Raw genomic sequence first — 56424 nt, 5'->3', positions numbered from 1 at the left:
GTGGCGTTGATCTGGGGCTGGTCGCGCAGGGCGACGACGATGGCGCGGGCGATGAAGGGCAAGACGTTCAGCTTGGGCTGATCCTTGGACTTCGTCGCGTTCAGGTGGGCGCGCAACTCCTCCACCGCCGTCATGTCGATTTCCTCGACATAGGTGATGTGGGGAATGCGGCGCACGCTCTCGGCCATCTTCTCCGCAATCTTGCGGCGCAGGCCGATGATCTTGACCTCGGTCGCCCCTTGCGCCTTCGCATAGGTCGAGCCGCCGCCGGACGGCGCCGACGCAGGTTGCGAACCGCCGCGCGCGATGAAGCCGTCCAGATCCTCGTGCGTGATCCGACCCGCCGGGCCGGACCCGGGCACGAAGGTCAGATCGACGCCCAGGTCCCGCGCGCGATTGCGCACGGCCGGCGAGGCCGACGGACGTTCGCCGGGCGCGCGGCCCGTCAGGGCGGGCACAGGCTTGGACGGCGCAGTCGCTGAAGCCGCCCTTTGAGCCGTCGAAACCGCAGCGGAAGCCGCCGTCGCATTCTCCGCCGGTTTGGGGGCAGGTTTGGGCGCCGCGACGGGCGTCGAGACATTGCCCCGACCCTCGACATCGAACGCGACCAGCGGTCCGCCGACCGGCACGGACTTGCCCGTCTCGCCGTACAGGGCGACGACCGTTCCGGCGACCGGCGAGGTGATTTCGACCGTGGCCTTGTCGGTCATGATGTCGGCGATGATCTGGTCTTCCTCGACCGCATCCCCGACCTTGACGTGCCAGCCGACCAACTCGGCCTCGGCTGTGCCTTCACCGACGTCAGGCAGTTTGAAGACATAGTTGCCGGATGTCGGCGTCGAGACAGCGGGGGCTGCCGGCGTCTCGACCTTCGGCGCCTCGGCGACCACGGGCGCGGGGTCCGGCTTGGCGACGGCAGGGGCGGCAGGCGTCGGAGCGTCATCGGCATTGCCCGCCCCCTCGACCTCGAACTCCACCAGAGGACCGCGCACCGGCACCATGGCGCCGGGTTCGCCGTGCAGAGCGACGACCTTGCCGCTGACCGGGGCGGTGATCTCGACCGTGGCCTTGTCGGTCATGACGTCGGCGACGATCTGGTCCTCGGCGACGACATCGCCGACCTTGACGTGCCATCCGACCAATTCGGCCTCGGCGGTGCCTTCGCCCACGTCGGGCAGTTTGAAGACGAAAAGACCCATTTTATCGACCTCCCGTCATGACGCTCTTCAAGGCGTCTGCGACCCTTTGCGGCCCGGGGAAATATTCCCATTCGAAAGCGTGCGGATAGGGCGTGTCCCAACCGGTGACGCGCGCGATCGGCGCTTCCAGCGAATAGAAGCAGCGCTCCTGCACCAGGGCCGATAGTTCGCCGCCGAAGCCCGAGGTCTTGGGCGCCTCATGCACGATGACGCAGCGGCCGGTCTTCTTCACCGAGGCCTCGATGGCTTCGATGTCCAGCGGCACGAGCGAGCGCAGGTCGATGACCTCGGCGTCCACGCCCGCGTGTTCCGCGCCGGCCAGGGCGACCCAAACCATGGTGCCATAGGCCAGGATGGTGACGTCGTTTCCTTCGCGCATTACTCGCGCCTTGCCGATCGGCTCGACATATTTGCCGGTCGGGACCTGGGCCAGATCCTGAGCCTTCCACGGCGAGACCGGCTTCTCGTGCCAGCCGTCGAATGGGCCGTTGTAGAGGCGTTTCGGCTCGAAGAAGACGACCGGATCGTCATCCTCGATGGCGGCGGTCAGCAGGCCCTTGGCGTCATAGGGGTTGGACGGAATGACGACCTTCAGACCCGCGATATGGGTGAACAGGCTTTCAGGGGACTGGCTGTGGGTCTGACCGCCGAAGATGCCGCCGCCATAGGGGCTGCGCACAGTGATCGGCGAGGTGAACTGGCCGCCCGAGCGGTAGCGCATCTTGGCCGCTTCTGAGACGATCTGATCGTAAGCCGGATAGATATAGTCGGCGAACTGAATCTCGACGACCGGACGCAGGCCATAGGCGCCCATTCCGATGGCGGCGGCGACGATGCCGCATTCCGAGATCGGGGCGTCGAAACTGCGGGTCAGGCCGTGCTTCTGCTGCAGCTTGTCGGTGACGCGGAAGACGCCGCCGAAATAGCCGGCGTCCTCGCCGAACGACAGGACGTTGGCGTCTTCGGCCATCTTGACGTCGATGGCCGAGTTCAGCGCCTGGATCATGTTCATGGGGACTATGCCGGCACCCGTCGCTTCCGAGGCGGGGGCGGCGTTCTGGTCGACCATGTCGGGCTCGACGCCGTCGTTGCGATCGGCGTCGGTGAAGGTGGTTTGCTCGCTCATGGTCAGACCCCCACCTCGCGGCGCTGTTCGATCAGGCGCCAGTCTTCGGTCGCATAGACCTCTTCGAACATCGTCTTCACGCTGGGGCGCGACTGGCCCAGCGTGCCGATGGCTTCGGATTCCTTGCCGGCAGCGCGGACCTGCTCGACGGCGTCCTTCAGCGTGGCGGCGTGACGCTCGTCGTCCCATTCGCCGATGACGGTCAGATGCTGGCGCAGACGTTCGATCGGATCGCCCAGCGGCCATTTCTCGTGCTCGTCGCCGGGGCGATAGCGGCTGGGGTCGTCGGAGGTCGAGTGCGGGGCGCCGCGATAGGTAAACAGCTCGATCACCGTCGCCCCCTGGTTCGACCGCGCCCGTTCCTCGGCCCACTGGGTCGCCGCCCAGACCGCCAGGAAGTCGTTGCCGTCCACCCGCAGGGCCGGCAGGCCATAGCCGATGGCCTTGGAGGCGAAGGTGGTCTCAAGCCCGCCGGCGATGCCCTGGAAGGAGCTGATAGCCCACTGGTTGTTCACGACGTTCAGGATGACCGGGGCGCGATAGACGCTGGCGAAGGTCAGGGCGTTGTGGAAGTCGCCTTCGGCAGTGGCCCCGTCGCCGATCCAGCTGATGGCGATCTTGTCGTCGCCCTTGTAGGCGCTGGCCATGGCCCAGCCGACGGCCTGCGGCACCTGCGTGCCCAGATTGCCGCTGATGGTGAAGAAGCCGTAGTCCTTGGCCGAATACATGATCGGCAACTGGCGGCCTTTGATCGGATCTTCGGCGTTCGAATAGATCTGGTTCATCATCGCGACCAGCGGATAGCCGCGCGCGATCAAAAGCCCCTGCTGGCGATAGGTGGGGAAACCCATATCCTCGCGGCTCAGGATCATGCCCTGGGCGACCGCGATGGCCTCCTCGCCGGTGCACTTCATATAGAAGCTGGTTTTGCCCTGGCGGTGGGCGCGGTGCATCCGGTCATCGAAGGCGCGCGTCAGGATCATGGCCTTCAGACCCCGGCGCATCGTCTCGGGATCCAGGCGCGGGTTCCACGGACCGACCGCGGCGCCCTCATCGTCCAGCACCCGAATCAGGCGGAAGGCGAGATCGCGCATCTGATAGGGGGTCGATCCGACCTCGGGCCGTTCGACGACACCGGCAGGATCCATCTGCAGATGGCTGAAGTCCGGCGTATCGCCGGGACGGCCCGACGGCTCCGGCACGCGCAAGGACAGGGGCTGGCTGTTCTTTTTGTTCATTTTGTCGTTCATGCGGGCGTCCATATCCGTTCTGGGGTCCGTCCGTGTTTCCTCTGGACGTGTGATAACACGCCGCTTAAGCAGGTGCTCGCTCAATTTGACCTTGCGCAATCCCGATATCGGGTATTTTATTTCGCGATAATCATAATCGGAGAAACGCATTGGCCGACGAACTCGACCCCATCGACGCCCGCATCCTGGATATCCTGCAACAAGACGCCGGGCTGTCGGTCGCAGAGGTCGCCGATCGCGTCGGGCTGTCGGCCTCGCCCTGCTGGCGGCGGATCAAGCGGCTGGAAGACTCCGGCCTGATCACCAAGCGCGTCACTCTGCTGAACGCTCAGCTGCTGGGCCTGGACTTCGAGGTCTACGCCATCGTCAAACTGATGCTGCCCTCGGCGGACAATCTCAATGTCTTCGAGGCCGCCGTGGCCAAGTGGCCCGAGGTCGTCCAGTGCGCCACCATCACGGGGCGCGAGGACTATGTGCTGCGCATCATCACCTCGGACATGCACGCCTTCGACCTGTTCCTGCGCGAGAAGCTGCTGGCCTTGGGCATCGTCTCGGACTGCGAAAGCCACATCGTCACGCGCGGCGTGAAGAATGTGACCGCCCTGCCTCTTGGCATCATCACGCCTCACGTCGGATAACGTCGCTCAGGCGGCGCGGGCCGCTTTGGGAGCCGACACATGATCGAACTGGTGATCGAGGCACGCCGCAAGGACTTGGGCGGGTTCGAGGTCGGGCGCGTCCTGCCCTTCCATTCGCGGCGGATGGTCGGGCCCTTCATCTTCCTGGACCAGATGGGACCGGCCGAGTTCGCGCCGGGCGCCACGGCCATCGACGTGCGACCGCATCCGCACATCGGCCTGTCGACCCTGACCTATCTGTTCGAGGGCGAGATCATGCACCACGACAATCTCGGCTACGATCAGGCGATCCGGCCGGGTGAGGTCAACTGGATGACCGCCGGCAAGGGCATCGTCCATTCAGAGCGCACCGATCCGCTGAAGAAGAGCAAGGGCGGGCCGATGCACGGCATGCAGGCCTGGGTCGCCCTGCCCGATGAGGCCGAGGAGATGGACCCGGCCTTCCATCACCTGGGCGAGGACGCCCAGCCGGCTTACGAGAATGGCGGCCTGTTCGCGCGTCTGGTCGCGGGCGAGGCGTACGGCGCCAAGGCGGCCGTGCCGGTGTCGTCTCCGCTGTTCTATATCCATTGGGAGCTTCAGCCCGGCGTGCGCACCGCCCCGCCGTCAGGCAAGAGGGCCGGGGGCATGAGCGAGCGTGCCCTTTACGTGGCCAAGGGCTCCATCGAGGTCGGCGACCGCACCTTCCATGAGGGTCAGATGATCGTGCTGGAGCCGACGGCCGAGCCGACGGTCAAGGCCCTGACCCAGTCGACCGTCATGGTCCTGGGCGGCGAGCCGGTGGGTGAACGGCTGATCTGGTGGAACTTCGTCGCCTCCAGCCAGGCCCGCATCGATCAGGCCAAGGCCGATTGGAAGGCGGGTCGGATGACGCTGCCAAACGCCGACGATCTGGAATTCATCCCCCTGCCCGACGAACCCCCAAAGGCCCAAGCCGAGCCGGCGCCAGTGACGCCCAAGCCGACCGATCCGGTCTAGCGGGCAGGCAGAAGGTGACGCGACGAGGTCGGATCGCTACATGCGGCCTATGAACTTCGATTTCGACGCCCAGGTCACCGCCGCCCTGTTCGACAACACCGGCGCCGTCTTCGCCCTTGGAGACGGCTCGGTCCGGTTCGAGGACCGAACGCGGGTGGAGGCGCACGACGGCGCCGTGCTGTGCGCCTGCGTTCATCCGTCCGGCGACGGGATCGTCACGGGCGGCGATGACGGCAAGGTCGTCTGGACCCGTCGCGACGAAGACCCGGTCGTTCTGGCCACGGCCAAGAACCAGTGGATCGACGCCATCGACGCCTCGCCGGCCTCGGGCCTGATCGCCTTTTCCTTCGGCCGCACCCTGTCGGTGATCGACCCCAAGGAGGTCGGCTTCCGGCGCGACTTCCAGCACGAGCGCACCGTTTCCGGCGTCGCCTTCGAGCCCAAGGGCCGGCGCATCGCCACCTCGACCTATGGCGGGGCGGCGCTGTGGTATGCGCGGATCGAGAAACAGCAGCCCATGAAACTGGCCTGGGCCGGGTCGCACACCGGCGTCGCCTTTTCGCCCGACGGCGCCTTCGTCGTCACGACCATGCAGGACAATCAGATGCACGGCTGGCGCATCAAGGACGCCAAGAATCTGCGCATGGGCGGCTATCCAGGAAAGGTCCGGTCGATGGCCTTCCTGGCCAACGGGCAGCTTATGGCGACCTCGGGCGCGCAGGGCGCGGTCCTGTGGCCCTTCATCGGATCGAACGGGCCGATGGGGCGCGAGGCGACCGAGATCGGCTATGACGACACGACCCTGGTCAATCTGGTCTCGGCCCGCGCCGATCAGGGCCTGCTAGCCGCCGGCCTGACCGACGGTCGGGTCTGGGTGGCGCATCCGGCCGCCCAGGGTCTGAACTTCGTCAAGGCTGAGAAGGGTCCGGCCATCGTCGCCCTGTCGCTCAGCCCCGCCGTCGACAAGGTGGCGTGGGCCGACGAAGACGGCGCCGCCGGAGTTTTGATCCTCTGATGGCGAAGGGCCGCAAAAGCTGGCGTCGCGTGGTGCTGACCGCGCTTCTGATCCTGGCCCTGATCCCGGTCGCGGGCGTGCTGATCGTCGCCATCGTCCCGCCGCCGCCCACCATACTGATGCTGCGCCAACTCGCGAGGGGCGACGGCATGGACTATCAGTGGCGCGGTCTGAACCAGATTTCTCCCAACCTGGTGAACGCCGCCATCGCCGCCGAGGACGCCCGGTTCTGCAGCCACCACGGCTTCGACATGGAGGCGATCCAGAAGGCCCTGGACCACAACGCCGAAGGCGGGCGCCTGCGTGGCGGCTCGACCATCAGCCAGCAGACGGCCAAGAATGTCTTCCTCTGGCCTGGCCGCGACTGGATCCGGAAGGGTCTGGAGGCGGGCTACACCGTCCTGATCGAGGCCGTGTGGTCCAAGCGCCGGATTATGGAAGTCTATCTGAACGTGGTGGAATGGGCGCCCGGCGTCTATGGCGCCCAGGCCGCGTCGCGACACTGGTTCGGCAAGGACGCCCGCGACCTGAGCCCGCGTGAGGCGGCGCGTCTGGCCGCCATCCTGCCGGCCCCGCGCCGTTACGAAGCCGCCGCGCCCGGCCCCTATGTGCGTCGGCGCGCCGCGCGCGTTCAGGCAGCCATGGGCACGGTGCGCAATGAAGGTCTGAACACCTGCGTCGTCGGTCGCTGAACCGTCACGCTTGACGGGCGACCGGGCCTGACCTCTCCTGCCCGCGCTGTTCAGGAGATCCATCATGAAGCGTCAGATGATGACCGCCGTCGCGGTCTGCGCCCTCGCCTTCGCCGCCGGCTGCGCCAGCACCCGCGAACCCGCCGCCGGCGCGCCAGGCGTCGAACAGACGGCGTCGACGACGCCCGCGCCCGCCGTCAGCGGCATGCGCGCCGACTATCCCATCACCGCCGAGGGCGCGACCGCCTTCATCGCCGACGCCGAAACCAAATGGGCCGAGGTCAGCGAATATGTCGCCCGCATCCAGTGGGCGCGCGCCACCAACATCACCTTCGACACCATGTGGCTGGAGTCCAAGGCCAACGCCGAGGCGACCGAGCTTCAGGTCCAGCTGGCCAATCAAGCGGCCAAGTTCAACGACGTCCAGGTTGATCCGGTCGTGCGGCGCAAGCTGAACCTGCTGCGGCTCAGCCTGGTCCTGCCGGCGCCCAATCGTCCCGGCGCGGCCGAGGAATTGGCCCAGATCACGACGCGGCTGGATTCGACCTATTCGACCGGCAAGTTCGATTTCAAGGGCAAGCCGATCACCCTGGACGAAGCCTCGCTGATCCTGGCCGACAGCCGCGATCCCGCCGAGACCAAGGCGCTTTATGAAGGCTGGCGCACCATCTCGCCGGTCATGCGCGACGACTACGCCCGCATGGTCGAGATCGCCAATGAGGGCTCGCGTGAGTTGGGCTTCGCCGACACCGGCGCCCTGTGGCGGTCAGGCTACGACATGCCCGCCGACGATTTCGCCGCCGAGACCGACCGGCTGTGGGCCCAGGTGAAGCCCTTCTACGAGAACCTGCACTGCTATGTGCGCGCCAGGCTGAACGCCAAATACGGCGACGCGGTCCAGCCCGACCACGGCCCGATCCGCGCCGATCTGTTGGGCAATATGTGGTCCCAACAGTGGGGCAACATCTATGATGTGGTTGCCCCGCCCAGCGGCGGCGCCTCAAGCTACGACCTCACCGGGCTGCTGAAGGCCGCCGACTACGACGCGACCAAGATGGTCAAGACGGGCGAGGGCTTCTACGTCTCGCTGGGCCTCGACCCGCTGCCTCAGACCTTCTGGGAACGCAGCCAGATCACCCGCCCGCGCGACCGCGAAGTCGTCTGTCACGCCTCGGCCTGGGACCTGGACAACGCCGACGACATCCGCATCAAGATGTGCACCAACGTCAACGGCGACGACTTCTACACCGTCCACCACGAGCTGGGTCACAACTACTATCAGCGCGCCTACAAGAACCAGCCCATGCTGTTCCGCAATGGCGCCAACGACGGCTTCCATGAGGCCATCGGCGACTTCGTCGGCCTGTCGGCCCTGACCCCCACCTATCTGAACCAGATCGGTCTGTTGAAGACCACGCCGGGCGCGGAGGAAGATATTCCCTTCCTGCTCAAGATGGCCTTGGACAAGATCGCGTTCCTGCCGTTCGGCCTGATGGTCGACCGCTGGCGCTGGGACGTCTTCTCAGGCGAGACGGCGCCGGCCGCCTACAATACCGCCTGGACCGCCGACATGCTGCAGTACCAAGGCCTGGTTCCGCCGGGTCCGCGTCCGGCCAACGCCTTCGATCCGGGCGCCAAATACCATGTGCCCGGCAACACGCCTTACACGCGCTACTTCCTGGCGGCCATCTATCAGTTCCAGTTCCAGCGCGCCGCCTGCAAACAGGCGGGTTGGACCGGGCCGCTGCATCGCTGCTCCGTCTATGGCAACAAGGAGGTTGGCGCCCGCTTCAACGCCATGCTGCAGATGGGCCAGTCGCGGCCTTGGCAGGAGGCGATGAAGGCCTTCACCGGTGACGACGGCAATGACGCCTCGGCCATCGCCGACTATTTCGCCCCGCTGAACGTCTGGCTCCAGGAACAGAACCGCGGTCACCAATGCGGATGGAGCGCCGCCTGATCACGCGGCGGCGTTAACCGTCCCCTTCACAATTCCCTTAACCGCCCGATGGCAAACTGGACGCTAATCGGGCGGTCCGCGTCCATTGGGATGGGCATGGTGAAGGTTTCCAATCGGATCGGCAGGGCGGTGAAGGCTCTGCGCATGTTCACGTCGCGCCTCTCGTCGGACCGCGGCGGCAATGTCGTAATGATCTTCGCCCTGGTGATGCCGGCGCTGATCATGCTGACCCTGGGCGGCATCGACATCAACCGCGTGACGACGGCGAAGGCCCGCGTTCAGGACGCGCTGGACGCCGCCGCCCTGGCCGCGGCGCGGTCGTCCTATACTGATCCGAAAGACCTGAAGAACGTCGCCCTGGTGGCGCTGAGAGCCAATCTGCGCAACGCCTCGGTGGAGCCGTTCGCCGACGACGCCGTCAAGATCGAGCTGACGAAAGAGCAGATCGTCATCGCCGACATCCAGGTTCAGGTGAAGACCCTGATCGCCAATGTGGTCCTGCCGCCCTATGGCAAGATTCTGGACGACACCCTGCCCGTGAGCGTCCACTCCGAGGTGAATCGATCGTCCAAGGACATCGAGGTCTCGCTGGTGCTCGACATCACCGGCTCGATGGCCAGCAACAACCGGATCGGCGATTTGAAGAACGCCGCAAACCAGTTGATCAAACTGGTCGTTCAGCCAGCCGCGAAACAGACGCCTTACTATTCCCGCATGGCCATTGTGCCCTATTCGATCGGCGTGAACCTGGGTTCTCGCGCCGACGCCGCACGCGGCGCCTCGATCGGATCGACCAGCATCACCGGAGCCGCATGGGCGGCGGCGGCGGCCAAGTCGATCTCTGGCATTACGCGCGCTTCGCCCGGCGTCGTGACCGCCAACGGACACGGGCTATCGACCGACGACTACGTCTGGATCAGCGGCGTCAGCGGCATGACCCAGATCAACAACCGCGCCTACAAGGTCGTGCGGATCGACGCCAATCGGGTGTCTCTGCAATATCAATCCGGCGCGAACTGGTATGCGCTGAACACCACCAGCGGCAACGGATACAGCAGCTACACCTCGGGCGGTCAGATCCGCAAATGCATGCGCTCCGACTGCTTCGTCACCATCTCCTCCACGAATCACGGCTTGTCGAAAGGCGACACGCTTCAGATCGCTGACGTTAAGGGTATGACGGCGCTTAACACGACGAATGATGAAGGCCTTTACGAAGTCCTAGAGAAGATCTCGAACGACGCCTTTGTCATCCCTGTCGGCGGCGCCGCGTTCGCTGATTATTCTGGTGGCGGCTCCGTGCAGTGTGGGCGCGATGGATGCGCCACGCGCGTCTTCCGCGACGCTCAGTACAATCGCTTGACCGCCTTTAGTAACACCAGCTGCGTCAGCGAGCGTACGGGGTCACAGGCCTACACCGATGCGGCTCCGAGCACGGCCAGGGTGGGTCGCAACTATGCCGCTCCGCAACGCTCAACGCCCGTGAGATCGGCGGGTAACCCTTGCCCGACAGCGACGATCCAGCCGCTGACTTCCAACATCGATACATTGACGGGGCTCGTGAACGGTTTGACCGTTACAGGATCAACGTCCGGGCAGATTGGCTTGGCTTGGGGTTGGTACACCGTATCTAACCAGTTCAACGGGCTTTGGTCGTCCAATCCCGCCGCTGCCTATGCGCCGACCAAGGTGTTGAAGGCCGTCATTCTGATGACGGACGGTGAGTTCAACACCCCCTATTGCGGCGGCGTCATCGCCCGCGATGCGGCCTCAGGGTCCGGCAACCTCTTTGACAAGATTGCCTGTGACGCGACGAACGGCGACCCGTTCGATCAGGCCGCAAAACTGTGCACCGGCATGAAGGCCAAGGGCGTGATCGTCTATACCGTGGGCTTCTCGATCACACCGGGCAGCGACGCGGCCAACATCCTCAGCACCTGCGCTACCGACAAGGACAAGGCCTTCCTGCCGCAGTCGGGCGCGGACCTGTCCAACGACTTCCAGGCCATCGGACGCGACATCACCCGACTACGGATTTCCCGCTGACGGCCTAGAGCAGGCGGATTTCGCGCAGGCGTTCGGTCAGATAATCCTCGGCCAGGATGGTCTTGCCCGCATAGCGATCGGGATTGTCCGGCGTGATGGCGCTGGGCAGGGTCTCGATCGGGAAGTCCGGGTTGAAGTGCAGGAAAAAGGGCGTCGAATAGCGGGCGAAGCCGCGACGCTCGGGCGCCGGATTGACCACGCGGTGGGTGGTCGATGGCAGAACGTGGTTGGTCAGTCGTTGCAGCATGTCGCCGATATTGACGACCAAGGCGCCGGGCGGCGGCGCGATGTCGAGCCAGCTGCCGTCCTTGTCCTTTAGCTGAAGACCGGCCTCTTCGGCGCCGAGCAGCAGGGTGATGACATTAATGTCTTCGTGCGCCCCGGCGCGCACGCCAGGCGCATCGGCCGGAACCGGCGGATAGTGCAGCATGCGCAGGACGCTGTTGCCCATCTCCACCTTGTCCGCGAAGAAGTCGTCGCCCAGCTTCAGATAACGGGCGATGGCGCGCAGGATCTTGGCGCCCAACGCATCCAGATCCTCGAACATGCCATACAGATGCTCGCGGAAGCCCTCGACCTCGGTCGGCCAGAGGTTGTCGCGCATATAGCGGCGATAAGGATGGCCTTCGGGCAGTTCCCGGCCGACGTGCCAGAATTCCTTCAGATCGACCGTTTTGGCGTCCTTGGCCGCCTCGACCCCGAACGGGGTCAAGCCGCGCGCGCCGCCGGTACCGGGCTGGTGATACTGACGCTTCACCTCTTCCGGCAGGGCGAAGAAGGCCTTGGCGTCGTCGATGGCTGCGGTGATGCGCGCCTCATCCAGACCATGGTCGGCGACGACAGCGAAGCCATAGCGGGAGAAGGACGCGCCCAATGCGTCGCTGAACTCTTGAAAATCGGCGTCGTACTGCGTCATCGAAACCGGCTGAATGGCGCGGTCGGTCGTATGGTCCGTCTGGGTCACGCTCACGGCGTCGTCCTCGATTTGGGGGTGTGCGGCGGTTCCCATACGCCTAATCGGCGGCCTTGTCAGGGTCATGGTGCGTGCGGACGTGGAAGGCATTCATGCCTCGTACAGATTGGAACCTTCACAGTAAGCGCACGTTTCCGCGCCAGATCGCTCAAAAGAAAGGGACTATTCCATGCGCGCCAAGTTCATCGTCGCCAGTGTTTCCATCGCCGCCCTGCTGGGGGCAGCCGCCTGCACCACCACCGACCCCTATCGTTCGGGTCCGGTTCGCAACAACACCGGGACCGGCGCCATCGCGGGTGCGTTGGGCGGCGCGGTTCTCGGCTATCTGACCAACACCTCGAACGGCGAACAGGGCCGCAAGAACGCCCTGATCGGCGCCGGCATCGGCGCGCTGGGCGGCGCGGCGGTCGGTCAATATATGGATCGTCAGCAACGCGCGATGGAAGCCGAACTGTCCGGTTCCGGCGTGGGCGTGGCGCGTCAGGGCGACCTGCTTGTGCTGCGCATGCCGTCGGACGTGACCTTCGCTACGAACCAGTCGTCCATCGATCCGCGCTTCCTGCCGGTGCTGGACGATGTCGCCCGCGTTCTGCAGCAGTACGACCAGTCGACGGTGGACGTGATCGGCCATACCGACTCTTCAGGCGGCGACGCGATCAACCAGCCCCTGTCGGAGCGCCGCGCCAGCAGCGTCGCCTCTGAACTGGTTCGCCGCGGCGTTCTGGCCCAACGCCTCTACGTCGCCGGTAATAGCTCGCGTAACCCGGTGGCCTCGAACGCCACCGCCGAAGGCAAGGCGCAGAACCGCCGGGTCGAGATCCTGATCCGTCCGTTCACCGGCTGATCGGCGTCAAAAATCAGAATGCTTGAGGGCGGCGTCGCGAGGCGTCGCCCTTTTCTCTGCGTAGACGCGTCACGCAGTAGTGAGACGGCGCAAAGAAAAACGCCGCTTCCTGTCGGAAGCGGCGTTCTGTCTTTCGACAACTTCGAAGGTTGAAGCCGATCCGGACGAACCAGATCGGCTCCTGAAAGTCTTAGAAGTTGATATCGATGGTCGCGCGACGGTTGAGCGGTTCGCGCACACCGTCGGCGGTCGGCTTGGCCAGGTTGGTCTCGCCCTTGCCGTCGAGGGCGATGACGCCGCCGTTGACTCCCGAGGCGACCAGCGCGTCCGCGACGGTGCGCGAACGACGGTTGGACAGACCCAGGTTATAGGCGGCCGAACCCGAGGTGTCGGTGTAGCCGACGATCAGGACGCGCGTCGGACGACCCGACTTGGCGTAGTTGGCGGCCTGCGTCACCACCGAGCGGGCTTCTGCGGTCAGGTCCGAGCGATCCCAGTCGAAGTAGACGACGAACTGGCGAGGCATCGGGGTCTGAGCGACCGGCGGAGGCGGCGGCGGGGGCGGAGGAGGCGGCGGGGGCGGGGGCGGGGGAGGCGGCGGCGGCGGGGGAGCATCTTCCGCACCGAAGCTGTAGCGCAGACCCAGGGTCACGGTGTGCGACTGATCGTAGTCGCCGTCCCATTCGCCGAACTGCGTGGCGCCCACGCCCGTACCGGCCGTCGTCGAGGCGAAGTTGGCGTCGCCCGTCAGGTAGCGGTAGGTCAGGTCGATGTTGGCGCGGTCGCCGATGGCCCAGGCCAGACCGGCGATCGCCTGAGCGGCGAACTTGGTCGAGGTGTCGTCGGCGGCGAAGGTGGCCAGACGGTTGGCGCGCAGGGCGCCGATCGTGTTGGTGTCGACGCGGTTCACACCGGCGCCGAGGCCGACGAACGGACGAACGCCCCAGTATTCGAAGCCGAAGTCATAGATGACGTTGGCCATCAGGGTGGCGGATTCGATGTCGCCTTCGGGCGAGAAGCAGCCGCCCGTCGCCGGGGTCAGGTTGCAAAGGCCTTGCGTGCCCGAGACAGCGCGCACGGTGCCGATGTCGCCCGAGCGGTAGCCGCCTTCCAGTTCAACGCGCCAGTTCGGGTTGAAGCGGTAGCCAAGGCGAGCGAACGCCGCCCAACCGTCGTTCACTTCCCAGTTCCAGTTGGCGCCGGTCGTGGACGATTCAGCGTTGATATCGTCGATCATGTGGTAGCCGGCGTCGATGGCGCCGTACCAGCCATTGGGTTCCGCCGACGCAGCACCAGCCGACAGGGCCAGGGCGGCCGCTGCGCTGGAGGCCAGCACGAAAGTCTTCATACGCATAGGGGGGTATCCCTCCGCCTCTGTTATAGTAGGGGGCGGGTCTACCGCCTACGCGGGTCTTACCAGCCTTGCCGTATAAGGTCGAGGCGGAAACGTGACGGTATCGATCAGCAAAGGCGAGACCGTGGCCTTGATGATACAGATGAATTTGGCGTCAAGGCACAGAATAGTTAACGTCCAGCCTTCGGCGCGTCACAATCCAAGACGGCTCGACACTATAACCTATGCGAGCGTCACGGCTCGATTTTTGGATCGACCATCTGCATCCCGAGCCACTCGGCAATCAGCGCCGGCTTGTCGGCCCCGTCGATCTCGACCGTCAGTTCGTGCTTCAGCAACCAGCGTCCGCCGCCCTTGTCTTCTGCTGATAAGAGCTTGAAGCGACCGCGAATGCGTGACCCTGCCGCCACCGGCGCAAGGAACCGCAGCTTGTCGAAGCCGTAGTTCACGCCCATCACGACGCCCTCCAGCGGGGCCACGGCGTCATAGCTCATGGCCGAAGCCAGGCTCAGGGTCAGGAAGCCATGCGCGATTGTTCCGCCGAACGGCGTGGCCCTGGCGGCTTCCGGATCGACATGGATGAACTGATGATCTTCGGTGCAATCGGCGAAGGCGTCGATCCGGGCCTGAGTGACATCGAACCATTTCGACACCCCGACCTCCTGGCCGATCAGTCCCGGTAGCTCACTCGTCTTGGTCATCGTGCGTTTCCTCTGTGCCTGTGAGGCGAGGTTGGCCGACCCGCGCGATCAAGTGAAGCCCTTCAGCCGCCGAAGCGCCCCTCGATGATCTCGGCGTGCAGCGTCGGATCGACGTTGCCGCCAGACAGCACAATGGCCGTCGTCCGTCCTGTCGTCCCGATCTTTCCGGCAAGCAGGGCCGCGAGCGAGACGGCGCCGCCGGGTTCGAGGACGATCTTGAGATGGCGGAACGCGAACCGCATCGCTTCCGCGACCTCGCCGTCCGAGACGGTGATCGCCCCCGCCAGCCGTCGATTGATCGGCCAGGTCAGCACGCCCGGCATCGGCGACATCAGAGCGTCGCAGATCGACGGCGCGCCTTGCGGATGACCGACCCGCTCCCCGGCCGCCAGCGATCGCGCGGTGTCGTCGAAGGCTTCGGGCTCAACCACGAACACCTGCGTCGCGGGACTGCGTTCGGCCATGACCAGATTGATCCCGGCCATCAACCCGCCTCCGGACGCCCCGCACAGCAGCTGGTCGAACGGCGCATCCGCCTGATCCAGCATTTCCAACGCCGTCGTCCCCTGGCCCTCGATGATAAAAGGATCATCGAACGGAGGAACCAGGATCGAGCCGCGCTCGGCGGCGATGGCCGCGCCGATCGCCTCGCGGCTTTCGCTCCAGCGGTCGTAGAAGCGCACCTCGCCGCCGAAGCCGATCACCCCCTCGACCTTCACCCTGGGCGAATCCGACGGCATGACGATGATCGCCGGCGTCCCGACCATAGCGGCGGCGGCGGCGACGCCCTGCGCATGGTTTCCGGATGAGAAGGCGACGACGCCGCGCGCCTTCTCATCATCGGTCAGTCGGCTGATGCGGTTGTAGGCGCCGCGAAATTTGAAGGCTCCGGCGCGCTGCAGGCTTTCCGCCTTCATGAGAACCCGCCCGTCGACCACCGCGTTCAGAGCAGGGCTTTCGAGCAGGGGCGTGCGGACGGCAATCCCCTCGATCTGACGGGCGGCGTCGAGGACGCCTTCATAGCTGGGCAGGTGCGTCGTCATATGCTCCCCTTACCCAAGACGCAGCCGGGAGAGAACCATGAGCCTGATCCTCGCCATCGACCAGGGCACGACCTCGACCCGCGCCATCGCCTTCGAGGTCGCGCCTCAAGCAGCGCGAAGCGCGGCAGGCGAAGAAAAAGGAGACCTGAGGCCCGTCGCGGTCAGCCAGATCGAGCTGGCTCAGCATTTCCCAAAATCCGGCTGGGTCGAACATGATGCCGCCGAAATCTGGACCGCGACGCTCCAGACCTGTCGAGAGGTGGTGCGCAAGGCCGGCGGCGTCGCACGCTTCAACGCTATCGGCATCACCAATCAGCGCGAGACGGCCGTGATCTGGGACGCCGCGACAGGCGAACCTTTGCACCGCGCTATCGTCTGGCAGGATCGCCGCACCGCCGACGTCACCGCCCGCCTGACCGCCCTAGGCCACGAGCCTAGGGTCCAGTCCACGACCGGCCTTATTCTCGATCCCTATTTCTCGGCGACCAAGTTCGCCTGGCTCTTGGATGCTCTGCCCGGATCGCGCGAGCGGGCGGCGAAGGGCGAGGTCAAGCTGGGTACGATCGACGCCTGGCTGATCTGGAAACTGACCGGCGGCCGTGTCCACGCCACCGATGCGACCAATGCTTCACGCACGTCTTTGATGGATCTGAAGACGGTCGAATGGCGTGACGATTTGTGCGCCTTGTTCGACATCCCCCGCGAAGCCCTGCCTGACATCGTCCCTTGCGCGGGTGTAATCGGCGAGAGCGATCCAGCGCTGTTCGGCCAGCCTCTGCCCATCGCCGGATCGGCGGGGGACCAGCAGGCGGCCCTTGTCGGGCATGGGGCGCTCAAGGCCGGGGACGCCAAGATCACCTACGGCACTGGCGCCTTTCTGGTCGCCAATGTGGGCGCGGAGCCGGTGGCCTCGACCCGGCGGCTGCTGGGCACGCTGGGATACCGGGCCGACGGCCAGACCGCCTATGCGCTGGAGGGGTCGATCTTCTCGGCCGGGTCGGCGATTCAATGGCTAAGGGACGGGGTCGGGCTGATCTCGGAGTCGCGTCAGTCGGAGGCGATGGCGCAGACCCTCAGGGACAACGGCGGGGTCTATATGGTTCCGGGCTTCACGGGTCTGGGCGCACCCTGGTGGGAGCCGGAAGCGAGAGGGACCATCGTCGGGCTGACACGGGACTCCGGTCCGGCCCATTTCGTGCGCGCCGCCTTGGAGGCCCTGGCCTATCAGACGCGCGACCTGCTCGACGCCCTGGGCGCCGACGGCGCCCCGCCTCTTAAGACGCTTAAGGTGGACGGCGGCGTCACCGCCAACAGTTTCGCCATGCAGTTCGTCGCCGACATCTGCGACGTGGAGGTGGAGCGTCCGGCCTTCCAGGAAATGACGGCCCTGGGCGCCGCGCGCCTGGCGGCCCTGGGCGTCGGACTGCTGCCCGATCTGGAGGCGCGACCCGCTGAAGCGCCCGCCTGCTGGAAACCGCGCATGAAGGCGGACGAGCGCGAGCGTCTGCTTTCCGGCTGGCGTCGGGCCGTGAAGGCCGCCATCATCGCCGCGCCGGACCGGGCGTGAGATCCGGACGGCTCAAGGAAACGATGAGGACCGCCGCATGACCGACGCCGCCCCGCTGGACGCCCAGAGCGCCTTTTCCGGCACGCGCGAGGTCGATCCGCGTTATCGCCTGGACGAGGCGGCGCTGGACGCCTGGATGCGCGCCCATGTCCCGGGATACGCCGGTCCTCTGACGGTGCGCCAGTTCAAGGGCGGCCAGTCGAACCCGACCTATGAACTGGTGACGCCCTCGGCCGCCTATGTGCTGCGGCGCAAGCCGCCCGGCGTGCTGCTGCCCAGCGCCCACGCCGTCGACCGCGAATTCCAGGTCATCTCGGCCCTGGCCGCGCAAGGCTTCCCCGTCGCCAAACCACACGCCCTGTGCCTGGACGAAACCGTCATCGGCTCGATCTTCTATGTGATGGACAAGATCGAGGGTCGGATCTTCTGGGACTTGAAACTGCCCGGCCTGACGCCCGTGGAGCGGCGCGCCGTCTATGAAGCCCAGACGGACACGCTGGCCCGGCTGCACGCCTTCGATCCGGCCGCCATCGGCTTGGGCGACTACGGCAAGGCCGGCAACTATTTTGCGCGTCAGGTCGGCCGCTGGACCAAACAGTATCATGCGTCGGAGACCGAGCCGGTTCCGGCGATGGATCGGCTGATCGCCTTCCTGCCCGAAAGCCTCCCGGCCGAGGGACCCAGCCGCATCGTCCACGGCGACTTTCGTCTCGACAACATGATCCTAGCGCCGGATCGAGCAGAGGTTCGCGCCGTGCTGGATTGGGAGCTATCGACCCTCGGCGATCCGATGGCGGACTTCTCCTATCTACTGATCGCCTGGGCTATTCCAGCTTCGCTGCGCAACGGCCTCGCCGGCGCCGATCTGGAGGCCTTGGGCATCCCGTCTGTCGAAGAGACCGTCGAACGCTACGCCGCCGCGACGGGAATGCGGCCCGCCAACCTCGACTGGCTCTACGCCTACAACCTGTTCCGTCTGGCGGCCATCTGCCAGGGCATCGCCGGCCGCGTCCGCGACGGCACCGCCGCCAGCGCCCACGCCAAGACCATGGCCGCCCAAGTCGGTCCCCTAAGCGACGCGGCGTGGGGCTTTGCGAAAAAGGCGGGCGCCTAGTCCCTGACGGCGGCGCCCAGGATGCGTTTGTCCGTCTTGCCTTGCACCAGCACCGCCACGGCCTCGCCAGGGCGGGCGGACGGCAGGGCGTAGAGCATAGGTCGGCCGCGCCATTCGCCAAGGCGCGTCACGCCGCGCACGACGTTCATGTGACGCACGGCCTGACCCCGGTTCTCGCCCTGACGGACCTCGATCACCTGAGGGCCGGGCGTGTAGGTCACCGCCACCACCTCGGCGCCGCCGACCGGCGCGCGGCCGGAACCGACGCCGACGCCGGCTCCGTTCTCGCGGAATTCGATCTCGGGCGGCCAGGCCTGACGCACCGCCTCCTGACCGATGGCGGTTTCAAGCTCGACGCTGCGGGCGCCCGACACCTGACGTCGGCCGTCGATCACGACCTGTGGCGTCGAGACGCCGCGCTGGCGCAGGGCGGCGCGATAGGCGCGCTGGCGCTGAACGAACTCGGGCCGGGCGAAGGTGTCGGTCCAACCCAGATAATCCCAGTAGTCGACGCCATAGGTCAGGGCGATCACGCCCGGCTGGGCCGCCGCCTTCTCCACCGCCGCATTGGCCTCGATGCAGCCGCCGCAGCCTTGGGCGGTAAACAGTTCGACGACCACCGGCGGGCCGTTGGCCGTCGCATGGCGCGGCGCAAGCGGCGGCCGCCCCGCCGCCGGCTGGGCCGCCGAGGCGACGGACATGAGGGCGCCCCCCATGATCGTGCCCGCGATGATCCAGCCCTTGGTGTTCATGCCGTCGTCTTTAACCCTCGGCCTTTCCCGTCGCGCCTCATAATCGCGTGAGCCAATCGGGGCTCAAGCAGCGCAAAGCGCGATAGACCCCAGGAACAAGCCTCAATCCATCAGCTGTTGCGACAGATAGACATAGTGGCGGGCCCAGCGACGGGCGTTGGCGACCGGGTCGGCGTCGTTGGAATGGCCGCCGGCCGTGTCCTCATAATAGAGGTGGTCATAGCCCATATCGCCCAGGCGCGCGGCGAACTTGCGCGCATGGCCGGGGTGGACCCGGTCGTCGCGCGTATTGGTTGTCAGATAGACGCGCGGATAGGGTTGGCCCGGACGGAGCTGCTGATAGGCGGAATATTTGGCGATCCATGCGGCTTCTTCCGGGATGCGCGGGTCGCCGTATTCGCCGATCCACGACGCCCCGGCCGGCAGTTCGTGATAGCGCAGCATGTCCACCAGCGGGCTCTCGATCACCGCCGCATTGAACAGTTCGGGGTGCTGGGTGATCGACACCGAGGTCAGAACCCCGCCGTTCGACCGACCATAGATGCCCAGGCGACGCGGGCTGGTGATCCCGCGCTGTTCCAGATCGCGCGCCACGGCGGCGAAGTCGTCGAACGCCTTCTGACGATCGCCGTCCAGCGCCGCCTGGTGCCAATCGGGACCGAACTCGCCGCCACCGCGGATATTGGCCTGAACGAAGACCCCGCCCCGCTCCAGCCACAGCTTGCCCATCTCGGGCTTGTAGGCCGGGTTCAGGCTGACCTGGAAACCGCCGTAGCCCAGCATGACGGTCGGGTTCGAGCCGTCCAGCTTCATGTCGCGCGGGCGGGTGACGAAATAGGGAATTTTCGTCCCGTCGGTCGAGGTCGCCTCAAACTGTTCGGTCACGTCGCGCGACGCGTCGAACTTGGCGGGCGCTGACTTCAGCGTGGTCAGGGTCGCGGCGTGCGCATCGGCCAGGCTGAGGGTCGGAGGGACGAGGAAGCCCTGGGTCGAGACGAAGACCTCGCCGCGTGATTTGGACGAGTCGCCCAGCCCGACGGCGAGGTTGTCGGGGACGGTGATGTCCTGACGGTCCCAACCACGCTCGCCGTTCGACCGGAAGACGCCGGCCCGGCCCCGCACATTGTCGGTGTAGGAAACGACGACGCGATCCGACAGAACGCGAACGTCGCCCACGGCCTGACGCGCGTTGGGTGAGAAGATGAGCGGCGCGGCGTTGCTAACGATCGTCTCGCCGTCGACCCGCGCGTGAAGTACCGCAAGCGGCATCGACAGCAGGTCGCCACCCTTGAACGCCCCTCCGCCGGGCAGACTCCAGTTCTCTTCCGGCGAGAAAATCAGGGCGTCGTTCAGGACGCCGTAGAGCGAGACGCGGGCGGGAAGCTTAAGCTGGGTCGTCTTGCCGTCGTGCGCCAACTGCCACGTCTCCGACCGGAAGGTGTCCAGCGGGCGGGTTATGATGACGGCGGTCACCTTGCCGTCCTTGTCGCGATAGACGGCCGGGCTGACGCCATAGCCGCCGTCGCCCTGGTCGCCGCGATAGACCTCGGTCGCCTGGTTCAGGGTCTGGCCACGCTTCAGCGTCTTGACGATGAAGGGATAGCCGGACTCCGTCATGGTTCCGGCGCCGAAGTCGGTGGCGACCAGAAGCGTGTCGCGGTCCAGCCATTCGATGCGGTGCTTGCCTTCGGGCAGGTTGAAACCACCATCCACGAAACGTTTGGTGGTCAGGTCGAACTCCCGCACGACCACCGCGTCCTTGCCGCCGTTGGACAGATTGATCAGGCAGCGCGTGTCGTCCGGCGCCAGGCAATCGGCGCCCTTGAACACCCAGTCCTTGCCCTCCGCCTTGGACAAGGCGTCGATGTCCAGCAGCGTCTCCCACTGCGGCGTCGCGGTCCGGTAGCTGGCCAGCGTCGTGCGGCGCCAGACGCCCTTGGGATTGGTCGCGTCCTGCCAGAAGTTGCCGATCCCGTCGCCCAGGAAGGATGGGCTGGGGATGCGGTCGGTCGCGGTCAGGATCGCCTGAGCCTCGGCGCGGAAGGTCTCGTAGCGCGGATCGCCGGTCAGGGCCGCCAAGGATTTGCGGTTCTCCTCGGCGACGAAGGCCATCGCCTCGGCCCCGTCCACCTGCTCCAGCGCCAGATGATCGTCCGCGGCCGCGACGCCCGCTGGGGTCAGATCGCGGGGGAAGTGGGGCGGCGCTTCACGCGGGATCATGACCGGAGGGTCCGAATACTCTGCATACCGCTGCGTCGGAGCATTGGCGCATGCGCCCAGCATAAGCGCCGGAATGGCGGCGGACAGGATCAGGTGACGCATGGCTTGAACTCCGCAAATCTGATCCTCCCCCGCGTCGCGGGGGAGGGGGACCGCCGTCAGGCGGTGGAGGGGGCGGAACCAGACACGGTGCGCGGGGTCGCCCCCTCCACCACTTCGTGGTCCCCCTCCCCCGTTCGTAAGCGCTCACGGGGGAGGATTGAGTTCTATTCCTGCGCCGGCGTGTCCATCAGGCGGCGCGACAGATAGGTGTATTCCAGCGCCAGACGACGCGCGGTTTCGCGCAGGTTGGCCCCGGCCGCGTGGCCGCCGTCGACGTTTTCGTAGAACAGCACCGGATAGCCCAGCTCTTCCAGACGCGCCGCCGCCTTGCGGGCATGGCCCGGATGGACGCGGTCGTCCTTGGTCGAGGTATGGATGAAGACTTCCGGATAGGGCTGGCCCGCGCGCAGGTTCTGATACGGCGAATACTGCTCGATCCAGGCGCGCTGCTCGGGGATGTCGGGGTTGCCGTATTCGCCGATCCACGAGGCGCCGGCGAGCAGCTTGTGGAAGCGCAGCATGTCGAACAGGGGCACCTGGATGACGGCGGCGTTGATCAGGTCCGGTCGCTGGGTCAGCATGGCCCCCATGAACAACCCGCCCTGCGAGCCGCCCATGATGCCCAGCTTGGGCTGGCTGGTGATGTCGCGGGCGATCAGGTCCAGGGCCACGGCCTGAAAATCCTCATGCGCGCGCTGACGGTTCTGTTGCAGGGCCGCCTCGTGCCAGCGGGGTCCGAACTCGCCGCCGCCGCGCGTATTGGCGATGACGTAGACGCCGCCCCGCTCCAGCCACAGCTTGCCGACCGTCGCCGAATAGCCGGGCAGCAGCGAGCTTTCGAACCCGCCGTAGCCGTACAGAAGCGTGGGGTTGGAGCCGTCCAGCGGCATGTCCGCCTTATGCACCACGAAATAGGGGATCATCGTCCCGTCGGCCGAACGGGCCTCGTGTTGATCGACCGTCATGCCGGCGGCGTCGAACTTGGCCGGCATGGACTTGACCTGATCGACCGCGCCGGTCGCCGCATCGGCCAGCCACAGGCTGGACGGGTTCAGATAGCCGGTGACGCTGACGAAGACCTTGTCGTCCTTCTCCGAGGCAGAGCCGACGCCGACCGAGACGTTCTGAGGCAGGTCCAGCGTCGTGTGCGCCCATTCGCCCTGGCCAGGGGTGTAGACCCGCACCGAGCCGCGCACATTGTCGTACAGGGCCACGACCAGACGGTTGCGCGTGACGTTGACGCCCTCGATAGCCTGACGCTCGGTCGGACGCAGCACCAGCTGGGCCGGGGTCGCCTGGTCGGCCAGCCAGGCCTCCAGCGGCCAGGCGATCAGGTCGCCGGTCTTGAAATCCTGACCCGACGGCGCGGTCCAGTCCTGTTTCAGCGACACCAGAAGCTGGCCCTGGACCAGGCCGGTGATGTCGGACTTGGCCGGCAGTTGAAGCTGGGTCAGGGCGCCGTCGTCGCCCAGCCGCCAGGTCTCGGACGAATAGAAGTCCACCGAACGGTTGATCAGGGTCGCCTTCACCACCCCGTCGGCGTCGCGCAGCGTATAGCCTGACACCGAGACGTCGGTCGGCTGGCCGGTGAACAGGGTCTCGGCCTGGTCCGGGGTCTGTCCGCGTTTCATCCGCTTGACGACCATCGGATAGCCCGAGTTGGTCAGGGTGCCGGGACCGAAGTCGCGCGAGATCAGCAGGGTGTCCTTGTCGATCCAGGATGCGCCGCCCTTGGATTCCGGCAGGGTGATGCCGCCGTCGACGAACTTGCGCTCGACCGTGTCGAACTCGCGCAGGGTCACCGCGTCCTTGCCGCCGTTCGACAGGCTGATCAGGCAGTAGCGTTCTTCGGGCTGAAGACAGGTCGAGCCCTTGTAGACCCAGTTCTGGCCTTCGGCCGCCGCCAGGGCGTCGATGTCGAGGATGGTCTGCCACTCGGGCGTGGCGGTGCGATAACTGTCCAGCGTGGTGCGACGCCACAGCCCGCGCACATGCTGGGCGTCCTGCCAGAAGTTGTCGATATGGCCGTCGTGGGTGAAGCCGGGCGACGGGATGCGGTCCTGGGCCTGGACGATCTCCAGCGCCTGCTGATGCAGGGTCTCGTAGCGGGGATCGCCCTGCAGGACGGAGAAGGTGCGTTCGTTGTGGGCCTTGACCCACTCCATCGCCCGCTCGCTCTCAACCTCTTCGAGCCACAGATAGGGGTCGGTCGCGTCGCTGGTCGCGAAGCCGCCAGAGGCTGGAGCGGGAGAGGAGGCGGGGGTCTGGGCCATGGATACCGAGGTCAGGCTGGTGGAGGCGAGGAGCGTCGCAAGCGCGACGGCGGAAGCACGGATCATGGACAGGTCCCCGAAAACGAAGCCGGCACCTTAACGACGCCTTCCCGTGCGGCAAGCCGTGCGACCTTACCGTTTTGTCACACCGGCGGGACGCGCCGCCTCAACCCTCGTCGGGAATGCAGAGCAGTTTGCCGCACGCCTTGCAGTGGACGGCGTCGGGGTCGTGGTTCTGCAGGCCGCAGCGGTCGCAGGGGAAATGCACCTTGTGCGGTCGGATCAGGGCCTGGGCCAGGCGCAGGAACAGGGTGATGCCCACCAGCATGACGGCGATGGACAATAACCGCCCCCACGGCCCGGGCAGGGTGACGTCGCCAAATCCGGTCGTCGTCAGAGTGGCCACCGTGAAATACAGCGCATCCACATAGCCGGCGATGCCGTCATGCCCCCTGAAGGTCGCATAGACGAAGCCGGTCGCCACGAAGACGAAGGTGATCAGATTGGCCAGGGCCCGCGCGATCCCCTCCACCCGCGTATCGTCGAACCGCGCCCCCACGGTGCGCCAGAAGAAGTCCGAGTTCAGCAGGGTCCACAGCCGCAGCATCCGCAGGAAACCGAGGTTGAACAGCCAGGCCGGAAACAGCAGGGTCGCCAGCACGAACAGGTCGACCCAGACGATCGGCCGCTTCAGCCAGTCCTTGATGTTGGCATAGGCATAGGCCCGCGCGGCCAGGTCCAGGGCCAGGATGGCGGCGATGAAATAGTCCAGCGCATAGAAGGCCCAGCCCATGTTCTTCAGGATGGGCGCCGCCAGGAAAAAGCCGATGATCGCCAGGTCGATCACGATGACGGTCAAGCGGAACTTCACCGCCGCCGGCTGACTGCCGTGATACAGGTAGCGCAGCCGGGCGCGCAGTCGCAGGCCGTTGTCCTTGGGGTCGGTTTCGGTCTGGGACACGCTGGTTTCCGCGACGCTGGGTTGGGCCTATATGGCCTGCATGACCCGTCCTTTCGTCAAGATGAACGGCGCCGGCAATGACTTCGTCGTCGTCAATGCGCTGGAACAGCCGTTCGCTCCCGGCGAGGACCAGATTCGTGCGCTGGGCGACCGCCAGACGGGCGAGGGCTTCGATCAGCTGATCGCCATCGAATCGTCGGATACGGCCGACGCCTTCATGCGGGTGTGGAACGCCGATGGATCGATGGTCGAGACCTGCGGCAACGCCCTGCGCTGCGTCGGCTGGTTGCTGATGCAGGCGAACGGATCGGACCGCGTCCTCATCGACACGGCGGGCGGGCCGACGACGGCGACCCGCGCCGGCGACCACCGTGTGACTGTGGACATGGGCAAGCCTCGCCTGGACTGGACCCAGGTGCCGCTGGCCGAAGAAATGGATACCCGCGGAATCGAGCTTCAGGTCGGGCCGATCGACGCGCCGATCCTGCATACGCCCGGCGCCGTCTCCATGGGCAATCCTCACGTGGTCTTCTTCACCGACCGCCAGGACGACGGCTTCGTCACCGGATCCGGCTCGCTGGTCGAGCATCACCCCTTGTTCCCGCAAGGGGTCAATGTCGGGTTCGCCAATGTGCTGGACCGCGATCACATCCGCCTGAGGGTCTGGGAGCGGGGGGCCGGCCTGACCAAGGCCTGCGGCACCGGCGCCTGCGCCGCCCTGGTCGCCACGGCGCGGCGGGGCCTGACCGACCGCAAGGCGACGGTCGTCGTCGATGGCGGCGAACTGGTCATCGACTGGGACGCCCAGACCGATCACGTCCTGATGACCGGGCCGGTCGAGATCGAACGGACGGGCGTGCTGTCAATCTGACGGCGTTGACGCTGACGCGCAGGTCAAGCTCGGGACCGATTGCTCAGGCTTCCTCCGCGTCAAGGGTTGGCGCGGCCCGTCCCAGCCTCTAGGACACGAACGGTTACAGCCACGCCGACGCCCTGGACGACCGATGCCCGATCAGACCGAAAAGCAAACCTTCTCCGACGACGAAGCGCTGGACTTCCACCGCATCCCGACGCCGGGCAAGATTTCCATGGCGCCGACCAAGCCGATGGCGACCCAGCGCGACCTGTCGCTGGCCTATTCCCCGGGCGTGGCCGTGCCGGTGCTGGCGATCGCCGCCGATGCTGACAAGGCCTACGACTACACCTCCAAGGGCAATCTGGTCGCCGTGATCTCGAACGGCACAGCGATCCTGGGGCTGGGCAACCTGGGTCACATGGCCTCCAAGCCGGTGATGGAGGGCAAGTCGGTCCTGTTCAAACGGTTCGCCGACGTCGACAGCTTCGACGTCGAGGTGAAGACCACGGACCCGGACGAGTTCATCACCGTCGTCAAGAACATCGGCGACACCTGGGGCGGCATCAATCTGGAGGACATCAAGTCCCCCGAATGCTTCGTCATCGAAAGCGAGCTTCAGGACCTGCTGGACATCCCCGTATTCCATGACGACCAGCACGGCACCGCCATCATCTCGACCGCCGGCCTGATCAACGCGGTCCATATCGCCGGCAAGAAGCTGGACGAGATCAAGGTCGTTCTGGCCGGCGCCGGGGCGGCGGGCCTGTCCTCCATCGCCCTGATGAAGGCCGCGGGCGTCAAGGCCGAGAACACCGTGATCTGCGACCGCGACGGCGTCGTCTACAAGGGTCGCGACCACGGCATGGACCAGTGGAAGGCCGCCCATGCGACCGACACGCCCCTGCGCACCCTGGCCGAAGCCATGGTCGGCGCCGACGTGGTGCTGGGCCTGTCCGCCAAGGGCGCGATCACCAAGGAGATGGTCGCCTCGATGGCGCCCAATCCGATTATCTTCGCCATGGCCAACCCCGACCCCGAGATCACGCCCGAGGACGTCAAGTCGGTGCGCTCGGACGCCATCATCGCCACGGGCCGCTCGGACTATGTGAACCAGGTCAACAACGTCCTGGCCTTCCCCTATCTGTTCCGAGGCGCGCTGGACGTGCGGGCGCGCCGCGTGAACCACGAGATGAAGATCGCCTGCGCCCAGGCCCTGGCCGCCCTGGCGCGCGAGGACGTGCCGGACGAGGTCGCCGCCGCCTATCGCGGACGCAAGCTGAAGTTCGGCCCGGACTACATCATCCCGACGCCCTTCGACCCGCGCCTGATCTGGTACATCCCGCCCTTCATCGCCCAGGCGGCGATGGACACCGGCGTGGCCCGTGTCCAGATCGAGGACATGGACGCCTATCGTCACGCGCTGCGTTCGCGCGTCGATCCGTCCGCCGCCCTGATGCAGAAGATCAGCTCGGCCGTGCGCGGCGGGCCGAACAAGCGCGTCGTCTTCGCCGAGGGCGAGGAGCCCGCCGTCATCCGCGCCGCCTGGGGCTTCAAACAGGCCGACCTGGGCACGCCGATCCTGGTCGGCCGCGAGGATCTGATCCGTCAGAACGCCGCCGAGGCCGGTCTGAACTTCGACGAGCTGGGCATCGAGATCACCAACGCCCGCGTCTCCGACCACAATGTCGAGGACACCGACTGGCTGTATGAAAAGCTGCAGCGCCGGGGCTATCTGCGCCGCGACGTCCAGCGGATGATCAATCAGGACCGCAACTATTTCGCCGCCACCCTGGTCGCCAAGGGCCGGGCCGACGCCATGGTCGCGGGCGTGACCCGCAACTTCAACATGGCGCTGAAGGAGGTCCAGCGCGTGCTGGACGTGGATGACACCCTGATCGGTCTGTCGATCCTGCTGGCCAAGGGTCGCACCCTGTTCGTGGCAGACACCACCATCCACGAACTGCCGAACGCCGAAGAGCTGGCCGATATCGCCATCAAGGCGGCCGATACGGTCAGGAAGCTGGGTCGCAATCCGCGCGTGGCCTTCCTGTCCTATTCCACCTTCGGCAACCCGCCCGGCGACCGCGCCGAGAAGGTGCGTGAGGCGATCCGCATTCTGGACAAGAAGGGCGTCGATTTCGAATACGAAGGCGAAATGCCGCCGGAAGTCGCGCTGGATCCCAAGGGTCACGCCGCCTACGCCTTCAACCGCCTGACCAAACCGGCCAACGTTCTGGTCATGCCTGCCATCCATTCCGCCGCCATCTCGACCAAGCTGGTTCAGGCCCTGGGCGGCGCGACCGTGATCGGCCCGTTGCTGGTCGGTCTGGAGAAGCCGGTGCAGATCGTGTCGCTGGGCGCCTCGGTCAGCGAGATCATCACCGCCGCCACCTTCGCCGCCTATGACGCCGGTCCCGCCTTCCAGGGCTCGGGCCTGACGTCGGCGCCGCGCCCCCCCGCGGCCGTGGTCGAGCGTTGAGCGAAGCCTCGCCCTTTCCCCCCGCCGCCCCGCCGCCCCGGCGGGTGGAGCCGGGCCTCTATCTGGTCGCCACCCCGATCGGGAACCTGCGCGACATGACGCTGAGGGCGCTGGACGTGCTGGCCGCCGCCGATCTGGTGCTGGCCGAGGACACCCGCGTCACCGCCAAACTGCTGAGCGCCTATGGTCTGAAGGCGAAGCTGGAACGTTGCGACGACCATGCGTCCGGTCGCGCCGCCGAACAGGCGATCGAACGGCTGCGTGAGGGGCAAGTCGTGGCCCTGGTGTCGGATGCGGGCACGCCGTTGGTCAGCGACCCCGGCTTCGTCGTCGCCCGTGCGGTCATCGCCGAGGGCCTGCCCGTCCATCCGATCCCCGGCGCCTCGAGTTTGTTGGCTGCCCTGTGCATCGCCGGACTACCGGCCGACCGGGTGCTGTTCGCCGGCTTCCTGCCGCCCAAGACGGCCGGGCGCACCGCCGCACTAGAAGGCTTGAAGAGCCAGCGCCAGACGCTGGTCTTCTTCGAAAGCGGACCGCGCCTGAAGGACAGTTTGACTGACATGGCCGCCGTGCTGGGGCCGCGCCCCGCCGCCGTGGCTCGTGAACTGACCAAGCTTTATGAAGAGTGCGTACGCGGGCCTCTCGACGCGCTGGCCGTCGATCAGCGCCTGGATGCGCCCAAGGGCGAAATCGTCGTCGTCGTCGGCCCCGGCGAAGAGGTCCAGGCGACCGAGGCCGACGCGGACGCCGCCCTGATCGACGCCCTTCAGACCCTGTCGACCGGCGACGCCGCCTCCGAGGTCGCCAAGGCCCTGGGTCTGAACCGAAAGACCCTGTATCGCCGGGCGCTGGAGCTGAAGGGCAAGTGAAACGCCTGTCGCGTCCCGCGCCAGTCGGTCGCCCCAAGGCGGCGTGGCGTCAGGCGAAGGGCGGGACGGCGTTCAAGTCCGGTCATGCCGCCGAATGGATCGCAGCCTTCTGGCTGATTCTGCGCGGCTATCGCGTGCTGGGGTTCCGTCTGAAGAGCCGGGCCGGCGAGATCGACCTGCTGGTCTGTCGCGGTCCGGTGCTAGCGGTGGTCGAGGTCAAGCGCCGCGCGACGATGGAGGCGGCCCTGCTGGCGCTGAAGCCGACCCAATACGATCGACTGGTCGCAGCGGGCGAGGCGATCCGGCGCAATCGGCCGGGTCTGCAACGTCTGGAATTGAGAATTGATATGGTGGCGCTGGCTCCCTGGCGCGTTCCACGTCATCTTCGCGGCGTCGAGAGGCGCTGACGAGGGGATCGCATGACGCGCGAGGAGGCCGAGGCCGTCCTGACCGCCGCCGGTCAGGCCGAAGACGACGCCTTCCCCTTGCTGGAGGCGGCGATCGCCTGCGCGATCCATGACCATCCGTTGCGTGATCCCGAGCCTGTTCGCGCCCTGGCCCGCAACGCCTGCGAGCGGCTGAAGGAGCGGATTGGCGGCGAAGGGCCCGACGAGGCCCTGGCCGAAACCCTGTGCGCCGACCTGCGGCTGAACGGCGACCTGATCCATTACGACCATCCCGACAACACCGACATCATCGCAGTCGCCGACCGTCGGCGCGGCCTGTCCGCCGTGCTGGCGGTCTTTTATCTGCACGCGGCGCGCGCGGCCGGCATCACGGCGGCCGGCGTCGATTTTCCCGGCCATTTCATGGTTCGCGTAGAGACGCCGGAAGGTCCCGTCGCCCTGGATCCGTTCAGCCAGGGGCGGCTGATCCTGCCCAGCGAACTGACGCGGCGCGCGCTTCGCGCCGGTCTGATGCCGCACGTCGCGGATCGGCTGGATCTTCTGATGGCGCCAGTGACGGATCGTCAGTCGCTGATCCGGCTGCAGAACGTGCTGTTCAGCCGCGCCATTCGCGGTCGGGATTATGAGGGCGCCGAGCGGTCGGCCCTGCGTCGTGCCCTGCTGGACCCCGAAGACCACCGGCCGTGGCTCGATGTCGCCTCGGCGCGCGAGAAGCAGGGGGCGCTCGCGGGCTCTCTGCACGCCCTGGCGCGCGCCCAGGGTCTGGACGGCGTCGAGGAGGCGCGGCGGTTCACGACCTTCGAGCGCGTGCGGATGCAGTTGAACTAAACGACGGCCTCGCCGCGCAGCAGGCGAGGCAAGTCGCCTGTCGCGCCGCCCGCCTCCTGCATGAAGGCGCGGCGCAGAGCGCCAATGCGGTTGACCGCGGCCATGCCCAGGTCGCGCGCCAGACGCACCGGCGCGATGTCGTTCGAGAACAGACGTACGAAGGCGTCGAAACCCGCCGCCAGGGCCGCATTGTCGAACCGGCGCCATCGCGCATAGCGCTCCAGAACGGTTTCCGACCCGATGTCCTCGCCCAGACGCGCGGCCTCGGCCAGAACCTCGGCCAGAGCCGCCGCATCCTTCAGCCCCATGTTCAGGCCCTGGCCGGCGACGGGGTGAACGCCGTGCGCCGCATCCCCGATCAGGGCGATGCGCGGGGCGATCAGTTTTTCCGCCAGGCTCAGCGACAGCGGATAGACGAAGCGCGGCCCCTCGACCGTCGCCCCATCCAAAAACTCCCCGAACCGCCGCATCAGATGGGCGTGGAAGGCGTCGTCCGAGGCGTCGCGCAACGCCTCGCCCCGTCGGGTCGTCTCGGTCCAGACCAGGCTGGCGCGCTGATCGGTGAGGGGCAGGATGGCGAAGGGGCCGCTGGGCAGGAAATATTCGTGGGCGACATTGCCGTGGTCGCGACCCAGCCGCACCGTGGCCACCACGCCGCTCTGACCATAGCCCCAGCCGACGGTCTCGATCCCTGCCGCACGACGCACCGTCGATCCCCGCCCCTCGGCGCCGACGACCAGCGGCGCGATCAGGGTCGATCCATCGGCCAGGGTCACGGTCGCCTTGCCCGCATCCGTCTCGACGCTGGCGACAGAGGCCGGCGCCCGCACCGCGATGCCCGCGCGCGTCACCGCCTCGGCCAGAGCCGCACGGATGCGACGGTTCTCGACCATGTAGCCCAGCGGCTCGCCGCCGGTGCGGCCGCCGATCTCGTCGGCGTCGAAGCGCAGGAAGGCGGGCGAGGCGGACCGGCTGGCCGCGCCCGGCCGACGCCCGTCCGTCACCAGAATATGGTCCATCCGACAGGCGTGGGGACGCAGGGTTTCGCCCAGGTCAAGCGCGTCCAGCATGCGGAACGTCGAAAAGGCGACGGCGGTCGAACGCCCGTCGAAGGTCGGCGCCAGCTGGGCGCTGAACGGCTGCGGATCGATCATCACGACCTTCAACCCGCCTTGCGCCGCCGCGAGGGCGAAGGCCGCGCCGGTCAGCCCCGCGCCGGCGATGACGATGTCGTAGCGTTCGGTGTCAGCCATGGAAGGCTTGTCGCGCCGTCGCGGCCAAAGGTCCAGAGGACGGTTTGTCCATCGCCAAGGCCAAGCTGGTAAACAGCCCCTTAACCCTGTGAGTGCGACAAAGGCGGTTGAACGTCAGCCGCCGGAAGGTTCGACCCTTCATGTCCACCGCCCTCGTCATCGGCCGTCAGGCCTGGATCAGCGCCCGCATCCTGTGGGACGCGCCCTTCGTGGTGCGGTTCAGGGGGGTGCTTCAGGCTCTTCTGGCGACCCTGCTGCTGGTCGCCCTGATGTCGTGGAATCCGGCAGACGCCAGTATGAATGCGGCCTCCAGCCTGCCGACGACCAACTGGCTGGGGTCCAACGGCGCCCTGTTCGCCGACCTGTTCATGCAGTCGCTGGGTCTCGCGGCCTGGCCCGCCGCCCTGCTGCTGGTCGCCTTCGGCCTGGCGCGCGCGGTCGGCGATGCGATCCAGCAAAGGCTCAAGCCCACGCCGTTGAAAGCCTTGGCCGCGACCGGCGGGGTGTTGCTGCTGTCCAGCGCGCTCGCCGCCCTGGCCGCGCCCGCCGCCTGGCCTCTGGCGGCGGGTCTGGGCGGTCTGTGGGGCGATGCGGTGACAGGCCTGGCGGCGCGCGGTCTCGGCGCACTGCATATCCCCGGCGGCCGCATCATTGCGGGCCTCGTGTTCCTGATCGCCGGGCTGTGGCTGGTCGGCTTCGCCATCGGCCTGCGCGCCATGGATTTCCTGGACGCCCTGCACTGGAGCAAGTCGTTGCGCGCACCCGCGTCGCCTCAGCCGAAGCCCCAGGCCGCCCGCCAAAAGGCGCCCGCCAAGGCCCGAGCGCCCCGCGCCGCCCCACCGGAAGAGACGCCGCCGGCCCCGACCTATGCCGAAGAGCCGCCTCAGACCGCCTATGACGACCTGCCGCCTTGGGAGGACGACGCCGTCCAGCCCGCGCCCCGCCCCTCGGCCGCACGCTCGGTCGAGCCGCGCGTCGCCGCGGTCAAGGCGCCCAAGGCCCGCAAGGACGACGTGGACCAGCAGGCCTTCGACTTCACTCGGCCCGAGGGTGATTTCGACCTGCCGCCGCTGGGCATATTGAGCAAACCCGGTCAGCGCACCGCCTCGGTCGACGAGGAGTCTCTGAAGCAGAACGCCAAGATGCTGGAAGGCGTGCTGCAGGAGTTCGGCGTGCGCGGCATGATCGACCAGATTCGACCCGGCCCTGTCGTGACGCTCTATGAACTGGTGCCCGCGCCGGGCGTGAAGCACGGCCGCGTGGTCGCTCTGGCCGACGATATCGCCCGGTCGATGTCCGCCCGCGCCTGTCGGATTTCCGTGGTCCAAGGCCGCAACGCCATCGGCATCGAACTGCCGAACGCCAAGCGCGAGACCGTCTATCTGCGCGACCTTCTGGCCAGCGCCGAATACGACAAGAAGGGCCATCTGCTGCCCCTGGCCCTGGGCGAGACCATCGGCGGCGAACCCTATGTCGCCGACCTGGCGCGGATGCCGCACCTGCTGATCGCGGGCACCACCGGCTCGGGCAAGTCGGTCGGGGTCAACGCCATGATCCTGTCGATCCTGTATCGCCACAGCCCGGCCGAATGCCGCTTCATCATGATCGACCCCAAGATGCTGGAGCTGTCGGTCTATGACGGCATCCCGCACCTGCTGGCGCCGGTCGTGACCGATCCGAAGAAGGCCGTCGTCGCCCTGAAATGGACGGTGCGCGAGATGGAGGATCGCTATCGCCGCATGTCCAAACTGGGGGTGCGCAACATCGCCAGCTACAACGAACGCGCCCGCGAGGCCCAGGCCAAGGGCGAGCATTTCGAACGCACGGTCCAGACCGGCTTCGACGACCAGGGCCGCCCGGTCTACGAATCCGAGAAGATCCGGCCCGAGCCCTTGCCCTTCCTGGTCGTGGTCATGGACGAAATGGCCGATCTGATGCTGGTCGCCGGCAAGGACGTCGAGGGCGCGGTTCAGCGTCTGGCTCAGATGGCCCGCGCCGCCGGCATCCACCTCATCATGGCGACCCAGCGCCCGTCGGTCGACGTCATCACCGGCACCATCAAGGCCAACTTCCCGACCCGCATCTCCTTCCAGGTCACGTCCAAGATCGACAGCCGCACCATCCTGGGCGAACAGGGCGGCGAGCAGCTGCTGGGCCAGGGCGACATGCTCTACATGGCCGGCGGCGGGCGCATCACCCGTCTGCACGGCCCGTTCGTCGACGACAAGGAAGTCGAGGACGTCTGCAAACACCTGAAGGCGCAGGCCGAGCCCGACTATCTGGATCTGATCACCGACGAGCCGGACGGCGACGGAGACAACGGTTTCGACGAAGGCGGCGGCGGAGGCTCCGGCGACGACCTGTACGACCGCGCGGTCGCCGTGGTCACCCGCGACCGCAAGGCCTCGACCAGCTACGTTCAGCGTCGGCTCCAGATCGGCTACAACCGCGCCGCCTCCCTGATCGAGCGGATGGAGCAGGAAGGCGTGGTCAGCCCCGCCAACCACGCCGGCAAGCGCGATGTCCTGGCCGGCCCGCCGCCGATGGTGTGACGGAAATCGAGGAACGGCTGCGGCTCGGAGCCGTTGTCTGACCCGCTATCGCGTCCAAGCTTCAGCATTTCGATGAACAGGGCTTCATCGCAGCGCCGGAATATGGTCAGGCTCGCGTCATTCCGACGCCAAGCCGACCGGGCAAGACGGCAGGATCGACAACCATCCCGAACGGGAGACGAACTTCATGACCTCGCGCGCCAAGACCGTGGCTATGGCCACCCCCGACCTGCACCGCCGCAGCTTGCTGCTGGGCGCCGGCCTGACGACCGGCCTGATCGCGCTGGGCGCCTTCGACGCCGCCCACGCCCAGGCCAACCTGTCGGCCGAGGATCGCGCCGTGGTGCAACAGGCGCAGGGCTATCTTCAGGCCCTGACCTCGGCGCAAGGGACCTTCACCGAAACGGGCCCGAACGGCCAGACGCGCCAGGGCCGCTTCTATTTGCAGCGTCCCGGCAAGATGCGCTTCGAATACACCAACCCGGCCGGTCTGCTGGTGGTGTCGGACGGCTATAACGTCAAACGCTACGACCCGCGTCTGAACAGCTTCCAGCAGGTGCCGCTGGGTCGCACCCCGCTGTCGACCTTCCTGGCGCGCAATGTGCGACTGGACCAGGGCGTGCGCATCGAGCGCGTGACCCGGATGGCCTCGGGCGCCTTCGCCATCACGGCGCGGGATTCCAACCGCCCTAACGACGGTCAGGTCGTGCTGGCCTTCGCCGGCAATCCGATGCGTTTGCAAGAGTGGACCATCACCGATCCGCAAGGCGCCCGCACACGGACCCAGCTGACCTCGCTGCAACCCGCGTCCGGCCTGTCGGCGCGCCTGTTCCAGCTCAGCGATCCGACCCGTCGTCCCGGCCGCAACTAGGGGCTTTCGGGGGCGGGTGACCATTCCTCAACCCCTGTTCCCCTAGGTTGGCCGCATGAGCGCGACCGCCCCGCCATCTGGCGCCCCATCGCTGAAATGGATCGCGGCGGTCGGCGCGGGCGCCTTTGCTCTGTTCATGCTGGGCGCCCTGGTGGTCGAACCGGCCCTGAACCGCCTGATCGCTCCGACCGACCTCTCCACCAGATCTCGCGCGTCCGGACAGGTCGAGGTCGGGGAGGTCGTGCTTTCCGGGCGCTACGGCGCGACGAATTCCGACATGGCGCTCGACGTTGACGGCGGCGCGCTGAGCACGACCAAGGGGGGCCGCCTGACCTCGGCGCCGCATCGGCTGGTTCAGGCGGATCAGCCGGCCAGCGTCTCCAAAAGTTTCACCGAGGCCATGGCCGTGCCGCCGATGGTCCAGATCGAGGTGCGGCGCGTGACGTCTGACGAAGACACGCGGCTGTGCGCCGCTCATCCCGTCGGATGGCTGGCCTTGGCCGTGCGGCGCGACGGCTTTGTCCTGATGCCGGTGCGACAGGGACCGCCGCCGGGCGCCATGTTGGCCGACGACCGCCTGTGCGCCGTCCTGGACCTCAGCCGATGATGCGAGCTCTGGTGCTGGCGACGCTGGTCGGACTGGTCGCCGCGCTTATGACCTGGACCCGGCCGGGCGCGGAGGATCGTGAAGCGACGGATACTGTCGCCATCCTTGTGCTCGACAACGGCTTTCACACCGATATCGCCGTCCCGCGCGCCGCGCTTGAACGCCGCGGCGGTCCTCTGGCGCTTGCAGTCCAATCCTTGGCGCCCGGCGACTGGATCCTTATCGGCTGGGGCGATGCGAAATTCTACGTCGATCAGCGGCCGATTTCGGATCGCTTGCCCGACGGGGCGCGCGCCTTCCTGCATCCCGGCAATCGATCGGTGCTGATGCTGGCCCCTCGACGCGAGGATCCGCGCCTGGCCTATGGCGAAGACAGCGCCGCCCTGAGCCTGAGCCGCGCCCAGTTCGAGCGTCTGGCCGCGCGGGTCGAGGCCTCGCTTGATCTGTCGAACGGCCGGCCGCGCATCGCAGCCCTGCGGCTCGGCGACGACGCGCGCTTCTTCGCCAGTCGCGAGACCTTCTCCATCCTGCATCTGTGCAATCACTGGACTGCCGGCGTGCTGAACGCCGGCGGCGTGGCGATCCGTCCGGTTCCGGCGATCACCTCGGGTGAGGTGATGCGCTCGGTTCGGGCAGCCGAACGGGCGCGAAAACTGGACAGACCCCCGCTGCGGGACTAGACCGCCCGACTTTCGCCTATCCGGCCGGGTCCGATCCCCAGCGGGCGAACAATAAGGAGAGGCCGATGGCCCACAAGCAACACACCCGCAACGCCTCCGGTCCTGCTGGACCCAGCCAGCGCCAGTTGCGCGCCGGCGAGCTGATCCGTCACGCCCTGGTCGACATTCTGCGCGAAGAGGATATCCACGACCCGGCCCTGGTCGGCGTTTCCGTCACCGTGACCGAGGTGCGCCTGTCGCCCGACCTGAAGCACGCCACCTGTTTCGTCGAGCCGCTGGGCGCCGGGGTCGAGACCGCGCCCACGGCCGGCCACGAGAGCGAGATCATCAAGGCGCTGAACGTCCACGCCAAATTCCTGCGCGGCCAGCTGGGTCGCCGGCTGGACATGAAGTTCACGCCCGACCTGCGTTTCCGCCACGACGAAAGCTTCGACGCCGCGACCCATATGGACCGCCTGTTCGACGATCCCCGCGTCCGCGCCGACCTGGAACGCCGCGACGAAGACGAGGGCGATCAATGATCCTCGGGCCTCAAGCAGCGCGAAGCGCGGTAGGCCCAGCGTAATGGCCCGCAAGAAGAAGGGCGACATCGTCGACGGCTGGGTCTGCCTGGACAAGCCGTTCGAGATGGGATCGACCGAGGCCGTCAGCCGCATCCGTCGCCTGTTCAACGCCCAGAAGGCCGGTCACGCCGGGACGCTGGACCCGCTGGCCAGCGGCATCCTGCCCATCGCCCTGGGCGAGGCGACCAAGACCGTGCCGATGATGATGGAGGCGCAGAAGGTCTATCGTTTCACCATCAACTGGGGCGTCTCGACCGACAGCGTGGACCGCGAGGGCGAAATCATCGGCCGCTCCGACGTGCGCCCCACGGTCGATCAGGTGAAGGCCGCCTTGCCGGCCTTCGTCGGCGAGATCGACCAGACGCCGCCGCGCTTTTCCGCGATCAAGGTGGACGGCGCCCGCGCCTACGACCTGGCCCGCGACGGGGTGGCGTTCGAGCTTCAGGCCCGCCGTGTGGTCATCCATTCGGCCGAGGTGACGGCCGCGCCCGACGCCGACCACGTCGAACTGACCATCCATACCGGCAAGGGCGTCTATGTCCGCTCGTTGGCCCGTGATCTGGCCGCAGCCCTCGGCGCCGAGGGTCATGTCAGCGCCTTGCGACGCGAGCGCGTCGGCCCGTTCAGCACGCAAAACGCCGTCACTCTGGATTCTCTGGAGGAAATGGTGCATAGGGGCGCCGCCTCGGAAGGCTTGCTTGCCGTCGCGACCGCTCTGGACGACATCCCGGAACTGGCCGTGACGGAACAGGACGCCTTCTCGCTTCGGCAGGGACGCCCGATCGTTCTGCTCCCCCGTCAGGTGGAAACCCTCAAAGACCGTCTTGCCGGCGGTTCGCGCACGGTTTCAGCCTTTCAGGGCCAGACCCTCGTGGCGCTGTGTCAGTTGCGGGCCGGCCGGCTAGAACCCGACCGCGTTTTCAACCTCTAGGTCCACGCCATTCGGCAAGGGCCGAGACCCCACGGCCTCAAGCAGCGCGAAAGCGCGATAGGCCAAGAAAGGACTCTTTCGATGTCGGTTACTGCTGAACGCAAGCACGAAATCATCGCCGATAACGCCCGCTCCGCCGGCGACACCGGCTCGGCCGAGGTTCAGGTCGCGATCCTGTCGGAACGCATCGCCAACCTCACCGAACACTTCAAGACCCACAAGAAGGACAACCACTCGCGTCGTGGCCTTCTGAAGATGGTGTCGCAACGTCGCCGCCTGCTCGACCACCTGAACAAGGTCGACGCCGGCCGCTACCAAGCGCTCATCTCCAAACTGGGCCTGCGCCGCTAAGGCGTCGGATCAGTGTAGAATACGCTTTCGAGGCGCGGACGGTCACGTCCGCGCCTCGTTGTGCAACTAAGCGCTTCCAGGCCCAGTGGCTGCCGGTTGGCCGCCGTGGAAGCGCGACTGCAAAGATACGACCTGTGCGCCGCAGGACTTACCGGCGCAGCTGCGAGGGCCATGACGGTCCTCTCCCGGTCGTCGCGATGGCGCGGCGGCCTCTGGATCGAAGGACTGAACGCCGACGCATCCGCCCCATGATGGGACCCCGCACGGAATACGCCGTCCGGGATACGAAAGACGAAATATGTTCGACATCAAACGCAAGACGATCGACTGGGCCGGACGCCCGCTGACCCTGGAGACGGGCCGCATCGCCCGCCAGGCCGACGGCGCCGTGCTGGCGACCTACGGCGAGACCGTGGTTCTGGCCACCGTCGTCTATGGCCGCGCGCCCAAGCCGGGCCTGGATTTCTTCCCCCTGACCGTCAACTACCAGGAAAAGACCTTCGCCGCCGGCAAGATCCCGGGCGGTTACTTCAAGCGTGAAGGCCGTCCGTCGGAGAAGGAAACGCTGGTTTCCCGCCTGATCGACCGTCCGATCCGCCCGCTGTTCGTCAAGGGCTTCAAGAACGAGACCCAAGTCGTCGTGACCGTGCTGCAGCACGACATGGAAAACGACCCCGACGTTCTGGGCATGGTCGCCGCCTCGGCCGCCCTGACCATTTCGGGCGTGCCCTTCATGGGCCCCATCGGCGCCGCGCGCGTCGGCCTGATCGACGGCGAGCTGGTGCTGAACCCGGCCATCGACCTGATCCCGTCCTCGGACCTCGACCTGGTGGTCGCCGGCACGCAAGACGCCCTGATGATGGTCGAATCCGAAGCCAAGGAGCTGTCGGAAGAGAAGATGCTCGAGGCCCTGATGTTCGCGCATGCGGGCATGCAGCCGGTGATCGACGCCATCATCGAACTGGCTGAACACGCCGCCAAGGAGCCCTTCGACTTCCAGGCCGAAGATCACTCCGACGTCGTCGCCTCGATCAAGTCGCTGGTCGGCGAAGACATCAAGAGCGCCTACACCCACGCCGGCAAATACGAGCGCCGTTCGGGCGTCGACGCGGCCAAGAAGGCCGCCGCCGCCAAGCTGGTGAAGACCGACGAGAACCCCGACGGCGTCGACGGTTCCAAGTTCTCGGCCGCCTTCAAGGAGTGCGAAGCCGAAGTCCTGCGTCGCGACATCATCGAGAACGCGCACCGCGTCGACGGCCGCGCCCTCGACAAGGTCCGCGCCATCGTGTCGGAAGTCGGCGTCCTGCCGCGCACCCACGGTTCGGCCTTGTTCACGCGTGGGGAAACCCAGGCCCTGGTCGTCGCCACCCTCGGCACCGGCGAGGACGAGCAGTACATCGACAGCCTGCAGGGCACCTACAAAGAGAACTTCCTGCTGCACTACAACTTCCCCCCCTATTCGGTGGGTGAAGCGGGCCGGATGGGTTCGCCCGGCCGTCGCGAAATCGGTCACGGCAAGCTGGCTTGGCGCGCGATCCGTCCGATGCTGCCGACCAAGGAAGACTTCCCCTACACCATCCGTCTGGTGTCCGAGATCACCGAGTCGAACGGCTCGTCCTCGATGGCCACGGTCTGCGGTTCGTCGCTGGCCCTGATGGACGCCGGCGTGCCGCTGGTCCGTCCGGTCTCGGGCATCGCCATGGGCCTGATCCTGGAGCCGTCGGGCGAGTTCGCCATCCTGTCGGACATCCTGGGTGACGAAGATCACCTGGGCGACATGGACTTCAAGGTCGCCGGCACGTCGGAAGGCATCACCAGCCTTCAGATGGACATCAAGGTCGCCGGCATCACCAAGGAGATCATGCAGCAGGCCCTGACGCAGGCTTCGGCCGGTCGCCTGCACATCCTGGACGAGATGTCCAAGGCTATGGATGCGCCGCGCGCCGAACTGGGCGAACACGCGCCCAAGATCGAAACGGTCAAGATCCCCGTCGACAAGATCCGTGAAGTCATCGGTTCGGGCGGCAAGGTCATCCGCGAGATCGTCGAGAAGACCGGCGCCAAGATCGACATCGGCGACGACGGCACCATCAAGGTCGCCGCCAACGACCAAGATAAGATCGACGCCGCCAAGGCCTGGATCCAGTCCATCGCCTCGGAACCGGAAGTCGGAACCATCTACTCCGGCAAGGTCGTGAAGGTCGTGGACTTCGGCGCCTTCGTGAACTTCTTCGGCGCCAAGGACGGCCTGGTCCACGTGTCCCAGATCGCTCTGGAACGCGTCGCCAACCCGGCCGACGTCCTGTCGGAAGGCCAGGAGGTCAAGGTCAAGTTCCTGGGCTTCGACGATCGCGGCAAGACCAAGCTGTCGATGAAGGTCGTCGATCAGGAAACCGGCGAAGATCTGACGGACAAGATCAACGCCGAGCGCGCCGAGCGCGGCGAGGCCCCGCTGTCGGAAGACACCGGCGGTCGTCCCAAGCGCGACGGTGATCGCGGCGGCGATCGCGGACGTCGTCGTCGCGACTAGCGACCTCGCATCCAAGACTGATGAGGCCCGGCGGAGCGATCCGCCGGGCCTTTTTCTTTGGTCCGGCGCACAGACTGTCCGCGATTTCACTTGCCGCTTCGGCCCATGCGGTTTCCATTGCCGCATCCAGTTTCGAGGGGCCGTTCCATGTTCGATCGTCGTCGTCTTCTTCAGTCCGCCGCCCTGGGCGCCGGTCTCGTCGCCGTGGGCGGCCCCGCCTTCGCGCGTCAGGCCGGGGCGTCTCAGGGCGACGCCGCCGCCCAGCTGAAGACCTTCATGGACGCCACGTTCGAGCAGACGCTGGACAAGAGCCCGGAGGTCGTCACCATGTTCGGCCTGGACACGGGCGACCGCGCCGCCGCCAAGTCCAGGCTGACCGTTCCGACCCGCGCCGAGGAAGACGACCAGCGCGCCTTCACCCGCCGCCAGCGCGTGGAACTGGCCCGCATCGACCGCTCCAAACTCGATGCGCGAAACGCCAACTACTACGACAGCCTGACCCAGAATCTGGACGGGGTGATCGCCACCTACGACATCCCTTACGGCCAGGGCGGCTGGCCCAATCCGTACCGCGTCAGCCAGCAGGGCGGCGCCTATCAGTCCACGCCCGACTTCCTGGCCAACCAGCACACCATCGAGACGGCCGCCGACGCCGATGCCTATGTCGCCCGCGTCAACGCCTTCGCCGACGTGCTGCTGGCCGAGACGGATCGGCTGAAGGAAGACTATGCGCTGGGCGTCATCCCGCCCGACTTCATCTTGGCCAAGGCCATCCGCCAGCAGGACGGCGTCCTGGCGACGCCGGCGGCCACCTCGCCCCTGACCCAGTCGGTCATCGACCGGGTCCGCGCCAAGGGCCTGACCGGCGACTGGGGCGCCCAAGTGGAACGGCTTGTGACCGAGCGGGTCTATCCGGCACTGGCCGCCCAGAACGCCGTGCTGAAGGCGGTCCAGCCGAACGCCGTGCACGAGGCCTCGGTGCGCCGCCTGCCGCAGGGCGAGCAGTATTACGCCAACAGCCTGCGCTACATCACCACGACTCGGCTTACCGCCGACGAGATTCACCGCACCGGCGTGGAACAGATGGCGGATCTGACGGCGCGCGCCGATGTCCTGCTGAAGGCCCAAGGCCTGACGCAGGGCTCCGTCGCCGAGCGGATCAAGGCCCTGGGGGACGATCCCAAATACGTCTACGCCAACACCGACGCCGGCAAGGCCGAGCTGATCGCCAAGCTGAACGCCCAGATGGCCGACATGCAGGCCCGCCTGCCCAACGCCTTCGGCCGCCTGCCCAAGGCCAAGGTCGAGATCAAGCGCGTCCCGCCCGAGATCGAGGCCGGCGCGCCGATGGGCTATTACAACTCGCCCAGCCTGGATGGGACGCGGCCCGGCATCTACTGGATCAATCTGAAGGACACGGCGGAATGGCCGTCCTGGACCCTGCCGACCCTGACCTATCACGAGGCGACGCCGGGCCACCACTTGCAGATCAGCCTGCAGCAGGAGAGCGAGTCGGCGCCGCTGCTGATGAACCTGCTGGGCTTCTCGTCCTACGTCGAGGGCTGGGGGCTGTACGCCGAACAGCTGGCCGATGAACTGGGCGCCTATGAGAACGATCCGGTCGGTCAGATCGGCTACCTGCAATCGCTGATGTTCCGCGCCGCGCGCCTGGTCGTCGATACCGGCATCCATTCCAAGGGCTGGAGCCGCGAAGAGGGCATCCGCTACATGATGGAGGCCTATGGCGATCAGGAGGGCGCGGCGACGTCCGAGGTCGAACGCTATTGCGGCTGGCCGGGCCAGGCCTGCGCCTACAAGGTCGGTCACAACGAATGGGTCCGCCTGCGCGAAAAGGCCAAGACCAGCCTGGGGTCCATGTTCGATATCAAGGGCTTCCATGACACCGCCCTCGCCGCCGGCGGCGTGCCCCTGTCGGTGCTGGAACGGATCGTCGACGGCTGGGTCGCGACCCAGGCCTGAGCCCCGCGGCCGCGCCGGGCCGACGAAGAGGATCGGGACGCGTCGGCGCGATGCGTCCGCCCTTTGAGAGTTGCCGCATGATTGATCGTCGCCGACTTCTGTTGACCGCCGCCGCCACGGCTGCTGTCGCCCCCGCCGCAGCGCAGGCCCGAGCCCAGACCCAGACCCAGACCCAGACGACCGCGGCCGATGCGGACGGACGCCTGAACAGCCTGCTGGACGGCTGGTTCGAAGCGGACATCGACGAAAATCCGGAGGGTGCGACCAACCTTGGCCTGGACCGCGGCGCGCGGGCGGGGCTTTCGGCAAAGCTCAGCGAAGCCGGACCGGCCGCCATCCGCAAGGATCGTCAGAAGGCTGTGAGCCGCTGGGCGCAGTTGGACGCCTTCGACCAGAGCGGCCTGTCGCCCGCCGGGGCGCTGAACTACGCCATCGCGGCCTTCGGAGCCGAGACGGCCGCGCAGACGGCGCGCTTCGACTACGGAGCGGGACCGGGACGCCCGTCGCCCTATATCGTGACCCAGCTGTCGGGCGCCTATTTCAGCACGCCCGACTTCCTCGATAACCAGCACCGGATCGAAGACGCGGCGGGCGCCGACGCCTTCCTGTCACGGCTCGAGGCCTTCTCCGGCGTGCTGGAGGGCGAGACGGCCAAGATTCAGGAAGATGCGGGTCTGGGCGTCATTCCGCCGGACTTCATCATCGACCGGATGCTGCCGCAGATCCGCACCCTTCACGACACGCCCGCCGCCGATCTGGCCATGCTGAAGTCTTTGGCGCGCAAGACCGCCGGACTGAATCTGACCGGTTATGAGGCCCGCGCCGCCGCTATCGTCGATCAGAAGGTCAAGCCGGCCCTGGCCGCCCAGATCGAAGCGCTGGAGGCCCTGCGCCCGCGCGCCACTCACGACGCCGGGGTCTGGCGCCTGCCGGACGGCGAGGCCTTCTACGCCGCCGGGCTGAAGGCCAATACGACCACAGCTTTGACGGCCAAGGAAATTCACGCGCTGGGCCGCGAACAGGTCGCCGAGATAAGCGCCGAGATCGACGCCATCCTGAAGGTGCAGGACTATACGCAGGGCACGGTCGGCGAACGCATCCAGGCTCTGAACAAGGAGCCGGCCCAACTGTTCGCCAACACCGATGCGGGCAAGGCCGAGCTGCTGGCCTGGCTGAACACGCTGGTCGCCGATCTTGAGCCGAAACTGCCCCAGGTGTTCGGCCGTCTGCCCAAGTCCCACGTCGAGATTCGGCGCGTGCCGGTCTCGATCCAGTCGGGCGCGCCGGGCGGCTATTATCAGGGACCGCCGCTGGATGGATCGCGGCCGGGCGCCTACTACATCAATCTGCGCGACAGCGGAAATTGGCCGCGCTTCGCCTTGCCGACCCTGACCTATCACGAGGCTTCGCCGGGGCATCACCTTCAGGTGGCGCTGCAGCGTGAGTCCGGCGAACTGCCGCAATGGCGACGGGCGGGCGGCTTCTCGGCCTATAACGAAGGCTGGGCCCTGTATGCCGAGGCGGTGGCGGCTGACGATCTGGATGTCTATGCCGACAATCCATTGGGTCGGGTCGGCCTCCTGATGTCCTATCTGTTCCGGGCCGTGCGATTGGTGGTGGACACGGGCCTGCATTCCGAGCGCTGGAGCCGTGAACAGGCGGTCGACTATATGGCGGCCTCGGGCGCCAAGCCGTTGGATGCGTCCAACAGCGAGATCAACCGATACTGCGTCTGGCCCGGCCAGGCCTGCGCGTACAAGGTCGGCCACACCGTCATCGCGCGCCTGCGCAAAGAGGCCGAAGGCCGGCCCGGCTTCGATCTGCGGGCCTTCCACGACAAGGTGCTGGAGAACGGATCCTTGCCCCTGGCCGTCCTCGAACGCGTGGTCCGAGGACAGGCCTAGTCGGCGACCGTCAGGCCTTCGGCCTGGCGCAGGCGGTTGTGGATGTCGGTGGCGGCGACGGCGGCTTCGGCGGTTGCGACGGCGATTTGGTTGAGGCCGCGCACCACGTCGCCGGCGGCATACAGGCCCGGCACGCTGGTGGCCTGGTGCAGATCGACTTCCAACCGGCCGTCGTCGGCCAGACGTGCGCCCAGCCCTCGGGCCAAATCGGCGTTCGGCGATGTGCCCAGCGCTGAATACACCAGATCGAAGGCGCGGCGCTGGCCGGCATAGCTCAGGGCCGTTACCCGGTCGTTCTCAATGTCGATCGCGTCCAGCGGCGCCAGGATCAGTTCGACACCCAGCCGTTCCAGTTCGTCACGCCGGCTGAGGGCGTCAGGCGCGCCGATATGGATCAGGGTCACACGGTCGGAATAGGTGCGCATGAAGGCGGCCTCGCGCGCGCCCTTGTCGCTCTGGCCGATGATGGCCACGGCCTTGTCGGTCGCCTCATAGCCGTCGCAGATGGGACAGATGCGGACCAGCGCCTTGCGCACCGCGTCCTCGACGCCCGGCAAGTCGGGATGGTGATCGACGACGCCGGTCGCCAGCAGGACGGCGCGGGCGCGAAGAGCGCGGTCATCGATCTCAGCGACGAAGCCGTCGCCGTCCTGGGTCAGCCGCTGGACGCGACCCGGTTCGACGACCGCGCCATACTCCTCGGCCTGTTCGCGCATCCGCTTGAGGATGTCTGCGCCGGTGACGCCAGCGGGAAAGCCCGGCATATTGTGACTGAGCGGAATCCAGCAGGCGCGCGGCGCGCCGCCATCCACCACCAGGGTCCGCCGACGAAAGCGACCCAGATACGTCGCCGCCGTCAGGCCGGCCGGGCCGGCGCCGATGATCAGAACCTCCGGGTCGTTCACCGCGTGCGCCAACTGACAGGCCACAGGTCGGACGGCACGCCGGCGCATTCGCCCATCACGCTTTCCTGCGTCAGGGTGAAGCCTTGCCCCGTCCAGGCCCAGGTCTGCGCCGCGCCGCAATCGCCCAGGCCGCGCGCCTTGGCGAAAGCTGACAGGGTGCGGGTCTTGGGATCATAGGCGCCGTTGATGGTCGCGTTGTCGGGCATGACAGGATCGGATCCCGACCCTTCCGATCCGGCGAGGACCGCAGGTCGCGGGTCACGACCGCCCGGCCCCGTCACATACCAGTTATGCGTCAGGTTGTAGGCGCCGGCGCCGCAGGGCACGGCCCACAGCTCTGTGCGGGCGTCCAGACGAGCGGACATAACCATGCCGCTGATGTCGGGCGTGGCGGATTCCTTGAGGCAATTGCCGACCTCGGTGCGGGCGCGCAGCGCTGCGGGCAGGCGCTGGTTCTGATCGCCGAACCCGGCCTGATCGACGGCCGGAGCGGGCATCACCGTCGGCAGCGACGGCGCGATCGGCACAAGGGCGGCCGGACGGTCGCCGCGTCGGATCAGGGCGTTGGGCGTATCCAGACGTCCCTGCTTCTCGTCGATCCACAACAGGGCGGCGGCGGCGCCGTGCAGCGAGACCTCCTGGGTCGAGGCGCCGCGAATGATCATGACCTTGCCCTGGGCCAGGGCGTCGAGGGCGGTGCGGGCGCCGTCGCGGATTTCACCGACGGGCGCCTCGGCGTCGCTCGCCGCGCCGAGCACGGCTGGATAGGCGCGGCCGTCGATGGTCAGGCTGAGGGGGCCGGCGCCCTTGGCCTCGCCGTCGGGCCAATAGCCGAAGAGGATCTGCGGCTGGGCGTCAGGGCCCGGCGCCAAGGTGATACGGACCCAGCCGGCAGCGAACTCTGGCGCAAAGCCGAAGGCCCAGCATGTCCCGTCGTTGCCGCAAGTGGCGCTCCAGTCCCGGAAGGTCTTGGTCTCGGGGCGGATCTGCAGCACAGGCGCAGCGGCGGCCGGTGCAGATGGACTGGCGGCCTTGGTCGCGGCAGGTGCCTTGGCCGCATCCCTGTCTCCGCATCCGGCGATGGACAGCGTAGACAGGACAAGGGCCGAAAGGGCGACGCCGCGCGACTGGCCGTTCAGGGTCATGCCTTCTTCAACTCCGACGGCTTGTGCGCCGCGCGTGCGCCGGTCTTGGCGCTCTCGACGATATACTCCGGATTGTCCTTGGAGGCCGCAACCTTGTGGCCCTTGATCTTGGTCTCCGAGGTGACCTTCTTGACCACCTTACCGGTCGTGGTGCCCTGGCTGTGGTCCCACTTCACCTTGTCGCCGGCCTTGAACGTCTTTTCTGACATGACTGTGCTTCCTGCTGTGTCGCTTCCTGTTCAGCGATCAGCCTGCGCATCAGTTCCGCATCGACCACGGGCGGCGCCTCGCAGAAGGTGACGATCCAGCGATCCACCAGCTGGCGCTCTTCTTCCGTCATCCTGCCGTCCGTCTCTGTTGCTGGGCCCAAGAGAAGTCCGGGGGCGGCAAAGGGTTCAGGACCGATCTGCGTTATTCCGGGCGGCGACGACGGGCGGCGGGGTTTGCGCGGGCGCGCGGCCTCGCTATACCGCCGCCACGACATTCCCTTCCCCACAGTCACAGGCGGACCGCGCATGGCCAAGATCAAGGTCGAAAACCCCATCGTCGACATCGACGGCGACGAAATGACCCGCATCATCTGGCAGATGATCAAGGACAAGCTGGTCTTCCCGTTCCTGGATCTCGAGCTGGACTACTACGACCTTGGCATGGAGCACCGCGACGCCACCGACGACCAGGTGACGATCGACGCGGCCCACGCGATCCAGAAGCACGGCGTCGGCGTCAAGTGCGCCACCATCACCCCGGACGAAGCCCGCGTGCAGGAGTTCGGCCTGAAGAAGATGTGGAAGTCGCCGAACGGCACCATCCGCAACATCCTGGGCGGCGTGGTCTTCCGCGAGCCGATCATATGCTCGAACGTGCCGCGCCTGGTTCCGGGTTGGACCCAGCCGATCGTCGTCGGCCGTCACGCCTTCGGCGACCAGTACAAGGCCACCGACTTCCTGATGCCCGGTCCCGGCACCCTGACGATCAAGTTCGTCGGCGAGGACGGCGAAGTGATCGAGCACGAGGTCTACAAGGCCCCGGGCGCCGGCGTGGCCATGGCCATGTACAACCAGGACGCCTCGATCCGCGAGTTCGCCCACGCCAGCTTCGCCTATGGCCTGCAGCGCAACTACCCGGTCTATCTGTCGACCAAGAACACGATCCTGAAAGCCTATGACGGTCGCTTCAAGGACCTGTTCCAGGAGGTGTTCGACGAACACTACGCCGCCGAGTTCAAGGCGCGCGGCCTGACCTACGAGCACCGCCTGATCGACGACATGGTCGCCGCTGCGATGAAGTGGTCCGGCGGCTTCGTCTGGGCGTGCAAGAACTACGACGGCGACGTGCAGTCCGACGTCGTGGCCCAGGGCTTCGGCTCGCTGGGCCTGATGACCTCGGTGCTGATGACGCCGGACGGCAAGGTGCTGGAGACGGAAGCCGCCCACGGCACCGTGACCCGCCACTATCGCCAGCACCAGAAGGGCGAGGCCACCTCGACCAACTCGATCGCCTCGATCTTCGCCTGGACGCGCGGCTTCAAGCACCGCGCCAAGCTGGACGGCAACGCCGCCCTGGACCAGTTCGCCGACACCCTGGAGAAGGTGGTCGTGGACACCGTCGAGGCCGGCTTCATGACCAAGGACCTGGCGCTGCTGGTCGGCGATCAGCAGGGCTGGCTGACCACCGAGGGCTTCCTCGACAAGGTCGCCGAGAACCTGAAGACCGCCCTGCCGGACGTTGGCTAAGCCCCGCAGCCGCCCCGCCGCACCGGCCTTGCCGACAGGACGCCCAAACGTCCTCAAGCAGCCCGAAGGGCGGTAGGACAAGAACAATGAGCCCCGTCGGATCGCTCCCGCGGGGCTTTTCGTTGTGCGAAGGGCCGGGGCGTGCATGATCGGCGGTAATGAGGATGCGTTCGTGAAGCGGCTGTTCGGAAACCTGGTGCTGGCGGCGGTGGTCGTGGCGGTGCTGTCCTTCTTCGCGGCGCCCGCGGTGGCCTTCTTCGCCATTCGGTCGGCGGCCGAGGCGAACGACGTGGCGGGGCTGGCGCGGCTGATCGACTTCAACGCCGTGCGCCAGTCGTTGCGGCCGCAGCTGGCGGGACGGCCCGAGGCGATGGCGCCCGCGCCGTCCTTCCTGGAAGACCCCATCGGCGCCTTCCGGCGTCAGATCGAGCAGAACCCGATCCTGCGCCAGCCGAACGTGGACGCCTATCTGACGCCCGCCGCCCTCAACGCCTTGCTGAAGGGCGAGGGCCGATACGCCAGCCAGCGCACGGCGGCGGGCGTGACGCCGGCCTCGGAGCGCAGCCGCAAGCCCTGGCCCAGCCCCGCCTACTGGAGCGTCAACAGGGCGCGCATGGCTGTGACGGATCAGGGCGGATCGCGCACCCTGTTCACCTTCGAGCGGCGCGGGCCGTTCGAGTGGAAGCTGGTTCACATCGGCCTGCCCGACGGGACGGCCCCGGCGGCGCCGGCCGTCACCGTCACCCCGCGATAAACCTGGCAACCGGCGCCGCCCAGCCTGCGTTGGCTTTCTAAGGAGACGACATGAGCCGCAAGATCATCACCGGAGCCCTGATCGCCGTCGTCATCAGCGTGGTCGTCGTCCTGTTCGTCTCGCCCTTCATCGCCGCCCAGGCGCTAGTGCGGGCCGCACGGACCGGGGATGCGGCCGGGCTGGAGCGGCAGGTGGACTTCCCGGCGTTCCGCACCAGCCTGAAGAGCGAGCTGAACGCGCGCGCCGCCTTGGAAATCCGCAACCGGACCAAGGGGGACACGGGCCTGGCGGCGCTGGGGATGCTGCTGGCCCCGTCGCTTGTCGAAGGCGCGGTCGATAACTTCGTCACGCCGCAGGGCATCGCCGCCATGGTCCGCTCCGGCGAGACGCCCGAACCGGAACGGCCCGTGCCCGCCGACGACACGCCGGCCGCGGACAAGGACAAGATCCGCCAGTCCTGGGCCTATCGCGGGCTCAACACCTTCGCCGTCACCCTGACGCGCGACGACCGGCCGGACGATGCGCTGGTGCTGATCATGGAACGCCGGACGCCCTTCACCTGGAAGCTGGCCGGGGTCGATCTGACGCCCGACCCGATGGGTTGAGACGGTCGGGGACAAAAACACCGTCTAAAGTGTCTAATTCGTCTGATTGGACGGCGGGGCGTCGATCAGAAAGTGAGTGCAATTGGTGCACTTTGTCTTGGGTGAGCGGCCTCCTCTGTGGTGAGCGCAGAGTATAGGCCGTCCCTACGGGATGCTCAGGAAGCGGACGCTGCGGCCGTCTAAGCCGCTGAGTTGCAAGGCTGTCAGGTTCGAACTTGCGATGGATTACCCTCTCCCTTCGGGAGAGGGCTTGAGCGCACGAGCGCGCAGCGATCGTACTTGCGCGAAAGGGTGAGGGTCGGCTGGTGCGTCATGGCCCGCCGACCGACCCTCATCCGGCCCTGCGGGCCATCTTCTCCCAACGGGAGAAGGGCATCGTATTTTACGCCAGCGCCGCGCGAACCGCCGCCAGGCCGTCTTCGGCCTTGGCGCCGTCGGGGGCGCCGCCTTGGGCGAAGTCGGGTTTGCCGCCGGCGCCCTGGCCCCCCATGGCGATGACGGCGGCGCGGGCGAGATCGGCGGCGTTGATGCGGTCGGCCCCAGTCCCGGCAAGGTCCGAGGTCACGGCGACGGTGACCGCCGCCTTGCCCTCAGTGACGCCGATCAGGGCGACGACGCCGGTTCCGACCTGTTTCCTGAAGTCTTCGGCGACGCCGCGCAGACCCTTGCCGTCCACGCCGTCCAGCACGCGGGCCATTAGCTTGACGCCGTTGATCTCGTCAGGCGCAGACGACGCGCCCGAGCCGCCGCCCAAGGCCAGCTGCTTCTTCAGTTCGGCGACCTGTTTCTCCAGCGACTTGACTGAGGCGGTCAGGCTGTCGACGCGGGCGGGGACGTCCGCGGTCTGGACCTTGAAGCTCTGGGCCAGCGAACGGGCGACGCCGGCCTGGGCCAGCAGATACTGACGCGCGGCCTCGCCGGTCAGAGCCTCGATGCGGCGCACGCCGGCGGCGACGCCGGTTTCCTGAACGATCTTGAACAGGGCGATGTCGCCGGTGCGGGCGACGTGGGTGCCGCCGCACAGTTCGACCGAATAGGGGGCGTTGTCGCTGACGAGCGAGCGCCCCAGCGTCAGGACGCGGACCTCGTCGCCGTATTTCTCGCCGAACAGGGCGATGGCACCGGCCTCGATCGCCTCCTGCGGGGCCATCAGTTTCGTTTCCGCCGGGACGTTCTGGCGGATGACCGCATTGACCTCGGTCTCGATGGCCGACAGTTCGGCCTCGGTAAGCGGGGCGCCGTGGCTGAAGTCGAAGCGTGCGCGCTCGGCATCGACCAGCTGACCCTTCTGGGCTACTGCGGGGCCGAGCACATTCTTCAGCGCCGTATGCAGCAGGTGGGCGGCGGAGTGGTTGGCGCGGCTGGTGCGGCGCTTCTCGGCGTCCACCAGCTGGGCGGCGCGGGTTCCGATCTCCAGCTTGCCGGCCGTGACCTGGGCCACCAGGACGTGCAGGTCGCCGGCGTGTTTGCGCACGTCGATGACCTCGGCCTCTCCGCCCGGCCATTCCAGCGTTCCGTGATCGCCCGCCTGGCCGCCGCTTTCGGCATAGAACGGGGTGGTGTCGAACAACACTTCGACGATATCGCCGGCCTCGGCCGTCTCGACCGGCGCGCCGGCGTTCATCAGGGCCAGGACCTCGCCCGAGCCTTCGATATTGTCATAGCCGGTGAAGACGGTCGGCCCCATCCGGTCGCGGATCGCCAGCCATTCGTTGGTGTTGGCGGTCTGGCCCGAACCCTTCCAGTTTTCGCGCGAACGCTGGCGCTGCTCGGCCATGGCGGCTTCGAAGCCGTCAACATTGACCGAGAAGCCGCGACGACGGGCCTCGTCCTGGGTCAGGTCCAGCGGGAAGCCGTAGGTGTCGGACAGGGTGAAGGCCGTCTGGCCGTCCAGCATGTCGCCGGGACGGAAGCCCTGAACCGCCGTGTCGAACAGGGCCATGCCGCGGCCGAGCGTGGTGCGGAAGCGGACCTCTTCCTGCTTCAGCGTGTCCTCGATGAAGGGCTGGGCGCGGGCCAGTTCGGGATAGGCGTCGCCCATCTGGGCCACCAGAGTCGGGACCAGACGGTGCATCAGGGGATCGGCGGCGCCCAGCAGGTGGGCGTGGCGCATGGCGCGGCGCATGATGCGGCGCAGCACATAGCCGCGACCTTCGTTCGACGGCGTGACGCCGTCGGCGATCAGGAAGGACGACGACCGCAGATGGTCGGCGATAACGCGGTGGCTGGCGGCCTGGTCGCCGTCCGATTTGGTCGAGGTGGCGTCTTCAGACGCGGCGATTAGGGTCTTGAACAGGTCGGTTTCGAAGACCGAATGCACGCCCTGGAGCACGGTGGTCATCCGTTCCAGACCCATGCCGGTGTCCACGCTGGGCTTGGGAAGGTTGCGAACGATCTGATCGTTCTCCTTCTCATATTGCATGAAGACGTTGTTCCAGATCTCGACGTAGCGGTCGCCGTCCTCGTCCGGCGAACCGGGAGGGCCGCCGGCGATCTTGTCGCCGTGATCCCAGAAGATTTCGGTGCAGGGACCGCAGGGACCGCTGTCGCCCATGGCCCAGAAGTTGTCCGAGCCGGCGATGCGGATGATCTTGTCGTCGGAGAAGCCGGTGACCTTTTTCCAGATCGCGGCGGCCTCGTCGTCATCGATATAGACGGTGACCAAGAGGCGTTTCGGGTCCAGGTCGAAGTCCTGAGTGACCAGGTTCCACGCCTTCTCGATGGCGTGTTCCTTGAAGTAGTCGCCGAAGGAGAAGTTGCCCAGCATCTCGAAGAAGGTCAGGTGGCGGGCGGTATAGCCGACGTTGTCCAGATCGTTGTGCTTGCCCCCGGCGCGCACGCACTTCTGCGAGCTGGTCGCGCGCGGATAGGGCGACTTGGCGGCGCCGGTGAAATAGTCCTTGAACGGCACCATGCCCGCGTTGACGAAGAGCAAGCTCGGGTCGTTCTGCGGCACCAGCGGGGCCGAATGGACCTTGGCGTGGCCGTCCGCCGCGAAATAGTCGAGGTAGGTGGCGCGGATCTCGTTCAGGCTGGGCATTCGGCGTGTCTTCGGCTGGGGCGGTCGCTAGGAACCGGCGTCATATAGGGTTTTGGCGGGGAGCGCATCATCTGGACGGGGCGGAGGTTTGGGCGCCACAAGATCCTCCCCCGAGAAGCGCAGCGGAAAGGGGGAGGGGGACCGCGCGCAGCGTGGTGGAGGGGGCGAGAATCGCACGGTGCTTGAATGAGGCGTTCAGCATCGGCGATGCGGTCGCCCCCTCCACCGCTTCGCGGTCCCCCTCCCCCGCTGGGCGGGGGAGGATTACTTCACACCCTCGGCGGCGGGCCGAACTTGCCGGATTGGTAGTCCTGGATCGCCTGGATGATCTCGTCGCGGGTGTTCATGACGAAGGGGCCGTGGCTGAAGACCGGTTCGCCGATAGGCTCGGCGTGGCCCAGCAGGACGACGGCGTCGGTGGTCGCCGTGATCTGGACCGCATCCCCGTCGGACAGGGCGGCGAGGTTCCATTGCGGCACAGGGGCGCCGGCGACGGCGATCTCGCCCTTAATGCCATACAGGAAGACATTGCGGCCGGGGGCGACGGGCGTGTCGAACGTCGCGCCGGCGGGCAGGCGCACGACGGCCAGATGGATGTCGATCAGGGACTGGATCGGCGCCTTGACGCCCAGCCAGTCGCCGGAGACCGGCTCGACCGTGACGCCGTTCTCGGTGACGAAGGTCGGAATGTCGGACTTCTGCAGGCCCACATAGTCCGGCTTGGTCATCTTCAGCCGCGACGGCAGGTTCACCCACAGCTGCAGGATCTCCATCGGCCCGCCGTCGCGCTTGAAGGCGGCCGGGGACAGTTCGGCGTGGATCAGGCCTGAGCCAGCGGTCATCCACTGAATCCCGCCCGCCTTGATGATGCTCTCGCCGCCGCCGGAATCGTTGTGGGCCAGTTCGCCGTCCAGGATGAAGGTGACGGTCTCGAAGCCCCGGTGCGGGTGCGGGCCGAACGGCAGACCGGCGTTGCCCGGCGCATAGGTCTGGGGCCCGTGGTGGTTCAGGAACAGGAAGGGATCGATCTGGTCCACGCCGGGGCCGGGCACCGGACGGCGGGTGGTCAGGTCGCCGATGTCGTCGCGATGGGCGGGGTGCAGGCGAAGAACGGAACGAGGTTGGGTCATTCGCTACATATAGGGTGGCGGATTTGCGCTGGCGAGATCAAGGGTGGCGAGATCAGCCTGAACGGGAAGCCGTGACGGGACGGGCGCGTCCGTCGTGGATCCATTCTCCGGCCCAGCCGTCCGCCGCCGGATGCAGATGCAGCTCACCCTCCGACAGGGGAATGACGACGACCTCGCCCTGGGTCGAGACCGGGCCGGCGACGCCCATTCGGTCGACCCCGGCCGGCGCATCCAGACTTCGCCAGGCGCCCTCGACCCGACGGCCCTCGCCCCGGTCGGTCAGGGACAACGACAGCAAGGGCCTTCCGTCCGGCTGGGCGATGCGCCAGCGACCGTCGAGCGGCCCCATTACGGCTTCGGCGTCGATCGCGGCCTGGGCCACGCCCTGATCATAGGTCGTCTGGCTGTCGGAGGGGCTGAACTCATAGTCGCCAGCGTAGTCATCGACCGCGACGGGGGCCGTCAGAGGGCGGCGATGCAGGTCGATCTCGCCGTCCCCCTCGGCCGTTTCGCGCCCGAAACGGGACGGCGGCTGATAGGGGCGGACGGCCGGCGCGCGATAGGTTTCAGGCGTCGCGTCCAGAAGCCCTGTCGTCTGGATGGCGGGCTCCAGGGCGACGGCGGACATCAGGGCGAGCAGCAACATGAACCCACCCTGCCAAATCGTCGGGCGCGTCGCCTAGCCGTCGAACGGGCGCGGAACGCAAACGTGATCCGTCGTGATGGAACCGACGTAATCCGCACAATCCGTCGATCTGGGGGTCTGTGCGTTGACACCGGCCCCACAGGGTCACAAAAGCCTTCGCAACCGCACACGGCGATTGAATTCATTCGCTTTTGAGAACCATTCGCATGAACCAGCCCAACCCGACGCCGGGTGGCGCCTCAAGCGACCGGACGGGTCGCTTCGTCACTCAACCGAACGGACATATCGCGCCGCTGTCGCCCCATATGGGCGTCTGGCGCTGGCACGTCACTATGACGGCCTCGATCCTGTTCCGCGCGACGATCATCGCCGCCACGGTCGGCGTGCTGTTCGTCCTGGCCTGGCTGGGCGCCCTGGCGTTCGGACCCGAGACGTTCCAGAGCGCGCTCGATCTGGCCGGGTCGCCGCTGGGCCTACTGGTCTTCTTCGGTCTGACGGTGGTGCTGTTCTCCTTCATCCTGAACGGCGCGCGTCACACCTATAACGACACCGGCAACGGGCTGACGGTGAAGTCGGCGACCGCCCTGTCGAACATCGCCGTCTGGGGGCCGATCCCGCTGGCCGTGCTGTTCTGGGTCGTGCTGTTCGCCACGGGGAGGGTTTCGCTGTGAGCGGCGCCGCAAAATTCAAGAACAACGTCAAGGTTTCCGAGCGCCACGGCGCCGGCGAATGGCTGATCGAGCGCATCCTGCTGGTGGCCCTGCTGCCGCTGGGCCTGTGGGTCGCCTCGACCGGCTTTACCCTGTCGGGCGCCGGCTATGACGCGGCGATGGCCTGGTTCGCCAATCCGCTGAACGCCGCCCTGATGGCGATCACCGCGGTGATCTTCTTCGGCTACGTCAGCCTGGCTTGGAAAGTCGTTCTGGAAGACTACGTGCCCAACGTCGGAACGCGCGGCCTTCTGGTGCTGCTGCTGAACGTCGTCTTCCTGGTGCTGGCCGCCGCCAGCGTCTTCTTCATCGTGCGGCTGGCGCTGGGTTCGGCGCCGCTGCCCGCTGGTTTCGGAGCCTGATGAACTGATGGCCGCTTACGAACTGATCGATCACGAATACGACGTCGTCGTCGTCGGCGCCGGGGGCTCGGGCCTACGCGCCGCGCTCGGCGCCGCCCAGCAGGGGCTGAAGGTCGCCTGCGTGACCAAGGTCTTCCCCACCCGCTCGCACACCGTCGCGGCCCAGGGCGGCATCTCCGCCTCGCTCGGCAACATGGGCGAGGACAGCTGGCAGTGGCACATGTACGACACCGTCAAGGGGTCGGACTGGCTGGGCGATCAGGACTCGATCGAGTATCTGGTCCGTAACGCGCCCAAGGCCGTCTATGAGCTGGAACACTGGGGCGTGCCCTTCAGCCGCACCGAAGAAGGCAAGATCTATCAGCGCGCCTTCGGCGGCATGACCCGCAACTTCGGCGAGGGCCCGGTGCAGCGCACCTGCGCCGCCGCCGACCGCACCGGCCACGCCATCCTGCACACCCTGTACGGCCAGTCGGTGCGCCGCGAGGTGAAGTTCTTCGTCGAATATTTCGCGCTGGACCTGATCATGCAGGACGGCGCCTGCACCGGCGTGACGGCCCTGCAACTGGACAACGGTCAGCTTCACCAGTTCCGCGCCAAGATGGTGGTTCTGGCGACCGGCGGATACGGCCGCGCCTATTTCAGCGCCACCTCGGCCCACACCTGCACCGGCGACGGCAATGCGATGGTGCTGCGCGCCGGCCTGCCGTTGCAGGACATGGAGTTCGTGCAGTTCCACCCGACCGGCATCTATGGCGCCGGCTGCCTGATCACCGAGGGCGCACGCGGCGAGGGCGGTTATCTGACCAACTCGGAAGGCGAGCGCTTCATGGAGCGCTATGCGCCGACCGTGAAGGACCTGGCGCCGCGCGACATGGTCTCGCGCTCCATGACCATCGAAATCCGTGAAGGCCGTGGCGTG

At 67.0% G+C, this 56424-nt stretch carries 49 protein-coding genes (2 of these 49 running past the window's edge); 30 read left to right on the top strand and 19 right to left on the bottom strand.

Going from position 1 to position 56424, the window contains the following annotated elements:
- The 3 genes in view from KAK88_RS02140 to KAK88_RS02130 are tightly spaced (at most 2 nt apart) and all read right to left on the bottom strand, a layout consistent with a single transcriptional unit that may run on beyond the window.
- Nucleotides 1–1199: the 5' portion of a 2-oxo acid dehydrogenase subunit E2 gene (locus KAK88_RS02140; protein ID WP_242077685.1), read on the bottom strand. The gene continues 457 nt to the left of window position 1, outside the view; only the first 1199 of its 1656 coding nucleotides appear in the window; its start codon is at nt 1197–1199; its stop codon lies beyond the left edge, outside the window.
- A 1-nt stretch (nt 1200) separates the two neighbouring features.
- Nucleotides 1201–2325 carry an alpha-ketoacid dehydrogenase subunit beta gene (locus tag KAK88_RS02135; RefSeq protein ID WP_242077684.1) on the bottom strand — a complete coding sequence of 375 codons (1125 nt, stop codon included), beginning with the start codon at nt 2323–2325 and terminating at the stop codon, nt 1201–1203.
- Nucleotides 2326–2327: 2 nt separating this feature from the next.
- Nucleotides 2328–3575, bottom strand: coding sequence for a thiamine pyrophosphate-dependent enzyme (locus tag KAK88_RS02130; RefSeq protein WP_242077683.1), 1248 nt, complete (start codon nt 3573–3575; stop codon nt 2328–2330).
- 149 nt (nt 3576–3724) lie between these two features.
- Here KAK88_RS02130 and KAK88_RS02125 point away from each other — a divergent pair, with 149 nt between their 5' ends.
- The 6 genes from KAK88_RS02125 to KAK88_RS02100 all read left to right on the top strand — a co-directional run bounded on the left by KAK88_RS02125 (nt 3725) and on the right by KAK88_RS02100 (nt 10904).
- The gene (locus KAK88_RS02125; RefSeq protein WP_055754211.1) at nt 3725–4213 is read left to right on the top strand and encodes an Lrp/AsnC family transcriptional regulator; all 489 of its coding nucleotides are present in this window, start codon (nt 3725–3727) and stop codon (nt 4211–4213) included.
- 39 nt (nt 4214–4252) lie between these two features.
- Nucleotides 4253–5191: a pirin family protein gene (locus tag KAK88_RS02120; RefSeq protein WP_242077682.1), complete on the top strand. Its 939-nt coding sequence runs from the start codon at nt 4253–4255 to the stop codon at nt 5189–5191.
- Between the two features lie 49 nt (nt 5192–5240).
- Nucleotides 5241–6206 (top strand): WD40 repeat domain-containing protein, encoded by a 966-nt coding sequence (locus KAK88_RS02115; RefSeq protein WP_242077681.1) that lies wholly within the window; start codon nt 5241–5243, stop codon nt 6204–6206.
- On the top strand, nt 6206–6898 hold the full coding sequence (gene mtgA, locus KAK88_RS02110; protein ID WP_242077680.1) for a monofunctional biosynthetic peptidoglycan transglycosylase: 693 nt from the start codon (nt 6206–6208) through the stop codon (nt 6896–6898). Before KAK88_RS02115 ends, mtgA begins: the two co-directional genes overlap by 1 nt.
- 64 nt (nt 6899–6962) lie before the next feature.
- The gene (locus KAK88_RS02105) at nt 6963–8858 is read left to right on the top strand and encodes a M2 family metallopeptidase (protein WP_242077679.1); all 1896 of its coding nucleotides are present in this window, start codon (nt 6963–6965) and stop codon (nt 8856–8858) included.
- A 96-nt stretch (nt 8859–8954) separates the two neighbouring features.
- Nucleotides 8955–10904 (top strand): TadE/TadG family type IV pilus assembly protein, encoded by a 1950-nt coding sequence (locus KAK88_RS02100; RefSeq protein ID WP_242077678.1) that lies wholly within the window; start codon nt 8955–8957, stop codon nt 10902–10904.
- Between the two features lie 4 nt (nt 10905–10908).
- Here KAK88_RS02100 and KAK88_RS02095 read toward each other — a convergent pair whose 3' ends face one another.
- Nucleotides 10909–11820, bottom strand: a complete 912-nt coding sequence (locus KAK88_RS02095) for an isopenicillin N synthase family dioxygenase (RefSeq protein ID WP_242078543.1) — start codon at nt 11818–11820, stop codon at nt 10909–10911.
- Nucleotides 11821–12046: 226 nt separating this feature from the next.
- Between KAK88_RS02095 and KAK88_RS02090 the strand changes: the two genes are divergently transcribed.
- Nucleotides 12047–12721, top strand: a complete 675-nt coding sequence (locus tag KAK88_RS02090) for an OmpA family protein (protein ID WP_045811096.1) — start codon at nt 12047–12049, stop codon at nt 12719–12721.
- 190 nt (nt 12722–12911) lie between these two features.
- Here the strand turns inward: KAK88_RS02090 and KAK88_RS02085 are convergent, their stop codons facing one another.
- The 3 genes from KAK88_RS02085 to KAK88_RS02075 form a co-directional block, all read right to left on the bottom strand.
- Nucleotides 12912–14069: an OmpA family protein gene (locus KAK88_RS02085; protein WP_242078542.1), complete on the bottom strand. Its 1158-nt coding sequence runs from the start codon at nt 14067–14069 to the stop codon at nt 12912–12914.
- 239 nt (nt 14070–14308) lie between these two features.
- The gene (locus KAK88_RS02080; RefSeq protein ID WP_242077677.1) at nt 14309–14776 is read right to left on the bottom strand and encodes a MaoC family dehydratase; all 468 of its coding nucleotides are present in this window, start codon (nt 14774–14776) and stop codon (nt 14309–14311) included.
- Nucleotides 14777–14838: 62 nt separating this feature from the next.
- Nucleotides 14839–15819, bottom strand: coding sequence for a threonine ammonia-lyase (locus KAK88_RS02075; RefSeq protein WP_242077676.1), 981 nt, complete (start codon nt 15817–15819; stop codon nt 14839–14841).
- Nucleotides 15820–15856: 37 nt separating this feature from the next.
- Here KAK88_RS02075 and glpK point away from each other — a divergent pair, with 37 nt between their 5' ends.
- A complete protein-coding gene (gene glpK / locus KAK88_RS02070) occupies nt 15857–17386 on the top strand; it encodes a glycerol kinase GlpK (protein WP_242077675.1) in 1530 nt (509 codons plus the stop codon).
- A gap of 37 nt (nt 17387–17423) precedes the next feature.
- Nucleotides 17424–18500 carry a phosphotransferase gene (locus KAK88_RS02065; protein WP_242077674.1) on the top strand — a complete coding sequence of 359 codons (1077 nt, stop codon included), beginning with the start codon at nt 17424–17426 and terminating at the stop codon, nt 18498–18500.
- Here KAK88_RS02065 and KAK88_RS02060 read toward each other — a convergent pair.
- The 4 genes from KAK88_RS02060 to KAK88_RS02045 all read right to left on the bottom strand — a co-directional run bounded on the left by KAK88_RS02060 (nt 18497) and on the right by KAK88_RS02045 (nt 24808).
- A complete protein-coding gene (locus KAK88_RS02060) occupies nt 18497–19252 on the bottom strand; it encodes a DUF1223 domain-containing protein (RefSeq protein ID WP_242077673.1) in 756 nt (251 codons plus the stop codon). The genes KAK88_RS02065 and KAK88_RS02060 overlap by 4 nt on opposite strands.
- A gap of 102 nt (nt 19253–19354) precedes the next feature.
- A complete protein-coding gene (locus KAK88_RS02055) occupies nt 19355–21574 on the bottom strand; it encodes a prolyl oligopeptidase family serine peptidase (RefSeq protein ID WP_242077672.1) in 2220 nt (739 codons plus the stop codon).
- Nucleotides 21575–21738: 164 nt separating this feature from the next.
- Nucleotides 21739–23913, bottom strand: a complete 2175-nt coding sequence (locus KAK88_RS02050) for a prolyl oligopeptidase family serine peptidase (protein ID WP_242077671.1) — start codon at nt 23911–23913, stop codon at nt 21739–21741.
- Between the two features lie 100 nt (nt 23914–24013).
- The gene (locus tag KAK88_RS02045) at nt 24014–24808 is read right to left on the bottom strand and encodes a potassium channel family protein (protein WP_066627342.1); all 795 of its coding nucleotides are present in this window, start codon (nt 24806–24808) and stop codon (nt 24014–24016) included.
- Nucleotides 24809–24848: 40 nt separating this feature from the next.
- Here KAK88_RS02045 and dapF point away from each other — a divergent pair, with 40 nt between their 5' ends.
- The 5 genes from dapF (at nt 24849) to KAK88_RS02020 (ending at nt 30247) form a co-directional block, all read left to right on the top strand.
- Complete coding sequence (dapF, locus tag KAK88_RS02040) at nt 24849–25679, top strand: diaminopimelate epimerase (RefSeq protein ID WP_242077670.1); 831 nt, start codon at nt 24849–24851, stop codon at nt 25677–25679.
- Between the two features lie 133 nt (nt 25680–25812).
- Nucleotides 25813–28143, top strand: coding sequence for an NADP-dependent malic enzyme (locus KAK88_RS02035; protein WP_137720507.1), 2331 nt, complete (start codon nt 25813–25815; stop codon nt 28141–28143).
- Nucleotides 28140–29012, top strand: a complete 873-nt coding sequence (gene rsmI / locus KAK88_RS02030) for a 16S rRNA (cytidine(1402)-2'-O)-methyltransferase (protein ID WP_242077669.1) — start codon at nt 28140–28142, stop codon at nt 29010–29012. The genes KAK88_RS02035 and rsmI overlap by 4 nt, the downstream gene beginning before the upstream one ends.
- A gap of 5 nt (nt 29013–29017) precedes the next feature.
- The gene (locus KAK88_RS02025) at nt 29018–29419 is read left to right on the top strand and encodes a YraN family protein (protein WP_431307211.1); all 402 of its coding nucleotides are present in this window, start codon (nt 29018–29020) and stop codon (nt 29417–29419) included.
- A gap of 12 nt (nt 29420–29431) precedes the next feature.
- Nucleotides 29432–30247 carry a SirB1 family protein gene (locus tag KAK88_RS02020; protein WP_242077667.1) on the top strand — a complete coding sequence of 272 codons (816 nt, stop codon included), beginning with the start codon at nt 29432–29434 and terminating at the stop codon, nt 30245–30247.
- On the opposite strand, the gene KAK88_RS02015 is transcribed toward KAK88_RS02020, so the two are convergent.
- Nucleotides 30244–31500 carry a UbiH/UbiF/VisC/COQ6 family ubiquinone biosynthesis hydroxylase gene (locus KAK88_RS02015; protein ID WP_242077666.1) on the bottom strand — a complete coding sequence of 419 codons (1257 nt, stop codon included), beginning with the start codon at nt 31498–31500 and terminating at the stop codon, nt 30244–30246. The two genes, KAK88_RS02020 and KAK88_RS02015, sit on opposite strands and share 4 nt — an antisense overlap.
- Nucleotides 31501–31640: 140 nt before the next feature.
- On the opposite strand from KAK88_RS02015, the gene KAK88_RS02010 reads away from it, so the two are divergent.
- The 10 genes from KAK88_RS02010 (at nt 31641) to KAK88_RS01965 (ending at nt 44469) form a co-directional block, all read left to right on the top strand.
- Complete coding sequence (locus KAK88_RS02010; RefSeq protein ID WP_242077665.1) at nt 31641–34052, top strand: FtsK/SpoIIIE family DNA translocase; 2412 nt, start codon at nt 31641–31643, stop codon at nt 34050–34052.
- 187 nt (nt 34053–34239) lie between these two features.
- The gene (locus tag KAK88_RS02005) at nt 34240–34923 is read left to right on the top strand and encodes a LolA family protein (RefSeq protein ID WP_242077664.1); all 684 of its coding nucleotides are present in this window, start codon (nt 34240–34242) and stop codon (nt 34921–34923) included.
- 55 nt (nt 34924–34978) lie between these two features.
- Nucleotides 34979–35530, top strand: a complete 552-nt coding sequence (locus tag KAK88_RS02000; protein WP_242077663.1) for a hypothetical protein — start codon at nt 34979–34981, stop codon at nt 35528–35530.
- Nucleotides 35527–36210, top strand: a complete 684-nt coding sequence (locus tag KAK88_RS01995) for a DUF2459 domain-containing protein (protein WP_242077662.1) — start codon at nt 35527–35529, stop codon at nt 36208–36210. Before KAK88_RS02000 ends, KAK88_RS01995 begins: the two co-directional genes overlap by 4 nt.
- A gap of 65 nt (nt 36211–36275) precedes the next feature.
- Nucleotides 36276–36731, top strand: coding sequence for a 30S ribosome-binding factor RbfA (gene rbfA / locus KAK88_RS01990; RefSeq protein WP_242077661.1), 456 nt, complete (start codon nt 36276–36278; stop codon nt 36729–36731).
- Nucleotides 36732–36774: 43 nt separating this feature from the next.
- Nucleotides 36775–37704 (top strand): tRNA pseudouridine(55) synthase TruB, encoded by a 930-nt coding sequence (gene truB, locus KAK88_RS01985; protein WP_242077660.1) that lies wholly within the window; start codon nt 36775–36777, stop codon nt 37702–37704.
- Between the two features lie 81 nt (nt 37705–37785).
- Complete coding sequence (gene rpsO, locus KAK88_RS01980; RefSeq protein ID WP_017506665.1) at nt 37786–38055, top strand: 30S ribosomal protein S15; 270 nt, start codon at nt 37786–37788, stop codon at nt 38053–38055.
- A gap of 298 nt (nt 38056–38353) precedes the next feature.
- Entirely contained in the window at nt 38354–40585 is a 2232-nt protein-coding gene (gene pnp / locus KAK88_RS01975; RefSeq protein WP_242077659.1) for a polyribonucleotide nucleotidyltransferase, read from the top strand.
- Between the two features lie 147 nt (nt 40586–40732).
- Nucleotides 40733–42565, top strand: a complete 1833-nt coding sequence (locus KAK88_RS01970; protein WP_242077658.1) for a DUF885 domain-containing protein — start codon at nt 40733–40735, stop codon at nt 42563–42565.
- A gap of 77 nt (nt 42566–42642) precedes the next feature.
- Nucleotides 42643–44469: a DUF885 domain-containing protein gene (locus KAK88_RS01965; protein ID WP_242077657.1), complete on the top strand. Its 1827-nt coding sequence runs from the start codon at nt 42643–42645 to the stop codon at nt 44467–44469.
- On the opposite strand, the gene KAK88_RS01960 is transcribed toward KAK88_RS01965, so the two are convergent.
- From KAK88_RS01960 to KAK88_RS01945, 4 genes are read right to left on the bottom strand one after another with little or no spacing between them, the layout of a single operon-like run.
- Complete coding sequence (locus KAK88_RS01960; protein ID WP_277928817.1) at nt 44466–45374, bottom strand: NAD(P)/FAD-dependent oxidoreductase; 909 nt, start codon at nt 45372–45374, stop codon at nt 44466–44468. The genes KAK88_RS01965 and KAK88_RS01960 overlap by 4 nt on opposite strands.
- Nucleotides 45371–46519, bottom strand: coding sequence for a DUF1176 domain-containing protein (locus KAK88_RS01955; protein WP_242077655.1), 1149 nt, complete (start codon nt 46517–46519; stop codon nt 45371–45373). The genes KAK88_RS01960 and KAK88_RS01955 overlap by 4 nt, the downstream gene beginning before the upstream one ends.
- Nucleotides 46516–46728, bottom strand: a complete 213-nt coding sequence (locus tag KAK88_RS01950) for a DUF2945 domain-containing protein (protein ID WP_017506660.1) — start codon at nt 46726–46728, stop codon at nt 46516–46518. The genes KAK88_RS01955 and KAK88_RS01950 overlap by 4 nt, the downstream gene beginning before the upstream one ends.
- On the bottom strand, nt 46692–46859 hold the full coding sequence (locus KAK88_RS01945; protein WP_242077654.1) for a hypothetical protein: 168 nt from the start codon (nt 46857–46859) through the stop codon (nt 46692–46694). The genes KAK88_RS01950 and KAK88_RS01945 overlap by 37 nt, the downstream gene beginning before the upstream one ends.
- Nucleotides 46860–47034: 175 nt before the next feature.
- Between KAK88_RS01945 and KAK88_RS01940 the strand changes: the two genes are divergently transcribed.
- The 3 genes from KAK88_RS01940 to KAK88_RS01930 all read left to right on the top strand — a co-directional run bounded on the left by KAK88_RS01940 (nt 47035) and on the right by KAK88_RS01930 (nt 49614).
- Nucleotides 47035–48255 (top strand): NADP-dependent isocitrate dehydrogenase, encoded by a 1221-nt coding sequence (locus tag KAK88_RS01940; RefSeq protein WP_039246750.1) that lies wholly within the window; start codon nt 47035–47037, stop codon nt 48253–48255.
- 145 nt (nt 48256–48400) lie between these two features.
- A complete protein-coding gene (locus tag KAK88_RS01935; RefSeq protein ID WP_242077653.1) occupies nt 48401–49009 on the top strand; it encodes a DUF2939 domain-containing protein in 609 nt (202 codons plus the stop codon).
- Between the two features lie 50 nt (nt 49010–49059).
- Entirely contained in the window at nt 49060–49614 is a 555-nt protein-coding gene (locus tag KAK88_RS01930; RefSeq protein ID WP_242077652.1) for a DUF2939 domain-containing protein, read from the top strand.
- Nucleotides 49615–49996: 382 nt separating this feature from the next.
- Here KAK88_RS01930 and alaS read toward each other — a convergent pair whose 3' ends face one another.
- From alaS to KAK88_RS01915, 3 genes are all read right to left on the bottom strand, one after another.
- The gene (alaS, locus tag KAK88_RS01925) at nt 49997–52654 is read right to left on the bottom strand and encodes an alanine--tRNA ligase (RefSeq protein ID WP_242077651.1); all 2658 of its coding nucleotides are present in this window, start codon (nt 52652–52654) and stop codon (nt 49997–49999) included.
- 269 nt (nt 52655–52923) lie between these two features.
- Entirely contained in the window at nt 52924–53784 is an 861-nt protein-coding gene (locus KAK88_RS01920; RefSeq protein WP_242077650.1) for a pirin family protein, read from the bottom strand.
- A 52-nt stretch (nt 53785–53836) separates the two neighbouring features.
- A complete protein-coding gene (locus KAK88_RS01915) occupies nt 53837–54430 on the bottom strand; it encodes a hypothetical protein (RefSeq protein ID WP_242077649.1) in 594 nt (197 codons plus the stop codon).
- A 206-nt stretch (nt 54431–54636) separates the two neighbouring features.
- Here KAK88_RS01915 and sdhC point away from each other — a divergent pair, with 206 nt between their 5' ends.
- The 3 genes in view from sdhC to sdhA are tightly spaced (at most 7 nt apart) and all read left to right on the top strand, a layout consistent with a single transcriptional unit that may run on beyond the window.
- Nucleotides 54637–55101, top strand: coding sequence for a succinate dehydrogenase, cytochrome b556 subunit (gene sdhC, locus KAK88_RS01910; protein WP_242077648.1), 465 nt, complete (start codon nt 54637–54639; stop codon nt 55099–55101).
- Nucleotides 55098–55502: a succinate dehydrogenase, hydrophobic membrane anchor protein gene (gene sdhD / locus KAK88_RS01905; protein WP_242077647.1), complete on the top strand. Its 405-nt coding sequence runs from the start codon at nt 55098–55100 to the stop codon at nt 55500–55502. Before sdhC ends, sdhD begins: the two co-directional genes overlap by 4 nt.
- Before the next feature lie 7 nt (nt 55503–55509).
- Nucleotides 55510–56424, top strand: the 5' portion of a protein-coding gene (gene sdhA / locus KAK88_RS01900) for a succinate dehydrogenase flavoprotein subunit (protein WP_055809722.1). 870 nt of this gene lie beyond the right edge of the window; only the first 915 of its 1785 coding nucleotides appear in the window; the start codon lies at nt 55510–55512; its stop codon lies beyond the right edge, outside the window.

Source organism: Brevundimonas diminuta (assembly GCF_022654015.1).
Classification (GTDB): domain Bacteria; phylum Pseudomonadota; class Alphaproteobacteria; order Caulobacterales; family Caulobacteraceae; genus Brevundimonas; species Brevundimonas diminuta_C.
This window is presented reverse-complemented; position numbering and strand designations above follow the sequence as displayed.

What these genes read in the sequence shown, in the direction of transcription:
- KAK88_RS02135 (WP_242077684.1), bottom strand. Translation starts at nt 2,325, where the DNA reads ATGAGCGAGCAAACCACCTTCACCGACGCCGATCGCAACGACGGCGTC.
- KAK88_RS02130 (WP_242077683.1), bottom strand. Translation starts at nt 3,575, where the DNA reads ATGAACGACAAAATGAACAAAAAGAACAGCCAGCCCCTGTCCTTGCGC.
- KAK88_RS02120 (WP_242077682.1), top strand. Translation starts at nt 4,253, where the DNA reads ATGATCGAACTGGTGATCGAGGCACGCCGCAAGGACTTGGGCGGGTTC.
- KAK88_RS02115 (WP_242077681.1), top strand. Translation starts at nt 5,241, where the DNA reads ATGAACTTCGATTTCGACGCCCAGGTCACCGCCGCCCTGTTCGACAAC.
- mtgA (WP_242077680.1), top strand. Translation starts at nt 6,206, where the DNA reads ATGGCGAAGGGCCGCAAAAGCTGGCGTCGCGTGGTGCTGACCGCGCTT.
- KAK88_RS02105 (WP_242077679.1), top strand. Translation starts at nt 6,963, where the DNA reads ATGAAGCGTCAGATGATGACCGCCGTCGCGGTCTGCGCCCTCGCCTTC.
- KAK88_RS02100 (WP_242077678.1), top strand. Translation starts at nt 8,955, where the DNA reads ATGGTGAAGGTTTCCAATCGGATCGGCAGGGCGGTGAAGGCTCTGCGC.
- KAK88_RS02095 (WP_242078543.1), bottom strand. Translation starts at nt 11,820, where the DNA reads ATGACGCAGTACGACGCCGATTTTCAAGAGTTCAGCGACGCATTGGGC.
- KAK88_RS02090 (WP_045811096.1), top strand. Translation starts at nt 12,047, where the DNA reads ATGCGCGCCAAGTTCATCGTCGCCAGTGTTTCCATCGCCGCCCTGCTG.
- KAK88_RS02085 (WP_242078542.1), bottom strand. Translation starts at nt 14,069, where the DNA reads ATGAAGACTTTCGTGCTGGCCTCCAGCGCAGCGGCCGCCCTGGCCCTG.
- KAK88_RS02080 (WP_242077677.1), bottom strand. Translation starts at nt 14,776, where the DNA reads ATGACCAAGACGAGTGAGCTACCGGGACTGATCGGCCAGGAGGTCGGG.
- KAK88_RS02075 (WP_242077676.1), bottom strand. Translation starts at nt 15,819, where the DNA reads ATGACGACGCACCTGCCCAGCTATGAAGGCGTCCTCGACGCCGCCCGT.
- glpK (WP_242077675.1), top strand. Translation starts at nt 15,857, where the DNA reads ATGAGCCTGATCCTCGCCATCGACCAGGGCACGACCTCGACCCGCGCC.
- KAK88_RS02065 (WP_242077674.1), top strand. Translation starts at nt 17,424, where the DNA reads ATGACCGACGCCGCCCCGCTGGACGCCCAGAGCGCCTTTTCCGGCACG.
- KAK88_RS02060 (WP_242077673.1), bottom strand. Translation starts at nt 19,252, where the DNA reads ATGAACACCAAGGGCTGGATCATCGCGGGCACGATCATGGGGGGCGCC.
- KAK88_RS02055 (WP_242077672.1), bottom strand. Translation starts at nt 21,574, where the DNA reads ATGCGTCACCTGATCCTGTCCGCCGCCATTCCGGCGCTTATGCTGGGC.
- KAK88_RS02050 (WP_242077671.1), bottom strand. Translation starts at nt 23,913, where the DNA reads ATGATCCGTGCTTCCGCCGTCGCGCTTGCGACGCTCCTCGCCTCCACC.
- dapF (WP_242077670.1), top strand. Translation starts at nt 24,849, where the DNA reads ATGACCCGTCCTTTCGTCAAGATGAACGGCGCCGGCAATGACTTCGTC.
- KAK88_RS02035 (WP_137720507.1), top strand. Translation starts at nt 25,813, where the DNA reads ATGCCCGATCAGACCGAAAAGCAAACCTTCTCCGACGACGAAGCGCTG.
- KAK88_RS02020 (WP_242077667.1), top strand. Translation starts at nt 29,432, where the DNA reads ATGACGCGCGAGGAGGCCGAGGCCGTCCTGACCGCCGCCGGTCAGGCC.
- KAK88_RS02015 (WP_242077666.1), bottom strand. Translation starts at nt 31,500, where the DNA reads ATGGCTGACACCGAACGCTACGACATCGTCATCGCCGGCGCGGGGCTG.
- KAK88_RS02010 (WP_242077665.1), top strand. Translation starts at nt 31,641, where the DNA reads ATGTCCACCGCCCTCGTCATCGGCCGTCAGGCCTGGATCAGCGCCCGC.
- KAK88_RS02005 (WP_242077664.1), top strand. Translation starts at nt 34,240, where the DNA reads ATGACCTCGCGCGCCAAGACCGTGGCTATGGCCACCCCCGACCTGCAC.
- KAK88_RS02000 (WP_242077663.1), top strand. Translation starts at nt 34,979, where the DNA reads ATGAGCGCGACCGCCCCGCCATCTGGCGCCCCATCGCTGAAATGGATC.
- KAK88_RS01995 (WP_242077662.1), top strand. Translation starts at nt 35,527, where the DNA reads ATGATGCGAGCTCTGGTGCTGGCGACGCTGGTCGGACTGGTCGCCGCG.
- rbfA (WP_242077661.1), top strand. Translation starts at nt 36,276, where the DNA reads ATGGCCCACAAGCAACACACCCGCAACGCCTCCGGTCCTGCTGGACCC.
- truB (WP_242077660.1), top strand. Translation starts at nt 36,775, where the DNA reads ATGGCCCGCAAGAAGAAGGGCGACATCGTCGACGGCTGGGTCTGCCTG.
- rpsO (WP_017506665.1), top strand. Translation starts at nt 37,786, where the DNA reads ATGTCGGTTACTGCTGAACGCAAGCACGAAATCATCGCCGATAACGCC.
- pnp (WP_242077659.1), top strand. Translation starts at nt 38,354, where the DNA reads ATGTTCGACATCAAACGCAAGACGATCGACTGGGCCGGACGCCCGCTG.
- KAK88_RS01970 (WP_242077658.1), top strand. Translation starts at nt 40,733, where the DNA reads ATGTTCGATCGTCGTCGTCTTCTTCAGTCCGCCGCCCTGGGCGCCGGT.
- KAK88_RS01965 (WP_242077657.1), top strand. Translation starts at nt 42,643, where the DNA reads ATGATTGATCGTCGCCGACTTCTGTTGACCGCCGCCGCCACGGCTGCT.
- KAK88_RS01955 (WP_242077655.1), bottom strand. Translation starts at nt 46,519, where the DNA reads ATGACCCTGAACGGCCAGTCGCGCGGCGTCGCCCTTTCGGCCCTTGTC.
- KAK88_RS01950 (WP_017506660.1), bottom strand. Translation starts at nt 46,728, where the DNA reads ATGTCAGAAAAGACGTTCAAGGCCGGCGACAAGGTGAAGTGGGACCAC.
- KAK88_RS01945 (WP_242077654.1), bottom strand. Translation starts at nt 46,859, where the DNA reads ATGACGGAAGAAGAGCGCCAGCTGGTGGATCGCTGGATCGTCACCTTC.
- KAK88_RS01940 (WP_039246750.1), top strand. Translation starts at nt 47,035, where the DNA reads ATGGCCAAGATCAAGGTCGAAAACCCCATCGTCGACATCGACGGCGAC.
- KAK88_RS01935 (WP_242077653.1), top strand. Translation starts at nt 48,401, where the DNA reads ATGATCGGCGGTAATGAGGATGCGTTCGTGAAGCGGCTGTTCGGAAAC.
- KAK88_RS01930 (WP_242077652.1), top strand. Translation starts at nt 49,060, where the DNA reads ATGAGCCGCAAGATCATCACCGGAGCCCTGATCGCCGTCGTCATCAGC.
- alaS (WP_242077651.1), bottom strand. Translation starts at nt 52,654, where the DNA reads ATGCCCAGCCTGAACGAGATCCGCGCCACCTACCTCGACTATTTCGCG.
- KAK88_RS01920 (WP_242077650.1), bottom strand. Translation starts at nt 53,784, where the DNA reads ATGACCCAACCTCGTTCCGTTCTTCGCCTGCACCCCGCCCATCGCGAC.
- KAK88_RS01915 (WP_242077649.1), bottom strand. Translation starts at nt 54,430, where the DNA reads ATGTTGCTGCTCGCCCTGATGTCCGCCGTCGCCCTGGAGCCCGCCATC.
- sdhC (WP_242077648.1), top strand. Translation starts at nt 54,637, where the DNA reads ATGAACCAGCCCAACCCGACGCCGGGTGGCGCCTCAAGCGACCGGACG.